Here is a 42,024-nt window from a genome sequence, read left to right as displayed (position 1 = left end):
GCTTCTTTTTTAAACCACCACGGCGCGATATGACAAGCACGTCACCCCGCACTCGATGCAGGGTCCAGTGTGTGGGTCACCCCGCACCACGATGCGGGGTCCAGCGAGGGAGTGCGAAATGACGGGACGGCGAGGTCCGGGAAAAGAGCTCGACAACAACGGCGATACCTCTGACTTCGTTCCTCTCGACGATAAAAAAACGGACATATTCCCTCCAAAAAAGAGCAAAAAACAGGGGCTCGAAACAAAAAAATAGCGATGTTCAACATTTCAAATGTTAAAAATCAGGGCCGAAAAATTTGCTCTATCAACAATTTCTTTGCTCTATCAACAATTTTGGTTAAATTTTAACAGTGCAACGCCTCGGTTGTTAAATCCTTTAACAATCACCATTTGCATATTTCTCCTCCGAATATTATCTTTGAAATACAATCCTTCCCGATAATACCAAATCCTATATAACGACATGTTCAAAAAATTGTTGATGACCCTCGTGCTATGGGCTGTTGTATACCCACTCGTGGCACAGACACAGGGCGACACCATCTACCACTTTCGGTTCGAGCCGGGGAACGACGGCCTCTATACCGCTTACCGAAACAACGGCACCGAGCTGACCCGTCTGCTCTCGTGCGTAGTACAGAACAAAGAGGCGATACTCGCCGGCACCATCCCCATCCTGGTCGACGGCTACTGCAGCTCGCTCCACGACGAAGCGGCCGCCCGGGCCATCGCCCGCATCCGGTCCAACCGGGTGAAGAGCGAACTCATCACTCGCCAGGGGCTCACCGAAGCCTGCTTCACCACCCGCAACCACACCTCCGGCGGCGACTATGTAACGGTGCGAATCGCCATCCCCGCCCAGCCCTCCGAGAGCGGGCCGGAGCAACAGGCCGAGGCCGAACGGCTGGAGACTGAACAGCAACGCCTGAAAGCTGAACAACAACGCCTGGAGGCCGAGCAACAGCGGGCCGAAGCTGAAGCACAACGAGCCCGGCTGGAGGCCGAGAAGCAACGTCTGGAGGCCGAGAAGCAACGTCTGGAAGCAGAGAAGCAACGCCTGGAGGCCGAACGGCAGCGGGCCGAGGCCGGGCACCCGGAGCACGACTCCTACCACCTCGCCCTGCGGGCCAACCTGCTGCGCTGGGCTACCCTCACCCCCGACCTGGGTATCGAATGGCGCATCGCTCCCGCCTGGGGCCTGATGGTCAACGGCTCGTGGACCTCGTGGACCTGGGACAACAACGCCCGCCGCTATGCTCTCTGGGAGGTCTCGCCCGAGCTCCGCTGGTATCTGGGCAAGCAGAAGCGCGGCTACCTGGGCCTCCTCTACAAAGTCGGGCAGTTCAACTACAAGCTCTGCGGCACCGGCCGCCAGGGCGACCTCATGGGTGGCGGCATCACCGGCGGCTACCAGCTGCGGCTCAACCGGGCCCTGTCGCTCGACTTCAACCTCGGCTTGGGCTACCTCAATGCCGACTATGAGAAATACATCACCATCGACGGCGTACGGGTGCGTCGCGGCAACGAGACAAAGGAGTGGTGGGGACCTATCAACGCCGGTGTCACGCTGGTTTGGAAAATCTTTTAACCGTGGAGGAATCGAATATGAAAGCAAGACACTATATAAATATGATGGGAATGGCAGCCGCCGTGCTGCTCTCTTCCTGCGTGAAGGACACGCTTTATGACACGCCGCATCCCGACTACGGGAAGATTGCGGTGACAGCCGACTGGTCGGCCCGCGGTGAGGGCATCGACATACCTGCCACATGGACGGTCAACATGGGCGACTATACGGGTACGGAGACTTCCGCCACCCATACACCCGACCATCTGTTTGCTCCGGGCAGCTACACCCTTGCGGTGTGGAACCCGGCTGAAGGAATCACGGTAAGCGGCACCACCGCCACCGTTGCCGCAGCCACGGGAAACCGGGCAGGCACGGATGCCTTTGTGAACAATACTCCGGGATGGTTCTTCACCTATACGGAACAGTTGAGCATCGAGAAAGACAAGGACTATCCGCTGACCGCCGCGATGAAGCAGCAGGTGCGCGAGCTGACGCTTGTCGTCGAGCCTACCGGTGATGCCGCCGGACGCATCACGGAGATTATTGCCCATCTGACGGGTGCAGCCGGGACACTCGACTTCGCTACCGATACCTACGGAGCCGCTTCGAACGTCGTGCTGCCCTTCACCAAGATTACCGAAGGGGCCGATGCCGGCAAGTGGAAAGCCACGGTGCGGCTGCTGGGTGTGACCGGCACGGAACAGCTGCTGACGGGCGAAATCCGCTATGCTGACGGCAACCCGACACCCACCACGCTGAAAAGCGACCTTACGGAAGCTCTCGCGGCCTTCAACACCGGAAAGGGCGAATCGCTGACCCTCGGCGGAACGCTGGTTGAGACTCCCGAAGGCATGGAAGTGGACGGAGCCGGAATTACCGGCTGGGAAGAAGTGAAAGGTGATGATGTAAATGCCGATTTGTAAATAATTAGCAAACCGAACGCAGAAGCAAAGCTGGATTTGATTATGCTGAGGTACAGCAATTATTGAAATGGAATTTAACAAATATAATGACAGATATAATGAAGACAAGATTTTTTGCACTTGCGGCGCTCGCCCTCGCACTGGCAGCCTGCAATAACGACAACGAGATTCTGAACAATGACGGTCCCGTGGCCGCCCGGTTTATCGCCGACATCGCCCCCGCCACCCGCGCCAGCGGAACCGCCTGGGCGGAACGTGACGAGATAGGCATCTCCGAAAGCCGCTTCGGCTACACCAACGTGCCATACCGGTGGGAAAGCGGGAAGTTCACACCGACAGGAACCATTATCTTCTTCCAAGATGATGACCCGACCACCTTCTCCGCCTACTATCCTTACGATGCGGACGGTGGGACACTGACCGCCACCACCGATGCCACGGCGCAGCAGAACCAGCCCGCCATGGACTTCCTCTATGCCACCGGTGCCACTGCCAGTACGCACAATCCTGAAGTGAACTTTACCGACGACACTGATGCAGGCGGCAAGGACTGTTCCTTCCACCACTGCATGAGTCAGATTACGCTCACCTTCAAGGCAGGAAGCGGTGTGGACTTCAATACCATCAAACCCACCGGCTACACACTCTCCGGACTGGTGCTGGAGGGCAGCTTCGACACCACCACCGGCACGGCAGAAACGGATGCGAACGCACAGACAGCCGACCTTACAATGGAACTGGACGGCGCACTCACCTCGTCGGTCATCCTCTTCCCGCAGTCAACGACAAGTATCGAACTGAGCGTGTACTACAGCAGCCAGCCCTACACCGCCACGCTCACCGTTCCCGACGGCGCACTGAAGGCAGGCAACAACTACACCTACACCGTCACCGTCCGCAACAAGGACCTGAGCATCAGCTCTGCCACTATCAGCGACTGGAACCCGGTGAACGGCGGCAATGTGAACGCAGACCTTTAAGTATATCATTCCTAAAAGACTAAGAATATGAACAACAGACTTCCATTGCATATACTGTCCGCAGCAACCGTCCTGCTTTTTGCAGCGACCGCCTGCACACAGGACGAACTGGCGGAAGGCACGCTGCCCGAAGGCGAGTATCCATTGGTAATCCGCGCCACCGGCCTGCAAGCCGTGGCAACCCCGGCATCCACCCGTGCCACGGTGGACGGCAACTGGGACGGAGTCACCTCCGTAGCTCTCAGTGTGGGCGGCACGGTGAAGGAATACGATGTGACGGCATCCGATGCCGACGGCTACAAGACTGCCATCCTGAGCAGCGACACCGACCCCTTCTGGTGGACAAGCCGCGAGGACATCACCGTTTCGGCATGGTGGCCATACGGCACCACGATGCCCGATGTGGTAGTAAAGGCCGACCAAAGCACGAAGGAAGGCTTCGAGGGCAGCGACTTCATCTCCGCCGAAGCCCAGACCGTGCAGTTCGACCACCCGATGCTTGAGTTCAGCCACCGCACGGCGCGTATAACGGTTCTTCTTAAACCGGGAGACGGCATCCCGAGCGTGACGGGAGCCGATGTTTCCGTGACCGGCTTGAGCACGGATAACGGCAATCCCGCCACTATCAAAACATACGCGCCGGACGGCGACACCTACGAAGCCCTCACCGCACCGCAGACCGTGAAGGCGAATACACCGTTCATACAGGTGGATTTAGGCGGAGGTACTTACTATTTCCGTCCGCATAGCGATGTGGTGCTGGCAGCCGGCAGCCGCTATACCTACACCGTCAGTGTCACCGCCAAAGGACTGGAACTGGCAGGCTGCACCATCGGCGGCTGGACTGACGGCGGCGGCGAGAGCGGCACGGCAGAGGATTTGGGTTATTTCATACAGGACGACGGCAGCTACACAGTCTATAACGCTAACGGCCTGAAGGAATGGGCAGAGGCTGTGCAAAGCGACCTCTCGCTGAACTGCACCTTGACCGAAGACATCAATATGACGGGCAAGGAGTGGACACCGATAGGTAATAGCTTTCAAACATACAACGGCACTTTCGACGGACAGGGGTACAGCATCACGGGATTAAATGCTTCATCGCTTTTTGGAGGAATAGGAGAAAGTGCAACGGTAAAGAATCTGCAACTCGTGGATGTAGAATTATACGAATCAAGCGGAGGTACAGCCGGTATAGTGACTAATAATTACGGTCAAGTCATTGCCTGCTCCGTAACGGGGAAGATTGACGCTTTCAGTGCTGTCAGTGGTATAGCCTACGCAAATCAAGGCAGCATCACCGCCTGCTGGTTCGACGGAACATTAAAAGAGAATGCAAGTGGAGGTATAGTAAATTATAATTTTAGCATTGGTTCTATAACAGCTTGCTATTGGCGTGCTAATACAGACAAAGGAGTATACAATAATGAAGGAGGAACGGTAGAAACCACGAAGGTCAACGACGGCGACTCCTGGCAGACAGCCGTCGATGGCATGAACCCCGCTCTCACCGGCAACGACTATCAATGGAAACTTGGCACGGACGGCCTGCCCGTACTGCAAAAGAAACAATAACAACCCCTAAACAACACGCATCATGAAACGAACAACCATCCATATATCCGCAGCCCTCGCCCTGCTGCTCGGCCTTGCCGCCTGCACGCAGGACGAAGCGGGCTTCCTGCCGGAAGGGGCGGAAGGCACACCCATCGTCTTCACCGCCACGGGGCTGAACCCCGACGCGACAGCCACCGCCGGTACCCGTGCCCCCGTGGACGGCAACTGGGAAGGGGTCTCTTTAGTGGGCGTCCTGATGGGCGGCACGGTGAAGGCGTACGACGTGACGCCCACCACCGCCGACAACACCAGCGCCACGCTGACCTCCGATGACCCGCACTACTGGACCAACCACGATAACATCACCGTCACGGCGTGGTGCCCCTACACCGAGGGCGAGACCACCCCGCCTGCCGTGGTGGTAAGAGCCGACCAAAGTTCGCCGACTGACTTCGAGGGAAGCGACTTTATTTCCGCCGAGAACCAGCCGGTGAGCTACGGCAACCCCACGCTCCGCTTCACCCACCGCACGGCGCGGGTGACCGTCGTCCTGACGGACTACACCGAGGAGCGGATGTTCGTGCGGCTGACAGGCCTCTCCACCGAGAATGGAAACCCGGCTGTAATCGCCCCGTATGACAAGGGCGGTGACACCTACACTGCGCTCGTAGCCCCGCAAAGTGTGGCAACGGGCACAGCCTTCATCACCTGCAAATTCACCAACGGCAAGGTCTTCGTCTATAAGATGAAGAACGATGCCGAATGGAAAGCGGGCGAGGAATATACCTACACCGTCTCCCTCGCTGCGGCAAAAGACCCGGGATACACCATAGAGGGCGACGGCAGCTACACCGTCACCACCGCCGATGGGCTGAAAAATGTAGCCAAGCTGGTGAACGAAGAGGGCAAGACCGACATCAACATCACCCTTGACACAGACCTCACCCTGACGGGAGAGTGGACGCCGATAGGCACTGAAAGCCAACCATACACCGGCACCTTCGACGGCGGCAACCATACCATCACGGGGCTGAAGATTGACCAATCGGGAACGGACAATGTAGGACTGATTGGCCGTCTCGGCAGCGGAGGCAAGGTGCAGGACGTAACGCTGACAGAAGTGAACGTAACAGGTGGCACGTACGTCGGCGGCATTGCGGGACAGACCGATGGCACTGTAGAGAATTGCTCGGTCAATGGCACGGTGACAGGACAAAACCAGACCGGCGGTATCGTAGGACGAAATTTTAGCACCATCTCCGGCTGCTCAGCGGAAGGGACTGTGACGGGTAATACCAATGTCGGTGGAATATCCGGACTCTGTGTTCCTAATTATGACACAGGAACCGGCAGCTTAATCGGGTCAACCATCGAGGGCTGCCATTCCACAGCGGCTGTATCGGGCATTAGCTCTGTCGGCGGCGTGGTGGGCAACTTGGGAAATGGCTGCTCGCTCATGGCCTGCTACTCCACGGGCAACGTTACTGCCACGATAACGTATGGTCACGCTAATGTCGGCGGCGTGGTGGGTATAAACGGCCAAGGTACCGTAACCGCCTGCTATCACGCCACGGGCGAAATCACCAGTTCAGTAGGAGATAGAATCGGCGGCATCGCTGGCTGCAATGACCAAAGTACTTTCACCGCCTGCTACTGGGAGAACAATCAGGAACAAGGCACCGGTTCTAACAACGGCAAGGATGACACTCATAAGGTGGACGGAATCGTCACCTGGCAGACGGCTGTTGATGCCATGAACGCCGCATTGAACGGCTCAGGTTGGCAGTACGAACTCAAAGACGGCAACAGCCTGCCTACCCTGAAGAAAGAACAGTAAACCGTCGGTCGTCGTGTCACCCCGCACCACGATGCGGGGTCCAGTGGCGAGAGTCACCCCGCACAGCGATGCGGGGTCCAGTGGCGTGAGTCACCCCGCACAGCGATGCGGGGTCCAGTGGCGGGTATTTCCTGGATACCGCGTCGTAGCGCGGCATGACGTGAAGCACCGCGTCGTAGCGCGGTATGACCGAGAGGGTATTTCTGGATACCGCGTCGCACCGGGTCACCCCGCACCACGATGCGGGGTCCAGAAAAGTGCCTCTTGTGGGTATTGCCTTTGCCCGTATTTCCCGCCCGGGTATTCCTGGATTCCGCATCAAGTGCGGAATGACGAGGTGGGTATTTCCTGGATTCCGCGTCACACCGGGTCACCCCGCACTACGATGCGGGGTCCATTGGCGTGAGTCACCCCGCACAGCGATGCGGGGTCCAGAGAGGAAAGGCGAGGCATTCATTTGCCGGTATTCCCCCTGCCCGTATTTTCTGGATTCCGCGTCACACCGGGTCACCCCGCACCACGATGCGGGGTCCATTGGTGGGTATTCCTGGATTCCGCATCACACCGGGTCACCCCGCACAGCGATGCGGGGTCCAGAAAAGTGCCTCTTGTGGGTATTGCCTTTGCCGATATTCCTGGATTCCGCATCAAGTGCGGAATGACGAGACGGCGGGGTCCAGCGAGGGAAGGCGAGGCATTCATTTGCCCATATTTCTGGATACCGCGTCGTAGCGCGGTATGACGTGGAGCACCGCAGTATGACGAGGAAGTACGAAATGACCGGGACAGCGGTATTCAACCGATAAAAAAAAAGGTATCCCCTCACGACAGAGAGAATACCTTATATCTATCTTGGAAAAGCTCTATTTTACTTGAACCGCAGTTCGCCGAAGTATTCGGGGCGGTGGAAGTCGGGTTTCTCGACCGGAATGGGCGACCAACTGAGGTAGTGCGGCAGCGACGAGCCGTCGGCACATTTGTAGAAGTTGGCAGCCACGGCCTCGGGCAGATGTTCGCCGTCGAGACCCACGAGGTCGAAAGGAATAGCCACGAGCAGCTCCCACGAGAAGAGCCCCTCCATCTCGCGGAAAGGCTTGTTGCCTGCCGACGCGTAGCGTTTGATGCGGGCCATCTTCTCGGGCGAGAAGTGCTCGGCGTCGGAGCGGCTGGTGCGACGGGCGGCCAGAGCCGTGCCGATGCAGTTGAATTCGAAGTTGTAATAGTATTTTTCGCCGGGAATCTGCACGAAAAACTCTACGCAGCTATCTTGCCACACCGGCGAGTTGTCGGTGCTGTTGACAGCCAGCAGGTAGTTGCCCCGCACGAAATAGTCGATATAGAGATACTCCTTGTCGCGGGCAATCGTAAACGATACAATAGGTTTATAGGGAAATTCATGGGGCCAATCGACACAGTCGATAGCCTGTCGCACACCCTGAGTCTCGAGCACCTCGGAGACTTGTGCCAACGGTTTGTCGCTCAACCCGGCGACAAAAGGTACTTCAATAACTTTTTTCATGATGTTTATCTTAATGTAATATATAATCTTTTATCCCCCACACAAATCCGAAAACAGACATGACGATGATGATGATACCGATAGCGCGGTTGATAAACCAGATGCTGCGCACATTGAACCGCGAACGCACTTTATTGATGACATAGGTAATGAAAAACCACCAGCCCACCGCTCCGATGAGGATAGAGAGATAGCCCACGACATGGTGCCACAACTGCGATTCGGGCAGGAAGAAGTTGAAACGGGCAAACAGACCTATATACAGGAACAGAATAAGCGGATTGGAGAAGGTGAGCAGGAAGGCGGTAATGAAATCTTGCGTATAGGAATTGATCGACGAGTTGGCTTTGCGGATATTCTTCGCCGGGTTCTGCCGGTAGAGATAGAGGCCGAAGCCCACCAGCACCAGGCTGCCCAGAATCTGCAATACATTCTGATTGGCTTCGATAAAATCGATAACAATCGACATACCCAACCCTGTGAGCAGGGCATATATCAGGTCGGACAACGCGGCTCCCAGCCCCGTAACGAATCCCGACCAACGCCCCTTGTTGAGCGTGCGCTGGATACACAATATCCCTATCGGCCCCATAGGTGCCGATACCAATATGCCGATGGCCAATCCTCGAATAATCGTATAGAGCGCTAAATTCATACAGTCTAAAAACTATCCTATCCCGCCGGGAAAATTCCGGCAAGGGAATGCAAAGATAGTACAAGCCGGGGGGAGAAACAAATTTATTTTACCCTTACACAACAGGAACTACCGTTGCTTCTCGGACAAATATACAAGATTATGTTAGAAAATTACCATTTGTTTTATCGATTTTTATCTGAGAAGTGCAGGATTTTCGCTACCTTTGACTTCCGGAAACGACATTATCACTTTTTTAATGGTTCCGCAGCAAGGGCCGCACAACAACGATACCCGAAACACTGTGCTTACCGATCAAGACTTATGAACGACAAAAAAGAGAAACGCCCACGCCTCGCCCGCTACATTGCCATAGGTATGCTGCTGGGCCTTTCCCTCGGGGCGGGCATGAAGAATATCCCGACCGGCATGGGCATAGGCCTTGCCTTGGGCATGATGTTTTATCGACTCTCCTCCAAACCCGACCAGGGGAAGGAGGACAAAAGGAAAAATAACGACTTGACCGATTAAAGTCATTCCCCTCTTTTTGCGAGGATATTCCAGAGATTTTATGTAATTTTGCTGCCGAAACCCATAGATCTTTTTCCCTGCCTCCTTTCAAGAGAGGAGCGGGAATACAACCATACCACTAAAAAACAAGACATAATGGTCATTCTTTTCAAAACCCCCGTTCAAAACATTATCGCGGTCGAGGCCGACCATGCCTTTTCGGCCGAAGAGACCCAAAAGTTATCCTGGCTTTTCGGAGAGGCCGAGCAACTCGCACAGCCCACGCTGTCGGGTTGGTTCGTAGGACCGCGCAAAGAGATGATTACCCCGTGGAGTACCAATGCGGTAGAGATTACGCAAAACATGGGACTCACCGGCATTACCCGCATCGAGGAGTTCTTCCCGGTCGAGAACGACCAGGCCGAGTTTGACAAGATGCTGCAACGACTCTACCACGGCATCGACGGCCAGATTTTCGAAATCGACAAACGTCCCGACCCCATCGTCTACATTGACGACCTGGCTGCCTACAACGAGCAAGAGGGGCTGGCCTTGAGCTCCGACGAAATCAACTACCTCAACGAGCTGAGCCGTAAAATCGGCCGCAAGCTCACCGACAGCGAGGTGTTCGGTTTCTCGCAGGTAAACTCGGAGCACTGCCGCCACAAAATCTTCAACGGAGTGTTTATCATCGACGGAGAGGAGAAAGAGAGCTCGCTCTTCAAGCTCATCAAGAAGACATCGGAGTACAACCCCAACCGCCTGGTATCGGCCTACAAGGACAATGTGGCTTTCAATGCCGGCCCGGTGGTCGAGCAGTTTGCCCCGGTGAATCCGCAACAACCCGACTTTTTTGAAATCAAAGACATAAAGACCGTCATCTCGCTCAAGGCCGAGACGCACAACTTCCCCACCACGGTCGAGCCCTTCAACGGTGCCGCTACCGGTACGGGTGGTGAGATTCGCGACCGTCTGGGCGGTGGCCGTGCCAGCTTGCCTATTGCCGGTACTGCCGTATATATGACGGCCTATCCCCGCACCGAAGAGGGCCGCGAGTGGGAAGAGGGGGCCATGGCTCCCCGCCCCTGGCTCTACCAGACGCCCGAGCAGATTTTGATCAAGGCGTCGAACGGTGCCTCGGACTTCGGTAACAAATTCGGACAGCCCCTCATCTGCGGCTCGCTGCTCACCTTCGAGCATGCCGAGAACGGCAAGAAGTTCGCCTTCGACAAGGTAATCATGCTGGCCGGCGGTGTGGGTTTCGCCAACATGCGCGACGCCCTGAAAGGTACCCCCGTTCCCGGCGAGAAGGTCGTGGTGATGGGTGGCGACAACTACCGCATCGGTATGGGTGGCGGCGCCGTTTCGTCGGTCGAGACAGGACAGTATGCCAATGCCATCGAGCTGAATGCCGTACAACGGGCCAACCCCGAAATGCAGAAACGTGTATCGAACGTGATACGTGCCATGTCGGAAGCCGACGAGAACCCCATCGTCTCCATCCACGACCACGGTGCCGGCGGTCACCTCAACGCCCTCTCGGAACTTGTGGAGGAGACGGGTGGTGTCATCGACATGGACAAGCTCCCGGTGGGCGACCCCACCCTCTCGGCCAAGGAAATCGTAGGTAACGAGAGTCAGGAGCGCATGGGTATCGTCATCCACGAAGAAGATATTGACCGCATCCGCCAGATAGCCGACCGCGAGCGCGCCCCCTTCTACGTAGTGGGCGAGACGACCGGTGACCACCGCTTCGTATTCCGTCAGGCCGACGGGGTGAAACCCATCGACCTGGCCATGGACGACATGTTCGGCAAGGCACCCCGCACGGTGATGACCGACCACACGGTTACCGAGACGTACGAAGATGTAACTTACAACCAGGCTCAGCTCGACGAGTATGTAGAGCGTGTGCTCCAGCTCGAGGCCGTAGCCTGCAAAGACTGGCTCACCAACAAGGTAGACCGCTCGGTAACGGGTAAGATTGCCCGCCAGCAATGCCAGGGCGAGATTCAGCTGCCGTTGAGCGACTGCGGTGTGGTTGCACTCGACTACCGCGGCCGCGCCGGTATCGCCACCTCGATAGGCCATGCCCCGCAAGCTGCCCTGGTAGACCCGGCCGCCGGTTCGGTACTCTCGATTGCCGAAGCGCTCACCAACATCGTGTGGGCTCCGCTGGCCGAGGGTCTCGACAGCGTATCGCTGAGCGCCAACTGGATGTGGCCCTGCAAAAACGAGGGCGAAGATGCCCGCCTCTACCGCGCCGTGGAGGCTTGCAGCGACTTTGCCTGCTCGCTGGGCATCAACATCCCCACCGGCAAGGACAGCCTCTCGATGACTCAGAAATATGGCAACGACAAGGTCTATTCGCCGGGTACGGTCATCATCTCGGCCGGAGCCGAAGTGTCGGACATCCGCAAAGTGGTTTCGCCCGTGCTGCGTACCGGCATCGAAAGCACCGTTTACTATATCGACTTCTCGTTCGACCGGCTGAAGCTGGGCGGTTCGGCCTTTGCCCAATCGCTCAACAAGGTAGGTAAAGAGGTTCCCACTGTACAAGACAGCGAGTATTTTGCCGCCGCCTTCAACGCCGTACAGGAGCTGGTGAAGAAAGAGCTGATTCTGGCCGGTCACGACATCTCGGCCGGCGGTATGATTACCACGCTGCTCGAAATGAATTTTGCCAATACCGAGGGCGGTCTGGAAGTATCGCTCGACGAAATACCCGAAAAGGATCTGGTGAAGATTCTCTTCAGCGAAAACCCGGGCATCCTCATCCAGGTAGAGAAGTGCGAAGAGGTAGAGAAGATTCTCAAACACGCCGGTGTCGCCTTCATCAAGCTGGCCCGTCCCTGCGAAGAGCGTCACCTGCTCATCCATAAGGATGGTGCCGACTACCAGTTCTTCATCGACCACCTGCGCGACGTATGGTTCGAATCGTCTTACCTGCTCGACCGCAAACAGAGCGGCGAAGAGGCTGCCAAGGCCCGTTTCCTCAACTACAAGGAGCAACCCCTGCAATACAGTTTTGCCCCGTCGTTCACCGGCACGCTGGCCCAGTATGGCATCTCGGCCGACCGCCGCACCCGCAGTGGCGTGAAAGCCGCCATCATCCGCGAGAAGGGTGTGAACGGCGACCGCGAAATGGCCTACTCGCTCTACCTGGCCGGCTTCGACGTGAAAGACGTGCACATGACCGACCTCATCAGCGGCCGCGAAACCCTCGACGACGTGAACATGATTGTATACTGCGGCGGTTTCTCGAACAGCGACGTGCTGGGCTCGGCCAAAGGTTGGGCCGGCGGTTTCCTCTGGAACGAGAAGGCCAAGGCTGCACTCGACCGCTTCTACAGCCGCCCCGACACGTTGAGTCTGGGTATCTGCAACGGCTGCCAGCTCATGGTCGAACTGGGCCTGCTCACCCCCGACCACGCCGAGAAACCCAAGATGCGCCACAACGATTCGCACAAGTTCGAATCGGAGTTCATCGGACTCACCATCCCGCAGAACAACTCGGTGATGTTCGGCTCGCTCTCGGGCTCGAAGCTGGGCATCTGGGTAGCTCACGGCGAAGGCAAATTCGAATTGCCGTACGACAAAGAGCGCTACCACATCGTGGCACAGTATACCTACGACGCTTACCCGGCCAACCCCAACGGTTCGCCCTACGCTATTGCCGGTATCGCTTCGGCCGACGGCCGTCACCTGGCCATGATGCCCCACCTCGAACGGGCTATCTTCCCCTGGCAGTGCGGCTACTATCCCGCCGACCGCCGGAACGACGAGGTAACCCCGTGGATCGAAGCCTTTGTCAACGCCCGCAAATGGGTAGAACAACACACCAAATAACACCGTATATTCCGCAGAGCGGGAGGGCATCGTCGCCCTCTCGCTCTGTTCATTTTAACACAACAATAACCATTACCACAACACTATGGGAGGATTTTTTGGTACTATAAAGAGAGAATCGTGCGTAACCGACCTCTTCTACGGGGTAGATTACAATTCGCACCTGGGCACCAAACGCGCCGGTATCGTGACCTACGGCAACGGCGTATTCAAACGGGCGATACACAATATCGAGAACTCGTATTTCCGCTCGAAGTTCGAGGCCGAGCTGCCCGAATTTTCAGGCAACTCGGGTATCGGCGTCATCAGCGACACCGACGCTCAACCCATCATCATCAGTTGTCACCTGGGCAAATTTGCCATCGTCACCGTGGCCAAAATCAACAACGTCGAAGAGCTCGAAAAAGAGCTGTTGGCCAGCGGCAACCACTTCAGCGAACACAGCAACAACATCATCAACCAGTCGGAACTGGTGTCGATGATTATCAGCCAGGGCAAAGACTACGTCGAGGGCATCCGCCTGGTACAGGAGAAAATCAAAGGCTCCTGCTCCATGCTGCTGCTCACCGAACAGGGCATCATCGCCGCCCGCGACAAGTACGGCCGTACCCCCATCCTGATAGGCCGCGGAGAGAACGGATACGCCGTGTCGTCGGAGACCTGCAGTTTCCCCAACCTGGGGTATGAACTCTGCTACAACATAGGCCCCGGCGAAATCGTGCGCCTCACGGCCGACGGTTACGAAACCCTGGCCCAGCCCGGCAAGAAGATGCAGATATGCTCGTTCCTGTGGGTATACTACGGCTATCCGGCCTGTGAATACGAGGGGAAGAACGTCGAGGAGATGCGCTTCCACACCGGTTTCGAGATGGGCAAAAGCGACGATATCGAAGCCGACTTCGTGTCGGGTATCCCCGACTCGGGTGTAGGCATGGCCCTGGGCTATGCCGTAGGCAAACAGATTCCCTACCAACGGGGCATTGTCAAGTACACCCCCACCTGGCCTCGCAGCTTCACCCCCTCGAACCAAGCCATGCGCGAACTCGTGGCCAAGATGAAACTGATTCCCAACAAGACCATGCTCAACGGTAAAAAGGTAGTATTCTGCGACGACTCGATCGTGCGGGGCACCCAGTTGCGCGACAACGTATCGGACCTCTACCGCTACGGCGCCCGGGAGGTGCATATGCGCATCAGTTGCCCGCCCCTGCTCTACCCCTGCAAGTTTCTCAACTTCACCGCCTCGAAGAGCGAAATGGAGCTCATCACCCGGCGTACCATCGCCGAGCTCGAAGGCGACCCCGACAAGAACATCGAGGCATACGCCCGCACCCATTCGCCCCAATACAACTGCATGGTCAACTGCATCTGCAAGAAGTTGAAGATTACATCGCTCAAATTCAACCCGCTGGAGACCCTGGTCGAATCGATAGGTCTGCCCAAGGAGTGCATCTGCACACACTGTTTCGACGGCAGCAGCTACGAATAGGCACCGTCCCCCCTACGGGATAAAGGCCTAAACCTCTATACCACCGCCCGATACAGCCCTGTCGCGTGGAGGTATGGAGGTTTTTTCCGCTAAAAGATTGATAATAACAATCATTTTTGTAATTTTGCAAGTCAGCAATAATACGACACAAAACATAAGAATATTTATAAATCATAAATCTCACATTAAATTATGAGTCTTAAAATCGTAGTATTGGCCAAACAAGTGCCCGATACCAGAAATGTGGGGAAAGATGCCATGAAAGAGGACGGAACCATCAATCGTGCCGCCCTGCCCGCTATCTTCAACCCCGAAGATTTGAATGCCTTGGAACAGGCTCTGCAACTGAAAGAACAGAATCCGGGTTCAACGATTACCCTGCTCACGATGGGTCCTCCCCGTGCGGCCGAGATTATCCGCGAAGGTCTCTTCCGCGGTGCCGACGGTGGTATCGTGCTTACCGACCGCGCTTTTGCCGGTGCCGATACGCTGGCTACCTCATACGCCCTCTCATGTGCTGTGCGTAAAATCAAAGACTACGACATCATTCTGGGCGGTCGTCAGGCTATCGACGGCGACACGGCTCAAGTAGGTCCTCAGGTGGCCGAGAAGCTGGGTATCCCCCAAGTGACTTATGCCGAGCAAATACTCAAAATCGAGAACGGCAAAGCAACCGTTAAACGTCGTCTCGAGCGTGGTGTCGAGACCGTAACGGTACCCCTGCCCGCCGTCATCACCGTAAACGGTTCGGCCGACGAATGCCGTCCCCGCAACGCCAAACTCGTGCAACGCTACAAATATGCCAAGACGCCCAGCGAAAAACAGGGTCTCAGCGAAGAGTGCCTCAAGCTTTACGAGGAGCGTCCGGCCCTGAACCTCTACGAATGGAGTGTAAACGATGTCGATGCCGACCTCACGCAGGTAGGTCTCGCCGGTTCGCCCACCAAGGTAAAAGCCGTACAAAACGTAGTATTCCAAGCCAAAGAAAGCAAGCAGCTCACGGCAGCCGACAACGAAATCGAAGACCTCGTAAAAGAGTTGATCGCCAATCACACCATTGGTTAATGCCCGTGTACTATGAACTAAAAAACTAACGATTATGAACAATCTGATTGTATATTGCGAAATAGAAGACGGCATTATCGCCGATGTGAGCCTCGAACTGCTCACCAAAGGTCGTTCGTTGGCCAATCAACTCAACTGTAAACTCGAAGCCCTCGTCATCGGCAGCAACCTCGACGGCGTAGAGAAACAGATATTCCCCTACGGGGCCGACACGGTTTATACCGTAGACGATCCCCGCCTCTATCCCTACACCTCGATTCCCCACACTTCGGTACTGGTTCACCTCTTCAAGGAACAGAAACCCCAAGTGTGCCTGATGGGTGCCACCAGCATCGGCCGCGACCTGGGTCCGCGCGTATCGTCGTCGCTCCATAGCGGTCTGACGGCCGACTGTACGGCTCTCGAAATCGGCCCGCACGAGGACAAGAAAAACAACAAGACCTACGAAAACCTGTTGTACCAGATTCGTCCCGCCTTCGGTGGTAACATCGTGGCCACCATCGTCAACCCCGAGTGCCGCCCGCAAATGGCAACCGTGCGCGAGGGTGTGATGAAGAAAGAGATTTACGACCCCAACTACAAAGGCGAGGTAGTGAAACTCGACCCGAAAAAATATGTATCCGATACCGACTTCGTAGTCGAGGTTATCGACCGCCAGATGGAGAAATCGAAAGCCAACATCAAGGGCGCTTCGATTATCGTAGCCGGTGGTTACGGCATGGGCTCGAAAGAGAACTTCGACATGCTCTTCGACCTGGCTGCTACGCTGGGTGCCGAGGTAGGTGCTTCGCGTGCCGCCGTCGATGCCGGCTTTGTAGAACACGACCGTCAAATCGGCCAAACGGGTGTAACGGTACGTCCCAAACTCTATATCGCTTGCGGTATCTCGGGACAAATCCAGCACATCGCCGGTATGCAGGACAGCTCGATCATTATCTCGATCAACAGCGACCCCAACGCTCCTATCAACACGATTGCCGACTATGTAATCACCGGTACGGTCGAAGAGGTAGTTCCCAAACTGATCAAATACTACAAGAAGAACTCCAAATAATCGCACACGCTGCCACCATAGCCGTGCCGCGAGAAGACCTCCGGCCGAAGAAAGCCGCGTGAAAAGGAGTTTTCATTCATATATGAAAAAGTAAAAACAAAATATGGCTAATTTCTTTTTAGACAACAGTGATCTGAAACATCACTTGCACCACCCGCTCATGGAGAAGCTGGTGGCCTTACGGGAACGGAACTACTCCGATGCCGAAAAATACGACTATGCGCCCTTCAACTTCGAAGACGCCATGGACAGTTATGAAAAGGTGCTCGAAATCGCCGGTGAAATCAGCGGCGAAATCGTAGCTGCCAACGCCGAAGACGTAGACCACGAGGGTCCCCACGTAGTCGACGGCCACGTAGTATATGCCAAAGGTACGCAGAAGAACCTCGATGCCCTGGTAAAAGCCGGCCTGATGGGTATCTCGATGCCCCGCCGCTACAACGGCCTCAACTTCTCGCTCGTGCCCTACATCATGGCAGCCGATATGGTGAGCCGCGCCGATGCCGGTTTCGTAAACATCTGGGGTCTGCAAGACTGCGCCGAGACCATCTACGAATTTGCCAGCGAAGAGCAGAAACAGAAATACCTGCCCCGTGTATGCGCCGGTGAAACCATGGCCATGGACCTGACCGAGCCCGATGCCGGTTCGGACCTCCAGGCCGTCATGCTCAAAGCCACTTACAGCGAAGCCGACGGCTGCTGGTATCTGAACGGTGTGAAACGATTCATCACCAACGGCGACGGCCACATTGCCCTCGTGTTGGCCCGTTCGGAAGAAGGGACCAAAGACGGCCGCGGATTGTCGATGTTCATCTACGACCGCAACAGCGGCGGCGTAACGGTTCGCCGCATCGAGAACAAGATGGGTATCAAAGGCTCTCCTACCTGCGAACTCGTGTTCAAGAACGCCAAAGCCGAGCTCTGCGGCAGCCGCAAGCTGGGTCTTATCAAATATGTAATGGCCCTGATGAACGGTGCCCGTCTGGGTATCGCCGCCCAATCGGTAGGTGTATCCGAGGCCGCTTACCGCGAAGCCATCGCCTACGCCCGCGACCGTAAACAATTCGGCAAACCCATCATCGAGTTCCCCGCCGTATACGAAATGATTTCGTTGATGAAAGCCAAACTCGACGCATCGCGTTCGCTCCTCTACGAGACGACCCGTTTCGTCGACATGTACAAGACCTACGAGGACATTGCCAAAGAGCGCTCGCTCGAGCCCGAAGAACGTGCCGAGATGAAAGCCTACCAGAAACTGGCCGACGCCTTCACCCCTCTGGCCAAAGGCATGTCGAGCGAATTCTGCAACCAGAACGCCTATGACTGCGTGCAGGTACACGGCGGTTCGGGCTTTATGAAAGACTACGCCTGCGAGCGTATCTACCGCGATGCCCGCATCACCTCGATCTACGAAGGTACCACCCAGCTGCAGGTAGTAGCCGCTATCCGCCACGTGACCACCGGCACCTTCCTCCACCAGATCGAAGCCTACGAGGCTGCCGCCATCGCTCCCGAACTGGAGCCCCTGCGCGACCGCCTCAAAGCCATGAAAGAGGCCTATGTAAAAGCTGTCGAATCGGTTACCGAAACCAAAGACAACGAATACATCGACTTCCAGGCTCGCCGCATGGTCGAGATGGCCGGACACATCATCATGGGTCACCTGCTGCTCGCCGACACCACGCGCAACGAATCGTTCCGTCACTCGGCCGAGGTATACATCAACTTCGGTGAGGCCGAGGTAGCCAAACACGCTGCCTTCATCGCCCACTTCAAACCCGAAATGATGGCCGACTATCGCAAGTAACGAGAACGATATACCCCCTATCAGAGAAAGAGTTCGATACAATATCGAGCTCTTTCTTTTTTATCTATGTGACTGAAAATAGAAATGGGCCTCAAGAGTCTGAATCGACTCTCAAGACCCACTCCAATAAACTGTTCTAACAGCTTCAGCGTCAAAGCCGGGACATCAGTACAGCGAACAATATTGCTGAGAAATAGTTTTCCAGGTATATACCGACTCGGCCAGCTGTTTCATCTTATCGCCACACAAGTCCTGCCGTGCGATAAGAGTCTTCAGACTCTCTACATCAGTAAAATAATATGCTTCATTTCGTGTCGTTTCGCGATTATAAACCACATCATAGGCTATGATGGGACGACCGAAAAACATGGCCTCGACCAACGACGGATTGGTACCTCCGGCACTATGACCATGAATATACATCTCGGCATTGGCCCGCAAAGCATACAATATATCAAGATTATAGATGCCGTTAAGCAGAACGATATTCGGATATTTGCAATACGTATCACGCAGATTCCGGGCATATTCGCTATGCTTCCAGTTACCGATGAACACCAGCTTTTTACCACTCTGTGCAAAAGCTTCCAACGTGACATGGCAGTTATTCTCCGGCTCTATTCGACAAACGGTGATGGCATATTTTCCACGCTGCAAGCCATACCCAGTGAGACACTTGTCTTGAAACTCCTCACTGACCTCACGTCGCACATGGTCGCCTCCGTAAGCAATAAGAACCGATTCTCGATGGTAGGTTTCGGTCACATAATCTTGTATCCCTTTATTATCCGAGATAATCACATCGGCCCAACGAATTGCCGTAGTCGTCGAGAAACGAAGAATCCATCGGGCCACTCGTCCCCACTTGGCACGACGGAACTCCAATCCGTCGATATTGACAACCAAACGCTTACGGCAAAACAACCGGAAGACTGGCAGAAAACTACAACCCGAGGTGCCCAATACCAATACACAGTCATAGCCCCTCATCGACTTGCACAACGACCAAATATCGTACGGGATACTCTGCATACCATTGGCATGCAAGGGAATATATTTCAAAATACAGCCCTTATAAAACGCCCCCGGCTCCCGAGGAATATCCTTACTGCTGCAAAAAATCGTATATTGAATATCCGACGGACAGTTGTCGCCAATGATATTCTCGACCAGCGTTTCAAAACCGCCATAACTCGCGGGAACACCTTGCGTGCCCACGATTGCTACTTTTTTCATAAAATCAGGGTAAAAAAAGAATCGCTACTAACCTTAACTCGGTAGTAGTCTTCAAATATGGTTAAAATAGTGTTCTTCGATTATTTTTCTATACAAGAGACGATATGCTCTATTATCGAATGGACATCGTAGCGTTTCGAACATTTCAACGCATTGTCCGATAAATATACATACAGCGCTTTGTCGCTGAGTATTTTCCTTATGCAATCGGCTATACGATCCAACTCTTGGACATCGATCTTATAACCATTATACCCATCATCCACCAACTCGGCAATGCCGCCTACCGTAGGAACAATGACTGGCAACCCGGCCGACAGGGCCTCCAACGCCGTCAGACCAAAAGTCTCGATAGCCTGGGTCTTGTCGGTCAAATTCAGCACGACAGAAGCCCGATTGTAAAACGGCACCACATCGTTTCGGCGAGGATACACCTCCAGATTTTTCAAATTCTCAATCTTGTTATCCTGCCAAAATGCGGCAATATTTTCGGGAGTCTCATTCAACACCAATTCAAACGAAAAGTCGTTCAGTCGTCGAGCCAACTCGATAAACTCCAATGTACCTTTGTATCGTTTCAACGAACCGAGCATCAGTACACGCTTCCGCTCAAATGCGGCCTCCGGATTGGGACATAACCGCTCGACAAAGCCACGAGGAACTGCATTCGGAACCACATACACATTCTTCTCCCGCTTCAAAAACGAACGCTGATAAGCCGACACACAAACAATCTCCGAAGCCAAAGCCTGCATGGCTCGAGCCAGTAGCTTATAAAAAGCCCCTTTCACAAAGGCATTTTCGTGATAATGATATACCACCCGCTTCCCCATCAATCGACCGGCAAGCGCAGGCCCGACCGGTAAGATTGTATTTATATAGAATACAGTATCTCTACCGAACAAATAGCGCCAAGCAAGACAAAAGGTATAGACCTGCACCCACAAATAACGTCCCATCGTAATCAACGGATTATCAGAGAAACGATAGGCATAGCTGCTTATCTGCACATTCGGCCATTGCGACAGGTCACTCAGTGCCCCGTCACCGCGCGAAGTAACCAAATCGATATTTACGCCTCTTTCGGCCAACTCACCCAACACCAGTCTCAACACCTTTGGGCTACCGCTGTAATCGTTAAAGAGATGGAAACAGACAAGTTTGTTCATCGGTTATAAAAGTGCTTTATAGCTTCGTCATAGCAGCTCAATAAAACTTTTTCACGAGTATCCCAAGTGAATTTTTGAGCACATTCTATTACACCATTTGCAAGTTGTTCAAATCGGTCTGGATGATCCAAGAGACTATCTATTTTATCGGCTAAATCATTGACACATTGTTCATAACTGTGAATTGGGATAAGAATACCACACCGATCACATATTGTATCATGCATGCCACAATGATCAAAACTCATAGTCGGCACACCATAGCTCATTGCCTCCCATATAGTAGTAGGATTACCTTCACTTGTACTAGTTATAACATGCATATGAGTATTTTCAAAAAGTTCAACCGCCTTATCACGAGACAATTGCCCATGCCATTTAATTATTGATTGAAGCTGATGCTTTTGGGCAAAAACTTCCAAGGTATGACGCTCCGGCCCATCGCCTACAATATCCACAACTATTTTTTCTTTATTTTTTATTAAAGTTAAAGCTTCCAACAAAATATTAACCGCCTTACGAGGAATTAAACTTCCAACAAAAATGAAATGGTACTCTCCTTTTCTAATAAACTTTTGCCTATTCAATTTGATTTCTGAAGTAATGGCATTTTCAGGCAAATAATAACTATCCTTATGTAATACGGACTTAAAAATCTGCTGATTCTCACTAGTAGATGTCAATAATAAATCTGTCTTTTTTAGTGCTCGTCGAAGACGTTTTTGATACTTCAATTGAAAATCATTTACCCAATTACGAAATACAAATTTCAATTGGCTCATTTTTGAAATATGTTTCGCTAATATTATACTACTACTATTGGTTCCACCAATGGGTCCCCACATATACGGTAAATCTATTCTCCACAAATACCCTGGTTCTCGATATCCTATGGGCCCTACAAAATGTATTAGATCAAACTTCTCGATTTGAATCAAGCTTTTTGCTGCTTTATACACCTGTTTTTGCCATGCTCTATAAGCAATATAAAATGTATAATTAAGAAAATTATGACGATTACACCAATTTAATGCGTTAGTCCATTTATTAGGCTTTATACAAACAAATGTAACGTTGGGCAAAATATTTGTTTTGGCAAATTCTTCCATTTCACTGCAATCTCCTAAATGCTCACCTGATACACCGTAAATAACTGTTAAACGATTATATCTCGACATATGTGTCACATAGTTCCATGCTACTGAATATTCAGATCCCTTGGTCGGAGATAGTTGATATGCTAAAACTAAAATATTTTTCATATATAACATTATACTTTCAAGGCATTAAATGAATTTATTCTTACTATTTCTTTATTACAGAATAAAAGAATTATTGTACTCCAAGCAAGCTGAGTGTTAATTCCGTTTAATAACACAGAAAAAGCCCAAAATAATACAGATACTATCTTATGCTCTTTATTGAAGCAAGCATAAAAAGAGAAGCAACTATATATACAGAAATTAAGAAATCCATAGTCTAGAGCATATTGAAATGCCCCCCCTCCTACATAACCTTTATTCACACCAGGCAAATATTGATATATAAAACTTTGTACATAATCTATACCATGTCCAAACCATCCATCAACAGTAGACAGATCAATACGCTCAATACAAATCATTGATGGAATAAAGCGCAAAGCACCACTTTGGTCTGTTCTATAAATTTCATTTATATCAAACGAAAATATAGAAACTACCAAATTATAAGTTCTCATGAATGGTTGAATCTCAAGTAATGTCGCTATATAGACTAGGCTTATTAGTATACACACAAGTGGAACCAACTTTCGCCTATTCAAAAATTTGAGTATAACTAAAACTAGAAACAAATATGCTCCAGCACTAAACATCGTCAACATTGACCACAGAAATGCAATCCAGACCAATTTATCATATTTCCACGATTCCAAAAATGTCAGTCTCCTCCCATAGATATTATCTTGCATTATTAAATAAGAAAACATTAACAGTCCTACCATTCGACCACTGTGCTCTGGTTCGGACATCAATGAATTCAATTTCCAAGGTTCTAAGTGATTATAATTACTTACATTAAAAATTGGGAGTCCAGTTAACACACAAAATTGCTGAATCAACAGCACTAAAGAATAAGACAAGATTAAGATTTTTAATAATTTAGCATACTTATCAATAGAAATATCTGAGAAATGTAATAAACGAAATACAACCATAAAATATAGAAAGAACATACATGTATATAATACAGTAGAATAACGCATTGTTTCAGGATGGTTCAATAGAGGAACAACAATCGTGGCCATCAATAGCATTATAACTATATTGTCGAGTTTTCCCCAAACTGGATATATTACAAAAATTATAGGAGATATACCCATCAAGGCTATTAACAACAAATTACGAGCCCCTTCTCCCAATGCAAATGCAGGAGAAATACACAATGATGTTAAACAAATATATAACAATATTGTACCTAGTGCTGGCGAGAGATTATTGATTCTCATTTACTGTTTCTTCAATTGTTTGAACAAGAATTTGAGAAACTTTGCTCAAAGAATATTTGTAAAGAATATATTGACTAAGTTCTGGTTGATAAGTTTTCCCTTCGAGCATTACTTTAATAGCTCTACCTATTTCATCGGTATCATAAGGGTCTACTTCAATTGCTTGACCTTGATAATATTCTTTGGGCCCTCCTAATTTTGTAATAACAATATCACACCCCATTGCCGCTGCATCCAATGCCACAATTCCCACTCCTTCATAAATACTGGGTAATGCAAAAACTTTTGCACTCCTATACAATTCTATCATCTCATCTTTTGAAACATATCCTTTATATATAACATTTTTTTTCCCATCCATCCACGATGCTAACAGTCTTTCTTCCGTATCACTTCGAAGCATTCCACATAAGACTAATTTAAAATCATACTTTTCCGATGCTTCAATTAATCTTTTTACATTCTTTCTTTCATCACAGAGTAGACTAATGTGCAAACAAAAAGGGTCTCTTGTCACATTTAATTTATTTTGGGGATTATAATAATTATACGAAAGAGGGACTATCGCACACTTCTCTTGAGAAATACCAAAAGCACCAGAAACAAACCGTCGTTCAAACTCAGAACGCACCAAGAACAATTTAATTTTATTTTTAATAGCACGTAAAGAGTGATAAGAATTTGATAGACGAAGTTTATTACTTCCCCATAAAGAATAGAGTTTCAATATCTGTAAACTATGATTAGGATCTAATATCGGAGCAACAATAAGATTCGAATTTATTGGATACAACCAAGTAACAATATCTTTCAAATAGTCATTGAATCCAAACAAAACTATTGCCGTAAATTCTTTCCAATCATTTTTTTCCCACATATTTACCAAAGTAACAGAGTGACCAAGACTCTCAATACCCGATTTCCAAGTTTTTGCCTGACTCACAACACCGTCAGTAGGAACGATACAAGGAGCCGTCAATATAAAAGCAATCTTCATGGTTTTATCTCAATTTTATCGTCATTCAAATCTCTCCAAATTCCATTCTTTATAAAATGCGCAGGAGTTCCTGCAATAAAACTATAGGCAGGAATATTATAACGCTTATTCGTAATGCTTCTAGCTCCTACAATGGTATAATCAGGTAAGTCGGTATTTTGCATGATGAAACATTGAGATGCAATCCAACTATTTTTACCAATCAATATTTCTCCATAGCCCAAACTTGTAAAATTACCCTCTAAATCCTTTGTCCTATGCATAGCACTGTCTGCAACAGATACATCCCACCCCATAAGTACATTCTCTCTAAAAACAATTCTATAATCACAATTAATTCGAAGAGTCGTAACATTTCCAAAATTTTCCCCAAATTCAAGATAACTCGATGGGCGCAAAACTGTAATTGCCGAATTAGCCCCAATACAAGCTTTGCCTTTAAAAACTATTGTTCCCTTATTATACCATCGTATTCCCGCATTCGGATATTGGTTGGTTATAAATAATCCAAGACGAATCATTCCAAAATAAATCTTATCAGAATCAATAATAACTCGTCCTCCAAACTTAAAGATACGAGGACAATATATAATTATAGGAATCTTTATAGCTTGTTTAAACGGTAAATACCAAAAACAAAATATAACAGAAGGTATAAGAGCAAAAAGAGTTCTTAATTTCATAATTGAATATTATACTTTACACATAATTTTATTTATTTGCAATAGATAGTTAGAAATAAATTGAAGTATACATGCTATAGCTATCGAAACCACAACAAAGATAATCCACGGTATTTCCCATTCAAATTGTTTAATCATACACAAGAATGTCCAATGTACCAAATAAATTTCTAAACTGTATTTCCCAAGTTTATTACAAATTCTATTTACCAATGCTCCCCATTTATATTTATTAATAAACTCAAATAAATTTGCTAAGAATAGAACGATTCCAGGAGCAATAGCAATAAAAAGAATAAAATGCAATCCGACTTCTGATAACAACAACCCTCCATATCGCCAGGCTACTAACGCCATTAAACAATAACTAAGCAATCCTATAAATATAAACGGAAATGATTTGAAAGAAACATTTACCCATCGACTAGCATACATTCCTATAAAATATATAGGTACTCTACCTAGAAAGAAATCAATCTTTCCAAAGAATAACTTATATAAAACTAACCCTAGAATAGAAATTAAAATAGTTGATAATAATGGCCTTCTACAAAATAATGCATGATATGGATAAGATATCAAATAGAATGCAAATGCAGCACTTATATACCAAAATGTATTTTTTGAATGTTCTCCCAATAATGGCAACCAATAACTTAATGTCGACACATCTAACAAATAAGATATCGTTTTTGTATTATTCATCACATGCTCAATTGTTACTATTAAAAAAAATGGGAACCATATGCGATTGAATCTTTTAGATAGATATGTTGAGAATTTCGGTTGTTTAGATAATGATAATCCTATTCCTAATCCTGATAAAAAAAAGAAAATATCAACTCCACCCCATCCAAAAGCAATTAATGGTTTCAGTTTTAATAAAAAGCTCCATTGTTCTGCTCCGACTATACTAATACTATGGCTACATAATATCCACAATGCCGCAAAAAACATAATATGTGATCGATAGTACAAAACACTTTTGATTGGATATTTCATATTTAATATATTTACTATTATTTTTTCATAGATTATACGCTTTATTTACTAACCTTTTTATGGTTTGATATCTTTCTTCATCGATCTTCCTACCCAACAAATGATAAAAGAAAATTCTAAGATTCACGCCAATCAAAAGCAAATTATTAGCAAATAAGTAATATCGCATTCCCCGAGTTTTTATATAATACTTTTTTCGACCATCCAATTCCATTAACTTTCTTTTCTCAATAATTTGAGAACTTTTCCCTTCCAAGTGAACAATCTTTGCCTGAGGGACATTCACATTATAATAACCAGCCTTTCGGATACGCCAAGAGAGTTCTGCCTCTTCACAATACATAAAAAAAATCGGATCAAAAAGGCCAACTTCTTTAAGGATATCATGTCGAATCATCATATTAGCTCCAGAAACATTTCCAACTCGAATAGGCTTTTCCGTAGTATTGTAAAACGGATGCTTCACCAATAAACGACTTAATCCTAAGGTTACTACCGAAATTTCATATGACCAAATTCCATAAGGAATTCGGTGGTATGAATATGTAGGAGTTAAATCGGCAGAAAAGAGAGAACCACCACAAGAACCAACTTTAGGGTGAGCATCAATATAATCGGCTAATATTTTGATAGCATTATTCAACAAATATGTATCGGTATTCAACAGAAATATATTCCTCCCTCTCGAAATCTTTATGCCTTCATTATTCGCTCTGCCAAAACCAATATTCTCCGATAATGGTAAAAAGATAATTTTATCATTAAAATTATCTTTTAAGGCTTTTTGAGGATTTTCCCTTGAATTATTATCAACAACAATAATCTCAAAAGAAAATCCCAAGCTGTATTGATACACAGATTTTATAGCTTGAACTAACAAATCTGTAGTATTATAATTGACTAAAATTATTGAAACGTCAATATCATATTGATTATCCATCTTCTCATTCATTATATTCTTTTTATCTTATTCCGTAAAATACTTTTCCATAAAGCCCTATGTATTGCCTTATCCCATCCGTAGAGTTTATAATCTTTCAAAAACTTGTCTCTTTTTACATTTTTTACTGCTGGTCTTTGAAAACTTTGTCCTCCAGTAACAGCTTCTGAAAACAATCGTTCTTCTTGCATTATCGAAGGATCTGAATTTTGCACTTGCTCCCAAAGGGAACAAGCCCTTTTCGTATTAATAGTTACAACTGATACATTTTTAGGTTGTAGTCCCATAATATTAAGGTTCCCTAAGCCTATAAAATCCCCTATAGAAATATCACCAACACGTTTATCTGTAGCGAACTTACAAGAATAGCACCCTTCACTTAACGTAATAGATGTCAAAAAACCATAGAGAAAATATGATTGACTTCCCCTCCTATCATATACCAATTTTTCTCCATCCCATAATGTCAAATGATAATTATATTCATCATTTCCCCTAAAGCGACACCCAGTAACTTGAATTCTCTTATGTCTCTTAATTCTATCAATCTCTCTATGAAAATATTCATATGGAGGGACCCCATGACAAACTAAATCACAAGTAAACAATCGGTCGTAATCCTGTTTTAGATAGTTTTTCAGTCCCGCAACTTGACATGGTGTTCCAATAAATAAAACAAATCGATTACTTCTCAGATCTCTCTTAACTTGCCTATATATATCCTCAACAAAGGCTTGTACATACTTAGATCCCTTAAATTGCACTGCCACATTTAAGTTCTCAGTTCTACAAAAGATTGGACGAAGATGACTATCCCAAGTCACTCCATAAACCACTCCTTTCAATTTTTGAATAAAAAATAAATATAGAGAAGCTGCAACTCCTCCTGAAGCACATTTCTTTCTGAAGCCATAATCTCTATGCCACACAGCATAACACTTATGTGGATCAAACAACTCTACGGGAACATTTATAGGGCAGGTTTTACTACATAATCCACAATCGACACAAAGATGCTCATTGATTGTTGGATGTAATACTCCAAAACTATCGGGTTCCATTGTGATGCAATCATGAGGGCATATATTTTGGCATGCAGAACAACCCGTACATAATTCGTATTGACAAATGTCTTTCATCTAAATTTTCTTCAAAATATTCTCTATATAGCTAATCGATTTTTCTCTATCATTATCTAGAACTCTCATCGGCTCAGAGTAATCAATTTTTTTTAAGGGAGAAGTTAACGGACCTTTCAACAAACGATCTTCTAATTTATAACGTTGTAATAAATCATAAATTCGTGAATTTTGAGATGCATACTCTAAATATTTAAACCGCAATAGAGTTATGAACTCTTTTCTCAAATTAATACTAATAGCTGTTGCATGAAAAGAGTCAGTACAAACTAATGAAGAATCAGCAATAAGTCGAACAAAGTCATGTATTCCTGCAGTCTCAAGAATCTCATATTGATATTTAAAATGACTTGGTTTCATCGGCAAGACAATAACACGATTAATCCCGGTATTCTTTCTCAAATCTGCTACACACTCCCAATAAAAATCATTTTCTGCGATAAAGTAACACAGAACATATGGCTGATTGGTTATGCTCTGTTGTAGTGTGCTATGAGAAGCAAACTGAATCCAATCTTCTGTTTTTAATAAAAATGTAGGATCAACAACTTTTATAATAGGCTTATTTGTTAGCTGTTTCAATGGTTCGATAGCAGTTGTCTCTCGCACAGAAATAGCCTCAAAATCTGATAAAGCATCTCTATACATAGGGCGTACAACTTCTGGGATTTCAGAGACCCCTATACTAGAAGCATACGAATACTTTTTTTTCACTTTCAAATTTTTAAGTAATAAAAAGGGTTCTGTATAAAAAGGATTCCATAACTGATCGCTTCCTGAAATAATACAATCCAAATTATTTATCTGTAACGTATATATCATTCGCCCAATGTATCCAAAACATACAGGAAACTGATTGAATTCTTTTCTTTTAAAATCCCTTATTTTTCTTCGTTTAATAGCTGAAAAACCCTCTTGAGAATTTGGGCGATTAACACCTTTAATATATCGCACAAAAATACCTGCAACATTTCTCCAACTTAAACATTTCTGTAATAAATATGGCTTTACACCGTACTGTTCTAATTTATAACATAAAGCATATGCCTGTAAGGATGTGCCATAATTACTTCCACCAAACCAAGTTACAATTCCTACTTTTTTCATACTATCGTATTAAATAATGCTATAAACTGGCCCGCCTGATTTTTTGTCGAATACGAGTTAATATATTCAAGTGAAATGGATGAAAGCACAGCCTTATCTATAGGGTTATTAATCAATTGCAGAATTGTTTCGGCCAACTTCTTTTCATCTGTTGCAGGCTCATAATAATTTAATAAACCTTTTGTCGTTTCGACTAATGCTGATTCTTTGCTACAAATGACAGGAATCTCATAAAGAGCCGCTTCTATAGGTGTAAAACCGAAACCTTCCATCAACGAAGGAGATACAAACAAATCTGCATTACTATAAAGTGAAGCCATTTCTTCTTCACTAAATTGCATTTCTATTAGTTTAATCCGATTTTCAAGACCATACTTAATCATGTATGGAAAAATTATGTTGTCCCAATATGGGAGTCGCTGTGCTTTTACAAAAAGCATATGAGGTATCTTATCTTTCAAAAGATTGAATGCTTTGACAAGAGTTATTAAATTTTTATATGGCTCTAAAGTATTGACATTCAATATATATGGATCCGATTTAGGGAGAGAATTAAAAGGCCTTGATACAGGTAATATGCTATTATATATAACTTCAATTCGCTCCTTTAATTGAGGCTCCCTATTCACAATATCATTTTTAGAGAAATTCGAAATTGTTACTATTTTGGTTGTCTTGCTTAAAATACGTTTTGTGAATATATTATATAACAATTGCTTTATGGGAGACTCCATCAATTTAAATCCTTGAGCGTCATGAAAAACACCAACAAAGGGAATCTTACTCGTATACAGTCCATGATATACAATATAAGGAGAAAAAAATAAATCAATCTTATTATTTTCTATAATTTTATCTAGCTGTCTTTTATTTAATAAGCCATTAAAATATGGTACTCTTCTTATCGTTTTTAATTCAATAACAATTTGTTCGTAATCTCCTGTATTTTGTTCGACTATAACTGCATTCTCCGAAGTAACTAATAAGACTACATTTTTATTAAAATTACATTTTATAAAGCCATCTAATAATCTATAAGCATAATTTGTAACTCCAGTAATACTATATGAATCTATGTATGTCAAATCCAAAAGAATCTTCATCATTATCTTTTTATTTTTGATCTAATAAATTTTTGCTCTTGTTTATCCAACCCTAAAAAATAAATTATCAGACAAGAATAAGGTATTGTAAATAAGAATGTACCCATCAATCGAAGTATGCTATATATAAATTCAGAATGAATATAATAAGACGATATATATATAATTATAAATATTATAATGCACCGAAATATCATACAGACATAAGACCTTGCATTAATCGGAACTAATCTTTTTACAATTAATAGTCTACAAAATAATGCAGCGACCTCTGCTATAATAGCTGTATAATAGACAACTTCGGGAGAATATCCAGCCCGTAAAAAGAAATAAGAAATTGGAATATTTGAAATAAATATGATACTTGTTACTAATTGAAAGATTTTAATTTTTCCAGAAGCTGAAGCCGAAGTAATTAATGGAGCAGAAAATGTATTTAATAAAGTATTTATAATGACAAGACTGCAAAAAGAAGAAGTATGTGCTGGAACTTCCTTTAACCACAAATACAATATCGGATCGATCTCTAGCAAAATAGGAATTGCGATAATAGAAAATAAGAAAAAAGAGCCTTTCGCCGAAGTTTTAACTAATTTTTGAAAATAAGTAATATTATCTGCCGCATAAGATTTCACTATTTGAGGATTTATTGAAGTTTGAAAACCATTAATCAAAGAATACATTGCTTGTATTACTTGTACTGAAATTCCACGAGCCGCGTTTATTATAGGCCCCGTAAATATGTTTAAGAGAATATTTTGACCTTGAGTATTCAATACATTAGCAACACCTCCAAAAACAGTCCAACTTGTAAATCCAAGTATTTTCTTATATGCTTGTTTATTCTTTTCTACTTTAACTTTTCCTAATATAATATTTTTCTTTACATATGTAATATACAATAAGAACGAAACAGAGTAAGTAAAAAACACAAGAATTCCATATACAACCAATTTTGACGTAAAATATAGAGAAAGAATAATTGCACATACCAATTTCAGAGAAGCTTCAACAATACCTATATAAGCATATACATTCATCTTCTCATACGCTATAATGGCCGCAAGAAATGGGGCTTGTATAAGAGATAGTAAAGCTGTCAATATTGAAAATTGATAAACAATATTTGCTCCAAATATTTTTGTCTGAGGAATATTTATTTGAGTATTCAAGAACCAAAGTCCTACTGTTTCAGCAAGGAAAAGAATAAATACAGCAATACTAATATGAATAATTATTGATGTATTAAATATCTCACTAAGTTTATCTATATCATTCTGTCCTAAATAAAAATTAATAAATCTCTGAGTACTAGACGCCATTGCTGTATTCAAAAAACTAAACAAAGCAACAACACCTCCTACAACATTATAAATACCATAATCCTCAGCACCGAGTGCATTTAGAATTAGTCTTGAGGTATACAAAGCGACTAACATAGTAAAAAACAATCTAACATATAGGATTAGAGTGTTCTTTGCAATCTTAGCACTTCTATTTTCTTCCCCCATCTCACCTATTCTTATACATCTCCTCGTAATACTTTTCGTATTCGCCGGAGGTGATGTGGTCCATCCATTCCTGGTTGTCGAGGTACCAGCGTACAGTCTTCTCGATACCCTCTTCGAACTGGAGAGAGGGCTCCCAGCCCAGTTCTTTCTGAAGCTTGGTAGAGTCGATGGCGTAGCGTTTGTCGTGTCCGGCACGGTCGGTTACGTAGGTGATGAGGTTCATATCCTCCCCTTCGGGGCGGCCGAGCAGGCGATCGACGGTCTTGATGACGACTTTGATGATGTCGATGTTTTTCCATTCGTTGAAGCCACCGATATTGTAGGTTTCGGCTATCTTACCCTGGTGGAAAATAAGGTCGATGGCTCGAGCGTGATCCTCTACATAGAGCCAGTCGCGCACATTCTCGCCCTTGCCATAGACGGGCAACGGTTTGCGATGGCGAATGTTGTTGATGAAAAGCGGTATCAGCTTCTCGGGGAACTGATACGGGCCGTAATTGTTCGAACAGTTGGTCACGATAGTAGGCATCCCGTAGGTGTCGTGAAAGGCTCGCACAAAGTGGTCGCTCGAGGCTTTCGAAGCCGAATAGGGACTGTGTGGATTATACTTGGTATCTTCATAGAAGAAATCTGTACCGTAGGCCAGATGGTGCTCGGTCGACGAGGCGGTAGTGGTAAAAGGAGGTTTGATACCCTCGGGATGGGTCATCTCCAGCGCACCGTAGACTTCGTCGGTCGAGATGTGGTAGAAACGCTTGCCCTCGTATTTCTCGGGAAGCGATTCCCAATAGAGTTTGGCCGCCTGAAGCATGCTCAACGTACCCATCACATTGGTGCGGGCAAAAGTGAAGGGGTCTTTGATAGATCGGTCGACGTGACTCTCGGCGGCCAGATGGATAATGCCGTCGACCTGGTATTGCTGCATCAGCGACAAGATGGTATCGAAATCGCAAATATCGGCTTTGACAAACGTATAGTTGGGTTTGTCTTCGATGTCTTTCAGGTTGGCCAGGTTGCCGGCATAGGTCAACTTATCGAGATTTATAATGTGATAATCGGGATACTTGTTGACAAAAAGGCGCACTACATGCGAACCAATGAAACCAGCACCGCCGGTAATGATGATATTTCTTTTAAAGGCATTCATTTACTGATAGTTTTTAAGTTGGTCATACACACTCTCAGCGAATCGGTCCAATAGGGAACCGCCACGCCAAAAGTCTTTTTTATTTTGGTTTTATCGAGAACCGAATAGCTGGGACGTATCACTTTCGAGGGAAATTCGTCGCTGTGACAGGGCTGAATGTCGCAACCTGTGTGGCCGGCATATTCGGCTATCATTTTTGTGAAGTCGAACCACGAGCATACCCCCTCGTTTGAATAGTGATAGATACCGTCGTTATCGACATATTTGCGATTCTCGACAATGTCGAAAATGGCAAGCGCCAAATCATAGGCGTAAGTGGGCGAACCAACCTGGTCGAAGACGACCTTCAGTTGAGGTTTGGTTGTCGTGAGATCGAGCATCGTTTTCAAAAAGTTCTTGCCAAACTCGCTATACAACCAAGCTGTGCGAATAATGATATGGTGACAGCCCGAGGCGATAATAGCCTGCTCGCCATGTAGTTTGGTTACGCCATAAACGCCTGTCGGGTTGGCCGGTTCGTCTTCTCTACAAGGAGTATTGTTTTTGGTACCTCCAAATACATAGTCGGTCGAGACATGCACAAGCAGTCCGTCGTTTCTGCGTATAGCCTGTGCCAGATTTTCAACGGCCCGAGCATTGAGCAACTCGGCAAACTCACGGTCGTCTTCCGCTTTATCTACATTGGTATAGGCAGCACAGTTGACGATTACTTTCACATCGTTGTCGGTGACCATCTTTTCTACGGCTGCGGCATCGGTAATATCGAGCTCGGCCACATCGGTAAAGATGTAGTTGTCTGCACTGTTCCGGGCCACCACGCGCATCTCGTTGCCAAGTTGTCCGTTGGCCCCGGTTACAAGTATATTCATCTTACTCATACAAATTTTCGTTTATATCAAACGGACTGTCGAAATCGCACAACAAAGGGTGTTTCGTGTCCTTCTCGCTTAAAATTGCTTTATCTGGAGCTATTTGCCAGTCAATTCCCAACGAGGTATCCAGAATACTGATTCCGCCATCGGCCTGCGGAGCATAAAAATTGTCACACTTATACTGGAACACAGCCGTTTCGCTCAATACGGCAAAACCATGAGCAAAGCCTCGCGGGATAAAAAACTGCCGATGATTCTCTTCGGTCAGCTCTACGGCCACATGCTTGCCGTATGTAGGAGAACCTTTGCGAATATCCACGGCAACATCGAGCACACGACCTTTGACACAACGCACCAACTTGCTTTGCGTGTAGGGAGGACTCTGAAAATGCAATCCTCGCATCACGCCATAAGACGACATGCTTTCGTTGTCTTGTACAAAAGAGATTGGACGCACCTTTTCATCGAACTCCTTTTGCGAGAACGATTCGAAGAAATAGCCTCTCGCATCCCTGAAAATCCGAGGCTCTATAATGACAACTCCCTCAATTTCGGTTTTGATTACATTCATAAGTCAATCCAAATTTTCTTTTCCGGTTTGTTCTATCTCGGCAATCACTTTCAGTAAATATTGTCCATATTGATTTTTCAACATCGGTCGGGCTACCTCTTCCATTTTCTCGCGTCCAATCCAGCCCTTCCGATAGGCGATACCTTCCAGACAGGCTACCTTCAACCCTTGTCGTTTCTCTATCACTTCGACAAAAATAGAGGCTTCGGCCAATGAATCGTGGGTACCGGTATCGAGCCAGGCAAAGCCTCGGCCCAAGGTCTGAACTTTCAATTTCTGTTCTTGCAAAAACACTTGATTGACTGTGGTGATTTCCAATTCGCCACGAGCCGACGGCTTTATATTCTTTGCCACATCGACCACTTGGTTGGGATAGAAATAGAGACCCACAACGGCATAGTTCGATTTCGGATGCTCGGGCTTCTCCTCTATCGACAAGCAGTTGCCATTGGCATCAAACTCAGCTACGCCATAGCGCTCTGGATCGTCGACCCAATACCCGAAGACTGTGGCTTTACCTGCTTGTTCGGCATTCTCGACAGCCTCTTTCAGCAACTTGGAAAAACCGGTTCCATGAAAGATATTATCGCCCAAAACCAAGCATACCGAGTCGTCGCCAATAAACTGCTCACCGATAATAAATGCCTGTGCCAGTCCATCGGGCGACGGCTGCTCGGCATATTCAAACCGTACACCATAATCCGATCCATCACCCAACAATCGCTTGAAGCCTGGGAGATCGTAAGGCGTAGAGATAATGAGTATTTCTCTGATTCCCGCCAACATCAACACCGATATGGGATAATAAATCATCGGTTTGTCGTAGATAGGCAACAACTGTTTGCTAACCCCTTTCGTAATGGGATAAAGTCGCGTGCCGCTTCCACCGGCCAATACAATTCCTTTCATAGTTTTCTTATATATTCATTATTTAATATGCAACAACCATTTTATGGTATGAATATCAGTTCCCTTATAATTATAAAATCCCCTCTTTTCGAGCTGTTCGGCTGTTGCTTGAACCTGTTTTCCATACAATCCCGTCAAAGATGGCAAATTGAGTTGAAACTCCACCCCCATCTCTTTCAGCCGTCGATAATCTCGATTGCCCATATACACATATCGCTCGGGATGTGCCAATACCGGATAATACCCCTTGGACTTGATACGCTCCAAGGTCTCATACAGATTCATCGGCGGATTGAAATATGAGGTCTCTACCAGTAACCTGTTACCGGCATCTCCAATGGGCAGCAAATCATTGCTTTCCAATCGTTCTTCAAAAAGATGGTCGAGCATGTTCTCGGCAGCCAGATGAAGAGCAACCGGTCCTGGATAGGCCTGCTGCAATTCGGCAAAGCGCTCCTTCAAACGCATGGTTGTGTTGGGTATGTCCTCCATGATATGTGGGGTAAGCCATACGGCTTTCACTCCCAGCACTTCGTACTGCTGCAATATTGCCAACGACTCTTCCATGGTCTGTACACCATCGTCCACCCCCGGCAGAATATGACTATGCCAATCGGTAAGTCCGGCAAATATGCCACTTGCCTTTAATGAAATCCGTTTCTTAAAGGGCCACATTGTTCGTTCTATTCATCCACTCCTTCCGAATGGAATCTAACCATACAGTCTTCCCCAGACTTCGTGTTATTCTTCGTCCGATCCATAGTGGTAACCATAGCCATAACCGTAGTGATAGCCATATCGATAACCATATCGATAACCATACTTATTGGTATTCGACTCGGTACCATTGAGAATCAAAGCCATGTTTTTGAGCTTCTGTTCGTCATAGAGGGTCTCCAACTCGGCAAGCATACTGCGCTCGAGCAGTCCGGCTCGTACAACGAAGATAGTTCGATCGGCCAGCTTTTCTATAATCTGTGTATCGGCTACCAATTCGATAGGTGGGCAATCGATAAATACATAATCGTATTGAGTTCGCACACTGTCGATTACCTGTTTCAGCCGTTCATTAAACAGCAATTCGGTCGGGTTGGGAGGAATCGTACCCACCGGCAGAATATCCAGATTCTTATACTTTGTATCGTTCACGATGATAGCGGACAACTGTGATACCCGACCACCCAGATAGTCACTTAATCCCAGTTTAGGAGAATTGACATAAGCCGAAGTAGACCCATGGCGCAAGTCTCCGTCAATAACCAGTACACGCTTGTCCTTGATAGCCAGACTCACCGCGATATTCATCGTCAGGAACGATTTGCCACTACCGGGATTGAACGAGGTCAGGATAATCACATTTCGATTCTTATCGCTACCGGTCATAAACTCGAGGTTGGTACGCAACACCCGAAATGCCTCGTTGATAATATCGCGGCTCCCCTCTTTGACAACAACCGATTTCGGTCTGGACACAGTCCTTTTGAACCAGCCTTTTTTCTTGTGCACACACAATGGTATCTCCCCAATAAACGGGATGCTCAACGACTCCAAATCTTTTCTTCCTCGTACCCGCGTGTTCATCGTTTCCCGCATGAAGACAATAATAATCGGTATCAGCAACCCCACGGCAAAAGCGACCAACAGAATATTCTTTTTTATTGGCGCCGTCGGATTCAGACTACCATGAGGGGGCGTAACGATACGGGTATTGTATGCCGTAAAGGCCTGAGACAATTCATTCTCCTCTCGCTTTTGCAACAAGAAGAGATACAAGGCCTCTTTCACTTTCTGCTGACGCTCTACCGAGAGCAGATATTTGGCCTGAGTCGGGTTAGCTGCAATACGTGAGGTGGTTTGCTGCTCGGAATATTGCAGACTCTTTATCTGTGCATTCAAGGTCTCAATCTGGTTGTCTATCGATCCTATTATAGCTTTGCGCATGGATTTCAGAGCCTGGTCCATGTCTACGACCAACGGGTTATCGGTGCTACTGTTGGCGACCAGATTGTTGCGTTGCAGCAACTGCCGGTTATACTCCGATATTTGAGACTCGATATTGCCATTATCTATTCCCGAATTGGCCGGCAACAACTGGCTTTTGTTCGCGTCGTTGGCCAGATAGTTCCGTATATAACGGGCCATATATAATTGATTGTTCAAAGCAAGAATCTGAGAGTTGGTCTCACTGCTTTGCATCATATACATGTTCGATGCAGCCTGAACATCGGGCAACAGATGCTCCGACTTGTACGACGATATGTCCTCATCGACATTCCCCAATTCCTGTTCGATTACCCCCAATCGCTCATTGATAAACATAGAGGTACTGACAGCAACCTGATTCTTGTCCTTGACCCAATTCTCGTTATATACCGAGATTAACGTATTCAGTACATCCTCGGCACGTTGTGTCGACAAGTCCTTAAACGACAAGTCTATGACCGATGCCTTTTCATTATTCAACGATACCGACAAATTGGCCGAATAGGCATTCACGGCACTGTATAAGGTCGATCTATCTACATAGAGGGTGCACGGGGCATCGACATAATTTGCCGTAGCATTCACCACCATACGCCCCAGCGGAGTGGCAATGGTATCGGCCAAGGTTCCCGTAATCTTATCGCTCTTCATATCGTCGCCGTTTCGAGTGAAATCGGACAGACCAAACGATCTTCCCGGACGTATCTCCACCGTAAAGCTACCCGTCTCGTCCTCGGGGAGGTCGCAAAGCGTAACCGTCACTGGCAGATTTTTTCCATAAGCGACCACCCGATGAAATTTACCCGGCAAATAATAGGTCGTCCCCAACTGCAGGCGCTTGACCACCTCGGTCATTACTGCCGGAGACTGGAATGCCAGCAACTCGTTGTTTACATTCGTACTCGACTGAAAAAGGCCAAACTCCGAAAAGGTCTCCATACCCGACGAGATGGAATTGCCTTTGGAATCCTCCTTAATCAATACCGATGCCGTGCGCGTATAAACCGAAGGGGTACGCAACAGATACAACACCGCTATACCACAGGTCACCACGAGCGATATAACGAACCATTTCCATTTGGCCAGACACAGGTAAAACAGGTCTTGAATGCGCAAAAAATCATCTGTCTGCTTATTCTTGGTAGTATCTTTATTGATTGCCATATCAAAATTTTATTTTACGATTAACACGGTAATAGTAGTCAACAGCGAAGCCAACGATATCCAGAAAGAGGTAGAACGAACATTATTACCGTTGACTGTCGATTGTCTCGCTCTCACCGAATTAGGCTCAACATATACGACATCGTTTTGCTGCAAATAGTATACGGGCGATGTGTAGAGGTCCTCTCCCGTATTTATATTCACTCTATAAAATACCTTCGTACCATTCTCTTCACGCTGAACCAAAATGTTGTCGCGCTTCCCATAAATAGTCAAGTCTCCGGCCAAGCTTAGGGCCTCCAACAGCGTCAATCGGTCTTTGTCGATGCTGAAACGTCCCGGATGGGCCACTTCACCCAATACCGATACCGTCAGGTTCATAAACTCGACCGTCACAACAGGATCTTTCACCAGATTCTTCTCCATCAACTCTTTCTTTATGTATGCAGCAATCTCGGCTCGGGTCATCCCCTCTACGTGTACATTGCCCAATACCGGGAAGTCGATATTTCCCTCGTCATTGACAGTATAGCCCGAAATGCCTTGACTTGTATTGTTGTTACTCGTCATCCCAATCTGACGGGTAATGACCGGGAGATTGAACAGATTGACCAGTAACTGATCTTTGCTATTCACCAGAATGGAAATCTTGTCACTTGGTCGGATTCGAATCTCCATCGGTTCCGATACCGTCTCCGCAGCCCCGGGTTGCACGTTTTGAAAATAGGCGACCTTAGGCGTTGCGCAAGAGATCAACATCAATGCGGTCACAATCGAAAAGACGACGTTTTTCTTTTTCATACTATTATGCGTTTGATTGTAGCTTTTTGATTCGACGAGACAATCCGATATTTACCAAAGTCCATATTGCAATATCTATGACCAGTAAAAGATTGATTTCTATATACTTCGACAACAAAATATTACCTAAGGTAAAAAGAAGAGAGACCGCAATAATCAATATCATCACGGTTCGTTGCTTCATACCGATAGCTATCAGTTTGTGATGAATGTGGTTTTTGTCGGGAAGGAAAGGATTTTTCCCATTTCTCACCCGATGCAGATATACCCGCACCACATCGAAACAAGGAATTATCAACGGCGAAAATGCCAATATCATTGGATTCAATATCTTTCCACCCTCATCGGCTCCACACTGAACCAACCGGATACTCAGGAAACAGAGCATCATCCCAATAGTCAGACTACCGGTATCGCCCATAAATATCTTTTTATGATGTTCTACCTTGCCGAATACGTTATAGTAAAAGAAAGGCATCAACACTCCCAATGTAGCGAAAGCCAACATCGAGTAGATATATTTTTCAAACAAGAAAAAGATAACGCCATAGAAGAGACAAGCTATGCTACACAGACCCGAAGCCAATCCATCGATACCATCAATCAAATTGATTGCATTGATAATAAAAACAGTAGCCAGTACCGTCAACAGATACCCGATCCATGTCGGGAGTTCATGTACCCCCAATACACCGTTCAAATCGTCGAGATAGACCCCGCCGGCAATGAGCATGACTCCACACAAAACTTGTACAAAAAATTTAGCTCGATACTTCACCCCGATAAGATCGTCGGCAATGCCAACCAAATAAAGTACGATAATCGAGCAAAATCCAAAGAAGAGAGGTTGAGCATCTTTACCAATCTCCAATAAAACTTCGGTATGCCCCACCATCATGTCTATTCCTAACAGGAGAAAAACCGAGAAAAAGATCACCGGTTTAAATGCAATCCCTCCTAAACGGGGTACAGCTCCCTGATGTATCTTTCGTTCGTCTGGAACATCGAACAACTTCCGGCGAAAAGCAATTAACAAAATTTGCGGAATAACAATTCCTGCCAAAAAAACGCACAGCACAAAAACCAAGCTCACGTTTATAATCCAAAAATCTGTGTTTTGTGTAAAATCGGCCATAACCAGCTTATAAATTTTTTGATAATCCCCTGTGAAAATTTGTGACCCAATTAACTATCCTCTATCTCCATGCGATACCATGTCCAATATTGCTCGGCAACAATCTTCGTCCCCACTATGACTTTATGGTCCTGATAATCGCGACGAAATATGTGTTTCTCTCCATATTTTTGCAAGTCATCGTCCGATATGCAAACCATGATTACCGGGAAAGGGAATTCTGCAACTCGCAATATGGAGGTCTGGGTATCCTTAAATAACCGACAAAGCAAAAACGCCGATTCGTCGAAAGCAACCCAATAGTCACGCATCTTATACAAATAGATGTATTGCCGGTTGTTTCGTTCCCTATGTATAATTCCAGGAATATAGCCGGCCAGCTGCCTCATAAATTCGAGATTAGAAATATTGTCAGTTGCAGAACCATTCATAGCCATAACCCGGACCTTTCTGAAAAATACTTATTGAATCGCAACTTATTCACACAGCTCAATATACTCCGAACTAATTTCAACCCCCACCGAAAAGAAATTAGGCAATTCGACCAACAGACGTTTGGTTTTAGAGCCTCGTACGGTCAGCAAGGTGCCTTTATAGCCATCCAGACCTCCTCCTATAATCTGTATCGTATGCCCGTACATAGCGGGGGTAATCTCCTCGGGTAAGTAATACTTGGGATTATCCGAAGACTTCACAGCATATATGAATCGCTCCATATCCCTGTCGCGTACAACCATGGGACGACGGAATCCCCCTTTTTGATAGCGGAATTGCAGGGTAGGAATCTTTTGGACGATTGCCTCTATCTCACACGCTTTACCGTGGACAAAAAGAAGATCCTGTATAAAAGGGACCTCTTCCCGCACTCGACGACCATGCGAAATTTTCAAAATCCGCTTCAGTGGCGTAAAGACTTCACACGGTTCATCGGCAAGTTGTTTATAGGCCGGTATCTTGGCATTAGGACGTTTAAGGTCACGCATAACAAACCAATACTTCTGCTCATTATTCTCAGATAAAGAGCGTCCCTCCTCTGGCCTCTTCGACCCATTTAACGACTCGGTCAATTCTTTTCCCATATTGAGTTCAGAGCAAATCTTCTAATCCTGCATGATACATTTTATCGTTGTATTTCATGCAGTTACAGACACATAGACCATAAGTTCGGGGTGAATCCCCTTTTTTGCCCAATCTTTCCATCTACTGTTCAAAAGATGTTGTACACCTTTATTGTAGATTATTACAAATTAACATATCACCCACTCTATAT

35 protein-coding genes are annotated in these 42,024 nt (G+C 46.8%); 11 read left to right on the top strand and 24 right to left on the bottom strand.

What is annotated here, in order from left to right:
• The first annotated feature begins 466 nt into the window (after positions 1 to 466).
• The 5 genes from NW211_RS12440 (at position 467) to NW211_RS12420 (ending at position 6,870) form a co-directional block, all read left to right on the top strand.
• Complete coding sequence (locus NW211_RS12440; protein ID WP_258328038.1) at positions 467 to 1,591, top strand: DUF3575 domain-containing protein; 1,125 nt, start codon at positions 467 to 469, stop codon at positions 1,589 to 1,591.
• Between the two features lie 17 nt (positions 1,592 to 1,608).
• Complete coding sequence (locus NW211_RS12435; protein ID WP_258328037.1) at positions 1,609 to 2,496, top strand: FimB/Mfa2 family fimbrial subunit; 888 nt, start codon at positions 1,609 to 1,611, stop codon at positions 2,494 to 2,496.
• Between the two features lie 98 nt (positions 2,497 to 2,594).
• On the top strand, positions 2,595 to 3,476 hold the full coding sequence (locus tag NW211_RS12430; protein WP_258328036.1) for a fimbrillin family protein: 882 nt from the start codon (positions 2,595 to 2,597) through the stop codon (positions 3,474 to 3,476).
• Positions 3,477 to 3,503: 27 nt separating this feature from the next.
• The gene (locus NW211_RS12425) at positions 3,504 to 5,051 is read left to right on the top strand and encodes a fimbrillin family protein (RefSeq protein WP_258328035.1); all 1,548 of its coding nucleotides are present in this window, start codon (positions 3,504 to 3,506) and stop codon (positions 5,049 to 5,051) included.
• 22 nt (positions 5,052 to 5,073) lie between these two features.
• On the top strand, positions 5,074 to 6,870 hold the full coding sequence (locus NW211_RS12420) for a fimbrillin family protein (RefSeq protein WP_258328034.1): 1,797 nt from the start codon (positions 5,074 to 5,076) through the stop codon (positions 6,868 to 6,870).
• An 868-nt stretch (positions 6,871 to 7,738) separates the two neighbouring features.
• On the opposite strand, the gene NW211_RS12415 is transcribed toward NW211_RS12420, so the two are convergent.
• Both NW211_RS12415 and NW211_RS12410 read right to left on the bottom strand, forming a co-directional pair.
• The gene (locus tag NW211_RS12415) at positions 7,739 to 8,389 is read right to left on the bottom strand and encodes a carbohydrate-binding family 9-like protein (RefSeq protein ID WP_258328033.1); all 651 of its coding nucleotides are present in this window, start codon (positions 8,387 to 8,389) and stop codon (positions 7,739 to 7,741) included.
• 10 nt (positions 8,390 to 8,399) lie between these two features.
• Positions 8,400 to 9,044, bottom strand: a complete 645-nt coding sequence (locus NW211_RS12410; protein WP_258328032.1) for a LysE family translocator — start codon at positions 9,042 to 9,044, stop codon at positions 8,400 to 8,402.
• 303 nt (positions 9,045 to 9,347) lie between these two features.
• On the opposite strand from NW211_RS12410, the gene NW211_RS12405 reads away from it, so the two are divergent.
• The 6 genes from NW211_RS12405 (at position 9,348) to NW211_RS12380 (ending at position 18,797) form a co-directional block, all read left to right on the top strand.
• The gene (locus NW211_RS12405) at positions 9,348 to 9,554 is read left to right on the top strand and encodes a hypothetical protein (protein WP_258328031.1); all 207 of its coding nucleotides are present in this window, start codon (positions 9,348 to 9,350) and stop codon (positions 9,552 to 9,554) included.
• A gap of 135 nt (positions 9,555 to 9,689) precedes the next feature.
• Complete coding sequence (gene purL, locus NW211_RS12400) at positions 9,690 to 13,382, top strand: phosphoribosylformylglycinamidine synthase (RefSeq protein ID WP_087409538.1); 3,693 nt, start codon at positions 9,690 to 9,692, stop codon at positions 13,380 to 13,382.
• Between the two features lie 85 nt (positions 13,383 to 13,467).
• The gene (locus NW211_RS12395; RefSeq protein WP_087409537.1) at positions 13,468 to 14,871 is read left to right on the top strand and encodes an amidophosphoribosyltransferase; all 1,404 of its coding nucleotides are present in this window, start codon (positions 13,468 to 13,470) and stop codon (positions 14,869 to 14,871) included.
• A gap of 192 nt (positions 14,872 to 15,063) precedes the next feature.
• Entirely contained in the window at positions 15,064 to 15,936 is an 873-nt protein-coding gene (locus tag NW211_RS12390) for an electron transfer flavoprotein subunit beta/FixA family protein (RefSeq protein WP_087409536.1), read from the top strand.
• A 34-nt stretch (positions 15,937 to 15,970) separates the two neighbouring features.
• Positions 15,971 to 16,990, top strand: coding sequence for an electron transfer flavoprotein subunit alpha/FixB family protein (locus tag NW211_RS12385; protein ID WP_087409535.1), 1,020 nt, complete (start codon positions 15,971 to 15,973; stop codon positions 16,988 to 16,990).
• Between the two features lie 103 nt (positions 16,991 to 17,093).
• A complete protein-coding gene (locus NW211_RS12380; protein WP_258328030.1) occupies positions 17,094 to 18,797 on the top strand; it encodes an acyl-CoA dehydrogenase family protein in 1,704 nt (567 codons plus the stop codon).
• Between the two features lie 165 nt (positions 18,798 to 18,962).
• Here NW211_RS12380 and NW211_RS12375 read toward each other — a convergent pair whose 3' ends face one another.
• From NW211_RS12375 to NW211_RS12270, 22 genes are all read right to left on the bottom strand, one after another.
• On the bottom strand, positions 18,963 to 20,033 hold the full coding sequence (locus NW211_RS12375; protein ID WP_258328029.1) for a DUF1972 domain-containing protein: 1,071 nt from the start codon (positions 20,031 to 20,033) through the stop codon (positions 18,963 to 18,965).
• An 80-nt stretch (positions 20,034 to 20,113) separates the two neighbouring features.
• Positions 20,114 to 21,202 carry a glycosyltransferase family 4 protein gene (locus tag NW211_RS12370; RefSeq protein WP_258328028.1) on the bottom strand — a complete coding sequence of 363 codons (1,089 nt, stop codon included), beginning with the start codon at positions 21,200 to 21,202 and terminating at the stop codon, positions 20,114 to 20,116.
• Positions 21,199 to 22,464, bottom strand: coding sequence for a glycosyltransferase (locus tag NW211_RS12365; protein WP_258328027.1), 1,266 nt, complete (start codon positions 22,462 to 22,464; stop codon positions 21,199 to 21,201). Before NW211_RS12365 ends, NW211_RS12370 begins: the two co-directional genes overlap by 4 nt.
• A gap of 8 nt (positions 22,465 to 22,472) precedes the next feature.
• Complete coding sequence (locus tag NW211_RS12360; protein WP_087409530.1) at positions 22,473 to 23,690, bottom strand: hypothetical protein; 1,218 nt, start codon at positions 23,688 to 23,690, stop codon at positions 22,473 to 22,475.
• A complete protein-coding gene (locus NW211_RS12355) occupies positions 23,677 to 24,687 on the bottom strand; it encodes a glycosyltransferase family 4 protein (protein ID WP_258328026.1) in 1,011 nt (336 codons plus the stop codon). The genes NW211_RS12360 and NW211_RS12355 overlap by 14 nt, the downstream gene beginning before the upstream one ends.
• A complete protein-coding gene (locus NW211_RS12350; RefSeq protein ID WP_258328025.1) occupies positions 24,684 to 25,370 on the bottom strand; it encodes a hypothetical protein in 687 nt (228 codons plus the stop codon). Before NW211_RS12350 ends, NW211_RS12355 begins: the two co-directional genes overlap by 4 nt.
• A gap of 9 nt (positions 25,371 to 25,379) precedes the next feature.
• Positions 25,380 to 26,372 carry an acyltransferase gene (locus NW211_RS12345; protein WP_258328024.1) on the bottom strand — a complete coding sequence of 331 codons (993 nt, stop codon included), beginning with the start codon at positions 26,370 to 26,372 and terminating at the stop codon, positions 25,380 to 25,382.
• A 25-nt stretch (positions 26,373 to 26,397) separates the two neighbouring features.
• Complete coding sequence (locus NW211_RS12340) at positions 26,398 to 27,324, bottom strand: glycosyltransferase family 2 protein (RefSeq protein ID WP_258328023.1); 927 nt, start codon at positions 27,322 to 27,324, stop codon at positions 26,398 to 26,400.
• The gene (locus NW211_RS12335; RefSeq protein ID WP_087409525.1) at positions 27,324 to 28,451 is read right to left on the bottom strand and encodes a Coenzyme F420 hydrogenase/dehydrogenase, beta subunit C-terminal domain; all 1,128 of its coding nucleotides are present in this window, start codon (positions 28,449 to 28,451) and stop codon (positions 27,324 to 27,326) included. The genes NW211_RS12340 and NW211_RS12335 overlap by 1 nt, the downstream gene beginning before the upstream one ends.
• The gene (locus tag NW211_RS12330; RefSeq protein ID WP_087409524.1) at positions 28,452 to 29,558 is read right to left on the bottom strand and encodes a polysaccharide pyruvyl transferase family protein; all 1,107 of its coding nucleotides are present in this window, start codon (positions 29,556 to 29,558) and stop codon (positions 28,452 to 28,454) included.
• Entirely contained in the window at positions 29,555 to 30,664 is a 1,110-nt protein-coding gene (locus NW211_RS12325) for a glycosyltransferase family 1 protein (RefSeq protein WP_258328022.1), read from the bottom strand. Before NW211_RS12325 ends, NW211_RS12330 begins: the two co-directional genes overlap by 4 nt.
• Entirely contained in the window at positions 30,664 to 32,172 is a 1,509-nt protein-coding gene (locus NW211_RS12320) for an oligosaccharide flippase family protein (protein WP_087409522.1), read from the bottom strand. Before NW211_RS12320 ends, NW211_RS12325 begins: the two co-directional genes overlap by 1 nt.
• A gap of 1 nt (position 32,173) precedes the next feature.
• Entirely contained in the window at positions 32,174 to 33,319 is a 1,146-nt protein-coding gene (gene rfbB / locus NW211_RS12315; protein ID WP_258328021.1) for a dTDP-glucose 4,6-dehydratase, read from the bottom strand.
• A complete protein-coding gene (rfbD, locus tag NW211_RS12310; RefSeq protein ID WP_258328039.1) occupies positions 33,316 to 34,188 on the bottom strand; it encodes a dTDP-4-dehydrorhamnose reductase in 873 nt (290 codons plus the stop codon). The genes rfbB and rfbD overlap by 4 nt, the downstream gene beginning before the upstream one ends.
• Position 34,189: 1 nt before the next feature.
• Positions 34,190 to 34,762, bottom strand: a complete 573-nt coding sequence (gene rfbC, locus NW211_RS12305) for a dTDP-4-dehydrorhamnose 3,5-epimerase (RefSeq protein ID WP_258328020.1) — start codon at positions 34,760 to 34,762, stop codon at positions 34,190 to 34,192.
• 3 nt (positions 34,763 to 34,765) lie between these two features.
• On the bottom strand, positions 34,766 to 35,671 hold the full coding sequence (gene rfbA / locus NW211_RS12300) for a glucose-1-phosphate thymidylyltransferase RfbA (RefSeq protein ID WP_258328019.1): 906 nt from the start codon (positions 35,669 to 35,671) through the stop codon (positions 34,766 to 34,768).
• Positions 35,672 to 35,689: 18 nt separating this feature from the next.
• Positions 35,690 to 36,346, bottom strand: coding sequence for a tyrosine-protein phosphatase (locus tag NW211_RS12295; RefSeq protein WP_087409517.1), 657 nt, complete (start codon positions 36,344 to 36,346; stop codon positions 35,690 to 35,692).
• Positions 36,347 to 36,412: 66 nt separating this feature from the next.
• A complete protein-coding gene (locus tag NW211_RS12290; protein WP_258328018.1) occupies positions 36,413 to 38,818 on the bottom strand; it encodes a polysaccharide biosynthesis tyrosine autokinase in 2,406 nt (801 codons plus the stop codon).
• A gap of 9 nt (positions 38,819 to 38,827) precedes the next feature.
• Positions 38,828 to 39,619, bottom strand: coding sequence for a polysaccharide biosynthesis/export family protein (locus NW211_RS12285; protein WP_258328017.1), 792 nt, complete (start codon positions 39,617 to 39,619; stop codon positions 38,828 to 38,830).
• 4 nt (positions 39,620 to 39,623) lie between these two features.
• Positions 39,624 to 40,754, bottom strand: coding sequence for an MraY family glycosyltransferase (locus NW211_RS12280; protein WP_258328016.1), 1,131 nt, complete (start codon positions 40,752 to 40,754; stop codon positions 39,624 to 39,626).
• Between the two features lie 50 nt (positions 40,755 to 40,804).
• Entirely contained in the window at positions 40,805 to 41,191 is a 387-nt protein-coding gene (locus NW211_RS12275) for a hypothetical protein (protein WP_258328015.1), read from the bottom strand.
• 39 nt (positions 41,192 to 41,230) lie between these two features.
• On the bottom strand, positions 41,231 to 41,737 hold the full coding sequence (locus NW211_RS12270) for a UpxY family transcription antiterminator (RefSeq protein ID WP_087409547.1): 507 nt from the start codon (positions 41,735 to 41,737) through the stop codon (positions 41,231 to 41,233).
• Positions 41,738 to 42,024 lie beyond the last annotated feature (287 nt).

Origin of the sequence: Barnesiella sp. ET7 (genome assembly GCF_024733785.1) — a bacterium.
Taxonomy (GTDB): domain Bacteria; phylum Bacteroidota; class Bacteroidia; order Bacteroidales; family Barnesiellaceae; genus Barnesiella; species Barnesiella merdigallinarum.
Note: the sequence above shows the minus strand (reverse complement) of the source record. Positions and strands in the feature narration are given on the sequence as shown.

Coding starts and splice junctions, on each gene's coding strand:
- NW211_RS12440 (WP_258328038.1), top strand. CDS start 467: ATGTTCAAAAAATTGTTGATGACCCTCGTGCTATGGGCTGTTGTATAC.
- NW211_RS12435 (WP_258328037.1), top strand. CDS start 1,609: ATGAAAGCAAGACACTATATAAATATGATGGGAATGGCAGCCGCCGTG.
- NW211_RS12430 (WP_258328036.1), top strand. CDS start 2,595: ATGAAGACAAGATTTTTTGCACTTGCGGCGCTCGCCCTCGCACTGGCA.
- NW211_RS12425 (WP_258328035.1), top strand. CDS start 3,504: ATGAACAACAGACTTCCATTGCATATACTGTCCGCAGCAACCGTCCTG.
- NW211_RS12420 (WP_258328034.1), top strand. CDS start 5,074: ATGAAACGAACAACCATCCATATATCCGCAGCCCTCGCCCTGCTGCTC.
- NW211_RS12415 (WP_258328033.1), bottom strand. CDS start 8,389: ATGAAAAAAGTTATTGAAGTACCTTTTGTCGCCGGGTTGAGCGACAAA.
- NW211_RS12410 (WP_258328032.1), bottom strand. CDS start 9,044: ATGAATTTAGCGCTCTATACGATTATTCGAGGATTGGCCATCGGCATA.
- NW211_RS12405 (WP_258328031.1), top strand. CDS start 9,348: ATGAACGACAAAAAAGAGAAACGCCCACGCCTCGCCCGCTACATTGCC.
- purL (WP_087409538.1), top strand. CDS start 9,690: ATGGTCATTCTTTTCAAAACCCCCGTTCAAAACATTATCGCGGTCGAG.
- NW211_RS12395 (WP_087409537.1), top strand. CDS start 13,468: ATGGGAGGATTTTTTGGTACTATAAAGAGAGAATCGTGCGTAACCGAC.
- NW211_RS12390 (WP_087409536.1), top strand. CDS start 15,064: ATGAGTCTTAAAATCGTAGTATTGGCCAAACAAGTGCCCGATACCAGA.
- NW211_RS12385 (WP_087409535.1), top strand. CDS start 15,971: ATGAACAATCTGATTGTATATTGCGAAATAGAAGACGGCATTATCGCC.
- NW211_RS12380 (WP_258328030.1), top strand. CDS start 17,094: ATGGCTAATTTCTTTTTAGACAACAGTGATCTGAAACATCACTTGCAC.
- NW211_RS12375 (WP_258328029.1), bottom strand. CDS start 20,033: ATGAAAAAAGTAGCAATCGTGGGCACGCAAGGTGTTCCCGCGAGTTAT.
- NW211_RS12370 (WP_258328028.1), bottom strand. CDS start 21,202: ATGAACAAACTTGTCTGTTTCCATCTCTTTAACGATTACAGCGGTAGC.
- NW211_RS12365 (WP_258328027.1), bottom strand. CDS start 22,464: ATGAAAAATATTTTAGTTTTAGCATATCAACTATCTCCGACCAAGGGA.
- NW211_RS12360 (WP_087409530.1), bottom strand. CDS start 23,690: ATGAGAATCAATAATCTCTCGCCAGCACTAGGTACAATATTGTTATAT.
- NW211_RS12355 (WP_258328026.1), bottom strand. CDS start 24,687: ATGAAGATTGCTTTTATATTGACGGCTCCTTGTATCGTTCCTACTGAC.
- NW211_RS12350 (WP_258328025.1), bottom strand. CDS start 25,370: ATGAAATTAAGAACTCTTTTTGCTCTTATACCTTCTGTTATATTTTGT.
- NW211_RS12345 (WP_258328024.1), bottom strand. CDS start 26,372: ATGAAATATCCAATCAAAAGTGTTTTGTACTATCGATCACATATTATG.
- NW211_RS12340 (WP_258328023.1), bottom strand. CDS start 27,324: ATGAATGAGAAGATGGATAATCAATATGATATTGACGTTTCAATAATT.
- NW211_RS12335 (WP_087409525.1), bottom strand. CDS start 28,451: ATGAAAGACATTTGTCAATACGAATTATGTACGGGTTGTTCTGCATGC.
- NW211_RS12330 (WP_087409524.1), bottom strand. CDS start 29,558: ATGAAAAAAGTAGGAATTGTAACTTGGTTTGGTGGAAGTAATTATGGC.
- NW211_RS12325 (WP_258328022.1), bottom strand. CDS start 30,664: ATGATGAAGATTCTTTTGGATTTGACATACATAGATTCATATAGTATT.
- NW211_RS12320 (WP_087409522.1), bottom strand. CDS start 32,172: ATGGGGGAAGAAAATAGAAGTGCTAAGATTGCAAAGAACACTCTAATC.
- rfbB (WP_258328021.1), bottom strand. CDS start 33,319: ATGAATGCCTTTAAAAGAAATATCATCATTACCGGCGGTGCTGGTTTC.
- rfbD (WP_258328039.1), bottom strand. CDS start 34,188: ATGAATATACTTGTAACCGGGGCCAACGGACAACTTGGCAACGAGATG.
- rfbC (WP_258328020.1), bottom strand. CDS start 34,762: ATGAATGTAATCAAAACCGAAATTGAGGGAGTTGTCATTATAGAGCCT.
- rfbA (WP_258328019.1), bottom strand. CDS start 35,671: ATGAAAGGAATTGTATTGGCCGGTGGAAGCGGCACGCGACTTTATCCC.
- NW211_RS12295 (WP_087409517.1), bottom strand. CDS start 36,346: ATGTGGCCCTTTAAGAAACGGATTTCATTAAAGGCAAGTGGCATATTT.
- NW211_RS12290 (WP_258328018.1), bottom strand. CDS start 38,818: ATGGCAATCAATAAAGATACTACCAAGAATAAGCAGACAGATGATTTT.
- NW211_RS12285 (WP_258328017.1), bottom strand. CDS start 39,619: ATGAAAAAGAAAAACGTCGTCTTTTCGATTGTGACCGCATTGATGTTG.
- NW211_RS12280 (WP_258328016.1), bottom strand. CDS start 40,754: ATGGCCGATTTTACACAAAACACAGATTTTTGGATTATAAACGTGAGC.
- NW211_RS12275 (WP_258328015.1), bottom strand. CDS start 41,191: ATGGCTATGAATGGTTCTGCAACTGACAATATTTCTAATCTCGAATTT.
- NW211_RS12270 (WP_087409547.1), bottom strand. CDS start 41,737: ATGCGTGACCTTAAACGTCCTAATGCCAAGATACCGGCCTATAAACAA.